The organism is Streptomyces sp. NPDC101132 (assembly GCF_044759225.1).
Taxonomy (GTDB): domain Bacteria; phylum Actinomycetota; class Actinomycetes; order Streptomycetales; family Streptomycetaceae; genus Streptomyces.
The window spans coordinates 167,324-221,462 of sequence record NZ_JBIVYX010000005.1 but is presented as its reverse complement, the minus strand read 5'-3'; the positions used below and the strand labels follow the sequence as shown (position 1 = coordinate 221,462).

50 protein-coding genes and 1 pseudogene (1 of these 51 only partly in view) are annotated in these 54,139 nt (G+C 72.5%); 33 read left to right on the top strand and 18 right to left on the bottom strand.

Going from position 1 to position 54,139, the window contains the following annotated elements; genetic code table 11:
- Positions 1-175: 175 nt before the first annotated feature.
- Complete coding sequence (locus tag ACIQUR_RS13890; RefSeq protein ID WP_403663280.1) at positions 176-1,762, bottom strand: helix-turn-helix domain-containing protein; 1,587 nt, start codon at positions 1,760-1,762, stop codon at positions 176-178.
- Positions 1,763-1,878: 116 nt separating this feature from the next.
- Here ACIQUR_RS13890 and ACIQUR_RS13885 point away from each other — a divergent pair, with 116 nt between their 5' ends.
- Positions 1,879-3,528: a DUF6350 family protein gene (locus ACIQUR_RS13885; RefSeq protein WP_403663277.1), complete on the top strand. Its 1,650-nt coding sequence runs from the start codon at positions 1,879-1,881 to the stop codon at positions 3,526-3,528.
- Between the two features lie 63 nt (positions 3,529-3,591).
- On the opposite strand, the gene ACIQUR_RS13880 is transcribed toward ACIQUR_RS13885, so the two are convergent.
- A complete protein-coding gene (locus ACIQUR_RS13880; RefSeq protein WP_403663274.1) occupies positions 3,592-4,161 on the bottom strand; it encodes a hypothetical protein in 570 nt (189 codons plus the stop codon).
- A 205-nt stretch (positions 4,162-4,366) separates the two neighbouring features.
- Between ACIQUR_RS13880 and purN the strand changes: the two genes are divergently transcribed.
- Positions 4,367-4,981: a phosphoribosylglycinamide formyltransferase gene (purN, locus tag ACIQUR_RS13875; RefSeq protein WP_403663271.1), complete on the top strand. Its 615-nt coding sequence runs from the start codon at positions 4,367-4,369 to the stop codon at positions 4,979-4,981.
- Positions 4,978-6,546: a bifunctional phosphoribosylaminoimidazolecarboxamide formyltransferase/IMP cyclohydrolase gene (gene purH, locus ACIQUR_RS13870; RefSeq protein ID WP_403663268.1), complete on the top strand. Its 1,569-nt coding sequence runs from the start codon at positions 4,978-4,980 to the stop codon at positions 6,544-6,546. Before purN ends, purH begins: the two co-directional genes overlap by 4 nt.
- 63 nt (positions 6,547-6,609) lie before the next feature.
- On the opposite strand, the gene ACIQUR_RS13865 is transcribed toward purH, so the two are convergent.
- On the bottom strand, positions 6,610-7,356 hold the full coding sequence (locus ACIQUR_RS13865) for an RDD family protein (RefSeq protein ID WP_403663265.1): 747 nt from the start codon (positions 7,354-7,356) through the stop codon (positions 6,610-6,612).
- 247 nt (positions 7,357-7,603) lie between these two features.
- Between ACIQUR_RS13865 and ACIQUR_RS13860 the strand changes: the two genes are divergently transcribed.
- The 6 genes from ACIQUR_RS13860 (at position 7,604) to ACIQUR_RS13835 (ending at position 13,727) form a co-directional block, all read left to right on the top strand.
- Positions 7,604-8,512, top strand: a complete 909-nt coding sequence (locus ACIQUR_RS13860) for a bifunctional methylenetetrahydrofolate dehydrogenase/methenyltetrahydrofolate cyclohydrolase (protein ID WP_399946268.1) — start codon at positions 7,604-7,606, stop codon at positions 8,510-8,512.
- Positions 8,502-8,930 carry a DUF3017 domain-containing protein gene (locus ACIQUR_RS13855; RefSeq protein ID WP_403663262.1) on the top strand — a complete coding sequence of 143 codons (429 nt, stop codon included), beginning with the start codon at positions 8,502-8,504 and terminating at the stop codon, positions 8,928-8,930. The genes ACIQUR_RS13860 and ACIQUR_RS13855 overlap by 11 nt, the downstream gene beginning before the upstream one ends.
- Before the next feature lie 206 nt (positions 8,931-9,136).
- Complete coding sequence (locus ACIQUR_RS13850; RefSeq protein WP_403663259.1) at positions 9,137-10,126, top strand: malate dehydrogenase; 990 nt, start codon at positions 9,137-9,139, stop codon at positions 10,124-10,126.
- A gap of 123 nt (positions 10,127-10,249) precedes the next feature.
- Positions 10,250-12,034, top strand: a complete 1,785-nt coding sequence (locus tag ACIQUR_RS13845; RefSeq protein ID WP_403663256.1) for a hypothetical protein — start codon at positions 10,250-10,252, stop codon at positions 12,032-12,034.
- Complete coding sequence (locus ACIQUR_RS13840) at positions 12,021-12,437, top strand: hypothetical protein (RefSeq protein ID WP_403663253.1); 417 nt, start codon at positions 12,021-12,023, stop codon at positions 12,435-12,437. The genes ACIQUR_RS13845 and ACIQUR_RS13840 overlap by 14 nt, the downstream gene beginning before the upstream one ends.
- Before the next feature lie 450 nt (positions 12,438-12,887).
- Positions 12,888-13,727 (top strand): serine/arginine repetitive matrix protein 2, encoded by an 840-nt coding sequence (locus ACIQUR_RS13835; RefSeq protein WP_403663250.1) that lies wholly within the window; start codon positions 12,888-12,890, stop codon positions 13,725-13,727.
- A gap of 317 nt (positions 13,728-14,044) precedes the next feature.
- Here the strand turns inward: ACIQUR_RS13835 and ACIQUR_RS13830 are convergent, their stop codons facing one another.
- Positions 14,045-14,875, bottom strand: a complete 831-nt coding sequence (locus ACIQUR_RS13830; RefSeq protein ID WP_403663247.1) for a DMT family transporter — start codon at positions 14,873-14,875, stop codon at positions 14,045-14,047.
- Positions 14,876-14,983: 108 nt separating this feature from the next.
- Between ACIQUR_RS13830 and ACIQUR_RS13825 the strand changes: the two genes are divergently transcribed.
- Both ACIQUR_RS13825 and ACIQUR_RS13820 read left to right on the top strand, forming a co-directional pair.
- On the top strand, positions 14,984-15,292 hold the full coding sequence (locus ACIQUR_RS13825; RefSeq protein ID WP_403663244.1) for a hypothetical protein: 309 nt from the start codon (positions 14,984-14,986) through the stop codon (positions 15,290-15,292).
- A gap of 8 nt (positions 15,293-15,300) precedes the next feature.
- Entirely contained in the window at positions 15,301-16,485 is a 1,185-nt protein-coding gene (locus tag ACIQUR_RS13820; RefSeq protein WP_403663241.1) for a glutathionylspermidine synthase family protein, read from the top strand.
- Positions 16,486-16,663: 178 nt separating this feature from the next.
- Here the strand turns inward: ACIQUR_RS13820 and rocD are convergent, their stop codons facing one another.
- Entirely contained in the window at positions 16,664-17,866 is a 1,203-nt protein-coding gene (gene rocD / locus ACIQUR_RS13815) for an ornithine--oxo-acid transaminase (protein ID WP_403663238.1), read from the bottom strand.
- Between the two features lie 236 nt (positions 17,867-18,102).
- Between rocD and glyA the strand changes: the two genes are divergently transcribed.
- The 4 genes from glyA (at position 18,103) to ACIQUR_RS13795 (ending at position 22,623) form a co-directional block, all read left to right on the top strand.
- Positions 18,103-19,365, top strand: a complete 1,263-nt coding sequence (glyA, locus tag ACIQUR_RS13810; RefSeq protein ID WP_403663235.1) for a serine hydroxymethyltransferase — start codon at positions 18,103-18,105, stop codon at positions 19,363-19,365.
- 309 nt (positions 19,366-19,674) lie between these two features.
- Complete coding sequence (gene trpS / locus ACIQUR_RS13805) at positions 19,675-20,688, top strand: tryptophan--tRNA ligase (protein WP_403663232.1); 1,014 nt, start codon at positions 19,675-19,677, stop codon at positions 20,686-20,688.
- Positions 20,689-20,824: 136 nt separating this feature from the next.
- Complete coding sequence (locus tag ACIQUR_RS13800) at positions 20,825-21,406, top strand: 2'-5' RNA ligase family protein (protein WP_403663229.1); 582 nt, start codon at positions 20,825-20,827, stop codon at positions 21,404-21,406.
- A 185-nt stretch (positions 21,407-21,591) separates the two neighbouring features.
- Positions 21,592-22,623 carry a YhjD/YihY/BrkB family envelope integrity protein gene (locus ACIQUR_RS13795; protein WP_403663226.1) on the top strand — a complete coding sequence of 344 codons (1,032 nt, stop codon included), beginning with the start codon at positions 21,592-21,594 and terminating at the stop codon, positions 22,621-22,623.
- Here the strand turns inward: ACIQUR_RS13795 and ACIQUR_RS13790 are convergent.
- On the bottom strand, positions 22,574-23,800 hold the full coding sequence (locus ACIQUR_RS13790; RefSeq protein WP_403663223.1) for a D-alanyl-D-alanine carboxypeptidase family protein: 1,227 nt from the start codon (positions 23,798-23,800) through the stop codon (positions 22,574-22,576). The genes ACIQUR_RS13795 and ACIQUR_RS13790 overlap by 50 nt on opposite strands.
- A gap of 121 nt (positions 23,801-23,921) precedes the next feature.
- On the opposite strand from ACIQUR_RS13790, the gene ACIQUR_RS13785 reads away from it, so the two are divergent.
- The 3 genes from ACIQUR_RS13785 (at position 23,922) to ACIQUR_RS13775 (ending at position 27,124) form a co-directional block, all read left to right on the top strand.
- Complete coding sequence (locus ACIQUR_RS13785; RefSeq protein ID WP_403663220.1) at positions 23,922-24,167, top strand: SCO4848 family membrane protein; 246 nt, start codon at positions 23,922-23,924, stop codon at positions 24,165-24,167.
- Complete coding sequence (locus tag ACIQUR_RS13780; RefSeq protein ID WP_403663217.1) at positions 24,164-25,444, top strand: metallophosphoesterase; 1,281 nt, start codon at positions 24,164-24,166, stop codon at positions 25,442-25,444. Before ACIQUR_RS13785 ends, ACIQUR_RS13780 begins: the two co-directional genes overlap by 4 nt.
- A gap of 126 nt (positions 25,445-25,570) precedes the next feature.
- A complete protein-coding gene (locus tag ACIQUR_RS13775; protein ID WP_403663214.1) occupies positions 25,571-27,124 on the top strand; it encodes an ABC transporter substrate-binding protein in 1,554 nt (517 codons plus the stop codon).
- 7 nt (positions 27,125-27,131) lie between these two features.
- Here the strand turns inward: ACIQUR_RS13775 and ACIQUR_RS13770 are convergent, their stop codons facing one another.
- The 3 genes from ACIQUR_RS13770 to ACIQUR_RS13760 are packed head-to-tail and all read right to left on the bottom strand — an operon-like array spanning position 27,132 to position 28,663.
- Positions 27,132-27,845 carry a TetR family transcriptional regulator gene (locus ACIQUR_RS13770; RefSeq protein WP_399946316.1) on the bottom strand — a complete coding sequence of 238 codons (714 nt, stop codon included), beginning with the start codon at positions 27,843-27,845 and terminating at the stop codon, positions 27,132-27,134.
- 11 nt (positions 27,846-27,856) lie between these two features.
- Positions 27,857-28,240: a thiol-disulfide oxidoreductase DCC family protein gene (locus ACIQUR_RS13765; RefSeq protein WP_403663211.1), complete on the bottom strand. Its 384-nt coding sequence runs from the start codon at positions 28,238-28,240 to the stop codon at positions 27,857-27,859.
- Between the two features lie 18 nt (positions 28,241-28,258).
- Complete coding sequence (locus ACIQUR_RS13760) at positions 28,259-28,663, bottom strand: hypothetical protein (RefSeq protein WP_403663208.1); 405 nt, start codon at positions 28,661-28,663, stop codon at positions 28,259-28,261.
- Between the two features lie 198 nt (positions 28,664-28,861).
- On the opposite strand from ACIQUR_RS13760, the gene ACIQUR_RS13755 reads away from it, so the two are divergent.
- A complete protein-coding gene (locus tag ACIQUR_RS13755; RefSeq protein WP_403663205.1) occupies positions 28,862-29,434 on the top strand; it encodes a hypothetical protein in 573 nt (190 codons plus the stop codon).
- Positions 29,435-29,707: 273 nt separating this feature from the next.
- Here ACIQUR_RS13755 and ACIQUR_RS13750 read toward each other — a convergent pair whose 3' ends face one another.
- From ACIQUR_RS13750 to ACIQUR_RS13730, 5 genes are all read right to left on the bottom strand, one after another.
- On the bottom strand, positions 29,708-30,466 hold the full coding sequence (locus ACIQUR_RS13750; protein WP_399946329.1) for a succinate dehydrogenase iron-sulfur subunit: 759 nt from the start codon (positions 30,464-30,466) through the stop codon (positions 29,708-29,710).
- Positions 30,466-32,220: a succinate dehydrogenase flavoprotein subunit gene (gene sdhA / locus ACIQUR_RS13745; RefSeq protein ID WP_399946331.1), complete on the bottom strand. Its 1,755-nt coding sequence runs from the start codon at positions 32,218-32,220 to the stop codon at positions 30,466-30,468. Before sdhA ends, ACIQUR_RS13750 begins: the two co-directional genes overlap by 1 nt.
- Before the next feature lie 26 nt (positions 32,221-32,246).
- A complete protein-coding gene (locus ACIQUR_RS13740; RefSeq protein WP_403663201.1) occupies positions 32,247-32,726 on the bottom strand; it encodes a succinate dehydrogenase hydrophobic membrane anchor subunit in 480 nt (159 codons plus the stop codon).
- Positions 32,727-32,731: 5 nt separating this feature from the next.
- Positions 32,732-33,112: a succinate dehydrogenase, cytochrome b556 subunit gene (sdhC, locus tag ACIQUR_RS13735; RefSeq protein ID WP_226737533.1), complete on the bottom strand. Its 381-nt coding sequence runs from the start codon at positions 33,110-33,112 to the stop codon at positions 32,732-32,734.
- A gap of 234 nt (positions 33,113-33,346) precedes the next feature.
- Entirely contained in the window at positions 33,347-33,889 is a 543-nt protein-coding gene (locus ACIQUR_RS13730) for a 2-oxo-4-hydroxy-4-carboxy-5-ureidoimidazoline decarboxylase (protein ID WP_403663921.1), read from the bottom strand.
- A 420-nt stretch (positions 33,890-34,309) separates the two neighbouring features.
- On the opposite strand from ACIQUR_RS13730, the gene ACIQUR_RS13725 reads away from it, so the two are divergent.
- On the top strand, positions 34,310-34,975 hold the full coding sequence (locus tag ACIQUR_RS13725) for an RNA polymerase sigma factor (RefSeq protein ID WP_403663198.1): 666 nt from the start codon (positions 34,310-34,312) through the stop codon (positions 34,973-34,975).
- A complete protein-coding gene (locus ACIQUR_RS13720; RefSeq protein WP_403663195.1) occupies positions 34,975-36,081 on the top strand; it encodes a hypothetical protein in 1,107 nt (368 codons plus the stop codon). The genes ACIQUR_RS13725 and ACIQUR_RS13720 overlap by 1 nt, the downstream gene beginning before the upstream one ends.
- Positions 36,082-36,250: 169 nt before the next feature.
- Here ACIQUR_RS13720 and ACIQUR_RS13715 read toward each other — a convergent pair whose 3' ends face one another.
- On the bottom strand, positions 36,251-37,096 hold the full coding sequence (locus ACIQUR_RS13715) for a peptidoglycan-binding protein (protein WP_403663192.1): 846 nt from the start codon (positions 37,094-37,096) through the stop codon (positions 36,251-36,253).
- 148 nt (positions 37,097-37,244) lie between these two features.
- Here ACIQUR_RS13715 and ACIQUR_RS13710 point away from each other — a divergent pair, with 148 nt between their 5' ends.
- The 3 genes from ACIQUR_RS13710 to ACIQUR_RS13700 all read left to right on the top strand — a co-directional run bounded on the left by ACIQUR_RS13710 (position 37,245) and on the right by ACIQUR_RS13700 (position 40,297).
- Positions 37,245-38,825 carry a methylmalonyl-CoA mutase gene (locus ACIQUR_RS13710; RefSeq protein ID WP_403663189.1) on the top strand — a complete coding sequence of 527 codons (1,581 nt, stop codon included), beginning with the start codon at positions 37,245-37,247 and terminating at the stop codon, positions 38,823-38,825.
- A gap of 120 nt (positions 38,826-38,945) precedes the next feature.
- Positions 38,946-39,593, top strand: a complete 648-nt coding sequence (gene leuE / locus ACIQUR_RS13705) for a leucine efflux protein LeuE (protein WP_403663186.1) — start codon at positions 38,946-38,948, stop codon at positions 39,591-39,593.
- A gap of 86 nt (positions 39,594-39,679) precedes the next feature.
- On the top strand, positions 39,680-40,297 hold the full coding sequence (locus ACIQUR_RS13700; protein ID WP_403663183.1) for a Uma2 family endonuclease: 618 nt from the start codon (positions 39,680-39,682) through the stop codon (positions 40,295-40,297).
- Here the strand turns inward: ACIQUR_RS13700 and ACIQUR_RS13695 are convergent.
- The 3 genes from ACIQUR_RS13695 to ACIQUR_RS13685 are packed head-to-tail and all read right to left on the bottom strand — an operon-like array spanning position 40,294 to position 43,741.
- Positions 40,294-41,412 (bottom strand): acyltransferase family protein, encoded by a 1,119-nt coding sequence (locus ACIQUR_RS13695; RefSeq protein ID WP_403663180.1) that lies wholly within the window; start codon positions 41,410-41,412, stop codon positions 40,294-40,296. The genes ACIQUR_RS13700 and ACIQUR_RS13695 overlap by 4 nt on opposite strands.
- The gene (locus ACIQUR_RS13690) at positions 41,409-42,767 is read right to left on the bottom strand and encodes a polysialyltransferase family glycosyltransferase (RefSeq protein WP_403663177.1); all 1,359 of its coding nucleotides are present in this window, start codon (positions 42,765-42,767) and stop codon (positions 41,409-41,411) included. Before ACIQUR_RS13690 ends, ACIQUR_RS13695 begins: the two co-directional genes overlap by 4 nt.
- A complete protein-coding gene (locus ACIQUR_RS13685) occupies positions 42,767-43,741 on the bottom strand; it encodes a glycosyltransferase family 2 protein (protein WP_403663174.1) in 975 nt (324 codons plus the stop codon). The genes ACIQUR_RS13690 and ACIQUR_RS13685 overlap by 1 nt, the downstream gene beginning before the upstream one ends.
- A gap of 197 nt (positions 43,742-43,938) precedes the next feature.
- Between ACIQUR_RS13685 and ACIQUR_RS13680 the strand changes: the two genes are divergently transcribed.
- The 9 genes and pseudogenes from ACIQUR_RS13680 to ACIQUR_RS13640 all read left to right on the top strand — a co-directional run.
- Entirely contained in the window at positions 43,939-45,276 is a 1,338-nt protein-coding gene (locus tag ACIQUR_RS13680; protein ID WP_403663171.1) for a DUF6716 putative glycosyltransferase, read from the top strand.
- A pseudogene (locus ACIQUR_RS13675) lies at positions 45,273-46,010 on the top strand (cytidylyltransferase domain-containing protein); the annotation flags it as partial. The gene ACIQUR_RS13680 and the pseudogene ACIQUR_RS13675, both read left to right, overlap by 4 nt.
- 121 nt (positions 46,011-46,131) lie before the next feature.
- The gene (locus ACIQUR_RS13670) at positions 46,132-47,052 is read left to right on the top strand and encodes an N-acetylneuraminate synthase family protein (protein ID WP_403663168.1); all 921 of its coding nucleotides are present in this window, start codon (positions 46,132-46,134) and stop codon (positions 47,050-47,052) included.
- Between the two features lie 44 nt (positions 47,053-47,096).
- Positions 47,097-48,230: a hypothetical protein gene (locus ACIQUR_RS13665; RefSeq protein WP_403663165.1), complete on the top strand. Its 1,134-nt coding sequence runs from the start codon at positions 47,097-47,099 to the stop codon at positions 48,228-48,230.
- 158 nt (positions 48,231-48,388) lie between these two features.
- On the top strand, positions 48,389-49,633 hold the full coding sequence (locus ACIQUR_RS13660) for an amidohydrolase (RefSeq protein WP_403663918.1): 1,245 nt from the start codon (positions 48,389-48,391) through the stop codon (positions 49,631-49,633).
- Positions 49,634-49,850: 217 nt separating this feature from the next.
- Positions 49,851-50,909: a BMP family protein gene (locus ACIQUR_RS13655; protein ID WP_403663162.1), complete on the top strand. Its 1,059-nt coding sequence runs from the start codon at positions 49,851-49,853 to the stop codon at positions 50,907-50,909.
- Between the two features lie 207 nt (positions 50,910-51,116).
- Complete coding sequence (locus tag ACIQUR_RS13650) at positions 51,117-52,736, top strand: ABC transporter ATP-binding protein (RefSeq protein ID WP_403663915.1); 1,620 nt, start codon at positions 51,117-51,119, stop codon at positions 52,734-52,736.
- Positions 52,733-53,848 carry an ABC transporter permease gene (locus ACIQUR_RS13645; protein ID WP_399946363.1) on the top strand — a complete coding sequence of 372 codons (1,116 nt, stop codon included), beginning with the start codon at positions 52,733-52,735 and terminating at the stop codon, positions 53,846-53,848. The genes ACIQUR_RS13650 and ACIQUR_RS13645 overlap by 4 nt, the downstream gene beginning before the upstream one ends.
- Positions 53,845-54,139: the 5' end (the start) of an ABC transporter permease gene (locus ACIQUR_RS13640; RefSeq protein ID WP_403663159.1), read on the top strand. 971 nt of this gene lie beyond the right edge of the window; the window shows 295 of its 1,266 coding nt (coding positions 1-295); it begins with the start codon at positions 53,845-53,847; its stop codon lies beyond the right edge, outside the window. The genes ACIQUR_RS13645 and ACIQUR_RS13640 overlap by 4 nt, the downstream gene beginning before the upstream one ends.

Below are 54,139 nucleotides of genomic sequence, written 5' to 3'. Positions count from 1 at the left end.
CGGGGTTGGGGGGGGGCTAGTCCCGCGGGTGGGCTTTCGGGGCGGGGGGCCCGGTTTTTTTGCCCCCCCCCCCCCGCGGCCGCCGCCCCCCGGCCGGCCCCCCCCCCCCCCCCGGGGGGGGGGGGCGCCCCGCGGCCGCTTTCCGTAGCGGGACGTGACGGGCAGGTGGCCGGGGTCAGGCGCTGCTCGGGACCAGGCGCTCCGGGCCCGGGGCGGGTTCCGAGCGCAGCTTCTCGCGCAGTTCCACGTCCTGTTCGGTGAGCTGCTGGGGACCGCTGTGCGGGGGGACGCCGGAGACGGCCGTTCCGGGCGCCTCCTTGGGTACGTACTCCCTCGGCGCGGTGGCGGTGGTGTACGCGGTGGCCGCCGCGATCACCGCCGTCAGCCCGATCGCGGCGCGGGTCCACCGCCGGCTGCGGTGCTCGCCCGCCGCCCGGACCACCGCCGCCGGCCGTGGCTCCAGCCGTACGGACGGCACGACGGAACCCAGCCTGTGGTGCAGGGCCCCCGGTGCGGACAGCTCCGGCAGCCGCTCGGTGAGCCGGGCGTGCGCGTTGAGCAGCCGCTGCCCCGTGGCCGGCGTGCTGGCCTCGGTCTCCGCCGCCGTCTCGGGCAGGTCCAGGCCCACGCCGTCGTACAGCAGCACGGTCCTGCGGTGTACGGGGGGCAGTTCGAGCATCGCGTCCATCAGCGCCCGGTCCGCGGGGGAGGCCGGGGGCTGGTCGGGGTGCTTGTGGGCACGCCGGAACCGGTGCCAGGGGGAGAGCGCGTACTCGTACGCCACCGCACGCACCCAGCCGACCGGGTCCGGGTCGGTGGCGACCTCGGGCCAGCGCCCCCAGGCCTGCTGGAAGGCCCGTTCGACCGCCTCCTGGGCCAGTGCGCGGCGGCCGGTGAGCAGGTAGGCCTGCCGGGTGAGGGCGCCGGAGCAGTAGGCGTACAGGGCGTCGAAGGTCTGTTCCGGGGTCAGGGCGGTTGGGGGCGTGGGCGGTTCGGGGGCGGGGGACGGTTCGGTGACGGAAGGCGTGTCGGTGGGGGGCGCCTGCTGCTCCTCGGCGGCCTCCGGTGCGGCCGGCGAGGGGGCTGCCGGGGAGCTGGAGGACGGGGAGGGGGCGGGCGCGGCCGACGGGGCCTCCGGTGCCGTCTGCCGGGACGTTTCTGCGGGGGATGGCGGCGACGTGCCGACCGAGGCCCGTTCGCGGGCCGCCGCGAAGGCCGCCGCCAACTGGTCCCTGCGGAGCGGGGTGTGGCGGGCCATCAGGGTGGGCGGCTTCGCGGCGCGCTTGGCGGCCGGCTTGGGACGGGTGCTGGGGGAGGCCGGCTTGGCGGGCGGCAGCGGCCTGCCGCGCCCGGTGGGGGGACCGGACATCGGGGATTCGGGGTGGTGGGCCGGCTCCGGGTGATGGATCGGTGCGGGGTGATGGGCGGGTTCGGGGCGGGTGGGTTCCGCGTGCCCGGACTCGGGGTGCGCTGGTTCGGGATGATGCGCTGGTTCGGGGTGCGCTGATTCCGGGTGCGTTGCTTCGGGGTGCTCTGGTTCTTCCGCGGGCGAGCCCAGCCGGGCCAGCAGTTTCGCGTACGCCTCGCGCTTGCGGCCGCGGGGCTCGGTGCGGCCCGTCTCCCACGAGCGGACCGTCGTCGGGGTCACGCCCAGCGCCGCCGCGAGCTCCTCCGGGGTGAGGTCCCCGGACTCGCGCAGCCGCCGCCGCTCCTTGGGGGAGGGCAGGGACAGGTCGGAGGCGGTGTCGACGCTTTGTGTCATGCCGGACTCCCCGTAACGCTCCCTTGGCCGAAAAAGTACATAACCGTATATTGCGAGACACTACGATCATTCGCCTGTTACGCGGCCTCAGCGCGTGTCGTTGGGACCATGTCCGCGTGACCCACGTGTCGTCGTCCGGCCGTCGCCGCCGCTCCCCGGCGGCCGCCGCCTGCGTACTGGGCGGCGTACTCGCCGCCGGGCTGGGCCTGGGTGCCCTGGCCGTCCTCGTCATGGTGCTGTGGATCAGCTCGCCCTACCCCGACAGCGGACCCGGCGCCGCGCTGCACGTGGCAGCGGGGGTGTGGCTGCTGGCCCACGGCACCGAGCTGATCAGGTACGACACCCTGTCCGGGGTGCCGGCCCCGGTCGGGCTCACCCCGTTGCTGCTGGTCGCGCTGCCCGTGTGGCTGGTGCGGCGTGCGGTGCGGATCGCTCTCTACGAGGACGACGGCGAGGGTGAGGGCGAGCTGGGGGAGGGCGAGCAGCGGGAGGCCGGGGCCGGGGCCGGGGCCGATGGGGCGGGGGCCGGCCCCGGCGCGGGTGCGGGTGCCGGTGCGCGAGCTGAGCGGTTGTCCGGTGGGGCCGTCTTTTCGGCGGTGGTGTGCGGGTACCTGCTCGTCGCCGCGGCGGCCACGGTGTACGCCGCGGGCGGCCCGATGCCGGCGGACCCGCTGAGTGCGGCCTGGCACGTGCCGCTGGTGGTGGTGTGCGCCGCCGCCGCCGGGGTGTGGAGCTCACGCGGGCGTCCGTACGGGCCGCCGCCGGGCTGGCTGCCGAGGGGCGTGCGCCGCCATCTGATGCGCCCCGGTTTCGAGACCGCGCTGCGTTCGGGCGCCGCTGCGACCCTCGTGCTGGCCGGGGGCGGCGCCCTGCTGGTCGGTGCCTCGCTGGTGTGGCACGCGGGTGACGCGCAGCGGTCGTTCCTGGAACTGACCGGCGTCTGGTCGGGCCGCTTCGCGGTGCTGCTGCTGGCCCTCGCGCTGATTCCGAACGCCGCCGTCTGGGGGGCCGCGTACGGGCTCGGGCCCGGATTCGCGCTCGGGGCCACCGCGACCGCGACGCCCCTGGCCTTCGCGGGCGCGCCCGCGCTGCCCGGCTTCCCGCTGCTTTCCGCGCTGCCGCCGGCCGGTGCCGGGTCCCCGGCCACCTGGGCGGCGCTCGGGGTGCCGGTGGTCGCGGGGGTGGTACTGGGGTGGTTCGTGGGGCGCGACGCGGACGAGGACACCTGGGGGGAGACCGCCCTGACCGCCCTCTACGGGGCGCTGGTGTGCGGCGGTGCGCTGGCGGCGCTGGCCGCGGCGGCCGCGGGCCCGCTGGGTTCCGGGCGGCTGGCGGCCTTCGGGCCGGTGTGGTGGGCCGTCGGTGCTGCCGCCGCGGGCTGGACCGCGGTGCTCGGCGTACCCGTGGCGCTGGGGGTACGGGCCTGGCGGCTGCTCCCGGCCGAGCTGGTGGGCGGGGAGGACGAGGACGGGGAGGGCGGCACCTGGGACGCGGGCACCTGGCACGACAGCGGGGTGCGGGAGGTGCGCTGGGAGGCCCTGCGGAGGTCGGCGGGGGATCTGATTCCGGAGATCGAGGGTGAGGGCGCGGTCCGGGTCGGGGGTGGGGCCGGGGTGGAGGCCTCTGCTCTGGAAGAGGCCCTGGAGGAGGTACGGGCCCGTGTGCTCCCGCCACTGACGCCGGTCGGCCTCACCGGTACCCGGATCGTCCCGCGCGTACAGCGGGTGCCGGAGGCCGAGGGGCCGCTGCCCGGCGACGCGCCGTAGCCGCGGCCGGCCCGGCGCGTCCCGGAGGTGAAGACCTCGGCGGACGAGTGGGGCCGGCGGGCGCTACTTCTTGACGCCGATGAGGTCGCGGAGGGGGTCCGGGAGGAGGTCGTTGCACTTCAGTTCCGCGGACTTGGTGAGGGCGTCGTCCCGGCAGACGTAGAAGTCCTTGTAGACCAGCTGCATCGCGTACGTGCCCGCCGTGAGGAGGAGGGCCAGGACCGCCGTCAGGAGGCCGCTGACCGCTGCCGTCGTCTGGGGGCGGATCGGGCCCTCGGCGGCCGGCGTGCCGGGGGACGGCTTGGCGCGGAGCGAGCTGATGCCCCAGTACAGGGCGAGCGAGCCCAGCAGGAGGCCCATCGCCGGGATGCCGAAGAGGGTGAAGAAGAAGGCCCACATGCCCGACAGGAGTGCGTAGCGGGCGCGGCGCTGGACCGGGTCCGTCGGGTCCCAGCGGCCGCGCTGCTGGTCGGGGTCGTTGCCGGGACCCTCGGGGCCACCGCCCTTGCCGGGGTCCGTCACGCGCCGCGGCTCCCACGGCTGGTCGGGACGTCCCTCCGGCGGCGCCGCGAAGGGGTTGTCTTCGCCCTGCGGCGCGGGCGGCTGGGCGGGGGACTGGCGTGGGTCCGGCATCGGGTGAGTTTCTTCCCCTGGGCGACTGGTCGGGTGAGCGCTGTACGCCAGACGCTACCGCCCGGCCATCCCCCCGTCCCTCGGGGGCCGTCCGGTGTGCCGGTATCGTTGCAGGCGGTCGGTCGCTTCGTATGGTTCCCCGTAAAACGGGGTCTTACGTTTTTGTACGACCACACAAGACGCACCCCGTGAGAAAGGGCCTGTCATGGCCTCCTCCCGCCTGGTCGTGCTGGTCTCCGGCTCCGGCACCAACCTCCAGGCCCTGCTCGACGCCATCGCCGCCGACCCCGAGGGATACGGCGCCGAGATCGTGGCCGTCGGGGCCGACCGTCCCGGTATCGCCGGTCTGGAGCGTGCGGAGCGCGCAGGGATCCCCACCTTCGTGTGCCAGGTCAAGGACTACGCGAGCCGCGGGGAATGGGACGCGGCGCTGGCCGCGGCCACCGCCGCGTACGAGCCGGACCTGGTGGTGTCCGCCGGGTTCATGAAGATCGTGGGGAAGGAGTTCCTCGCGTCGTTCGGCGGGCGGTTCGTCAACACGCACCCCGCCCTGCTGCCGTCCTTCCCCGGCGCGCACGGCGTGCGGGACGCGCTGGCCTACGGGGCCAGGGTCACCGGCTGCACCGTCCACTTCGTGGACGACGGCGTGGACACCGGTCCGATCATCGCCCAGGGTGTGGTCGAGATCCGGGACGGGGACGACGAAGCCGCTCTCCATGAGCGCATCAAGGAAGTCGAGCGCAAGCTGCTCGTCGATGTCGTGGGGCGTCTGGCCCGCAACGGCTACCGCATCGAGGGACGAAAGGTAACGATCCAGTGACCGCCGAAGGTACGAACAAGCGGCCCATCCGACGCGCGCTCGTCAGCGTCTACGACAAGACCGGGCTGGAAGAGCTGGCCCGCGGGCTGCACGAGGCGGGCGTCACGCTGGTGTCGACCGGTTCGACGGCGTCGAAGATCGCCGCCGCCGGTGTGCCCGTCACCAAGGTCGAGGAGCTGACCGGCTTCCCGGAGTGCCTGGACGGCCGGGTCAAGACCCTGCACCCGCGCGTGCACGCCGGCATCCTGGCCGACCTGCGGCTGGAGAGCCACCGCGAGCAGCTCGGCGAGCTGGGCGTGGAGCCGTTCGACCTGGTGGTCGTCAACCTGTACCCGTTCCGCGAGACCGTGGCCTCGGGCGCGACCCCCGACGAGTGCGTCGAGCAGATCGACATCGGCGGTCCCTCGATGGTGCGCGCCGCGGCCAAGAACCACCCGTCGGTGGCCGTGGTGGTCAGCCCCGAGCGGTACGGCGACGTGCTGGAGGCCGTGCGGGGCGGCGGCTTCGAGCTGGGCGCGCGCAAGCGGCTGGCGGCCGAGGCCTTCCAGCACACCGCCGCGTACGACGTGGCCGTGGCCTCGTGGTTCACGAACGCGTACGCCCCCGAAGAGGGCGCCGTGCTGCCGGAGTTCCTGGCCGGCGCGTGGGAGCGCAAGGCGTCGCTGCGCTACGGCGAGAACCCGCACCAGGGTGCCGCGCTGTACACCGACGGGCAGCCGGGCGGGCTCGCCAACGCCGAGCAGCTGCACGGCAAGGAGATGTCCTTCAACAACTACGTGGACACCGAGGCCGCCCGCCGGGCCGCCTACGACCACGACGGGCCGTGCGTCGCGATCATCAAGCACGCCAACCCGTGCGGCATCGCGGTCGGCGCGGACGTCGCCGAGGCGCACCGCAAGGCGCACGCGTGCGACCCGCTGTCCGCGTTCGGCGGCGTGATCGCCGTGAACCGTCCGGTGACGGTGGAGCTGGCCGAGCAGGTCGCCGAGATCTTCACCGAGGTCATCGCGGCCCCGGCGTACGAGGACGGCGCGCTGGAGGTCCTGGCGAAGAAGAAGAACATCCGCGTGCTGAAGGTCGACGGCGACGGCCGCCCGGCGGGCGACCTGCGTCCGGTCTCCGGCGGTGTGCTGCTCCAGCAGGCCGACGTCTTCCAGGCCGAGGGCGACGACCCGGCGAACTGGACCCTGGCGACCGGCGAGGCGCTCTCCGAGGCCGAGCTCGCCGAGCTGGCCTTCGCCTGGAAGGCCTGCCGCGCGGTGAAGTCGAACGCGATCCTGCTGGCCAAGGACGGCGCCTCGGTCGGCGTCGGCATGGGCCAGGTCAACCGCGTGGACTCCGCGAAGCTCGCGGTCGAGCGGGCGGGCGAGGAGCGCGCGCGGGGCTCGTACGCCGCCTCCGACGCGTTCTTCCCGTTCCCGGACGGCCTGGAGATCCTCACCGAGGCCGGCGTGAAGGCCGTGGTCCAGCCGGGCGGTTCGGTCCGTGACGAGCAGGTCGTCGAGGCCGCGAAGAAGGCCGGGGTGACCATGTACTTCACCGGCACCCGTCACTTCTTCCACTGACGGACCCGGAAAACGGCGAAGGCCGCGCCCCGCACTGCGGGACGCGGCCTTCGCCGTACTGCGTTACTTCTTGACGACGAGGGTGCCCGCGGCGCGGTCGTGCCAGCCCTGGAGCTTGCCCGAGTTGTCGAAGAAGGGGGAGAGGTAGACCAGGATCTGGCCGATGCCGCAGAGGAAGGCGCCGACCATCGGGATGATCCAGCGGATGAAGCCGCCGCCGATGCCGGGAACCTGGCCCGTGTTCTCCTTGACGACCTTCAGGCCCAGGGCCATCTTGCCGACGGTCGCGCCGACGAACGCGATCATCAGCCACTCGTAGAGGAGGGTGGCGAGGCTGAGGATGAGCAGACCGCCGAAGAAGGCCGCGAAGATGCCGCCCGCGGCCTCGCCGGCCTGGGTCGCGGCCTCGTTGACGCAGGTCTGGTAGGACGGGGAGAGCGGGTCGATGCCCGAGCAGTCCTTGATGTCGTTGGCCGCGCTGAAGGCGCCCGCGAACACCACGGAGCTCAGGATGAAGTACAGGACACCGATGATCGCGCCGTCGATCAGACGGGCACCGAAGCGGCGGCCCATGGTCGCCACCTGGACGGTGCCCAGGCCCGCGACGTTGATGTAGCCGTTGTTGGCCTGGAGGGTGCCGGGGGCCTGCGGAGGCACGGCGCCGTAGGCGGGCTGGCCCTGCTGCGGGTAGCCGTAGCCACCCTGCGGCGGGACACCCTGGGGGGCCTGCTGCGGGTAGCCGTAGCCGGGCTGGCCCTGGGGCTGCTGGGGCTGCTGCCCGTACGGGTTGTTCGGGTCGCCGAAGCTCATCTTGCGAGTTCCTCCGTTGGGAAGTGCGGGGACGCAAGGCCGCGCGAGGAGGAAATAACGATCTGAGCGGTCGGCCCCCCCGGCACTGCCCGCGGCACTACTATCCGGCCATCGTGGTCGGAGCGGCTCGCTCTTGTCCAGTCGGTTGCAGCTCCCGTTGTGCAAGTGCAACCTCCCTTCACACCGCCCCCATCCCGTGTGCGGGCGGAAGTGGAACCGGGGCGGGTCCATCCGGGAGGATGGAGTCATGACTGCCCAGATTCTCGATGGCAAGGCCACCGCAGCCGCTGTCAAGTCCGAACTGACCGCCCGCGTAGCGGCTCTCAAGGCCGGCGGAATCACCCCCGGCCTGGGAACGCTGCTGGTCGGCGACGACCCGGGCAGCCGCTGGTACGTCAACGGAAAGCACCGGGACTGCGCCGAGGTCGGCATCGCGTCGATCCAGCGCGAACTGCCCGACACCGCCACGCAGGAGGACATCGAAGCGGTCGTACGTGAACTCAACGCGAACCCCGAGTGCACGGGCTACATCGTCCAACTCCCGCTCCCCAAGGGCATCGACACCAACCGCGTCCTGGAGCTGATGGACCCCGCCAAGGACGCCGACGGGCTCCACCCGACCAACCTCGGCCGCCTGGTCCTCAACGAGCCGGGTCCGCTGCCCTGCACCCCCTACGGCATCGTGCACCTGCTCCGCCACCACGGCGTCGAGCTGAACGGCGCGCACGTCGCGGTCGTCGGCCGCGGCGTCACGGTCGGCCGCTCCATCGGCCTGCTGCTCACCCGCAAGTCCGAGAACGCCACCGTGACCCTGTGCCACACCGGTACGCGCGACCTGTCCGCGCAGCTGCGCCAGGCCGACGTCATCGTGGCCGCGGCCGGGGTCCCGCACCTGGTCAAGCCGGAGGACGTCAAGCCGGGTGCGGCGGTGCTGGACGTCGGCGTCAGCCGCGACGAGAACGGCAAGATCGTCGGCGACGTCCACCCGGGCGTCGCGGAGGTGGCCGGCTGGCTCTCCCCGAACCCGGGCGGCGTCGGCCCCATGACCCGGGCCCAGCTGCTGGTCAACGTGGTCGAGGCGGCCGAGCGGTCGGCGCGCGACGACGAGGCGGAGGCGGCCGAACAGGCGGAGCGGGACGAGCACCGTGCTGGCTGAGCGCAAGGACCCGGGGGAGCAGCAGGGGCAGCAGGCCTCCCGCCGCTTCCCCCAGGTCACGCGCGACACCGCCCGGCCCGAGGGCGGTGGCCGCGCCGCGCCCGGCGACGCCCCCGCCCCGGCACGGCAGTGGCCGATGCTCAGCGTGCTCGGGGCCACCGCGGTCGGGCTGCTGCTCACCGCCCTGGACCAGTTCCGGGCGGGCTGCCTGATCATCGGCGTGGCGCTCATCGCGGCCGCGGTGCTGCGGCGGGTGCTGCCCTCGGTGGGCATGCTGGCCGTCCGCTCCCGGTTCACCGACATGGTGACGTACGGGGTGCTCGGCACGGCGATCGTGCTGCTCGCGCTCGTCGTGGAACCGGAACCGCTGCTGGAGGTGCCGTTCCTGGAGGACGCCGTCCGGTTCACGGTGCGTTGATCTTCTGATCGACGGCGGAACGTACGCCATTCCTTCGAACCCCCGACTCGTGTGCGACGGACCACACGGGGTCGGGGGTTGGACGTGTCCCGGGTCGGATAGCCTGACCCGCGGATGTCTCTTCACGTCAAGATTCACAGGGAAGCGGCGTCCTCCAGCACATGGGGCCAGGAGGCTCCACCGCCAGCTGTCTAACGGAGAAGGCCATGACCCGCACTCCCGTGAATGTCACCGTCACCGGCGCCGCCGGCCAGATCGGCTACGCGCTGCTCTTCCGCATCGCCTCCGGTCACCTGCTCGGCGCGGACGTGCCGGTCAACCTGCGCCTCCTGGAGATCCCGCAGGGCCTGAAGGCCGCCGAGGGCACCGCCATGGAGCTCGACGACTGCGCCTTCCCGCTGCTGCGCGGCATCGAGATCACCGACGACGCCAACAAGGCGTTCGACGGTGCCAACGTCGCCCTCCTGGTCGGCGCCCGCCCGCGTACGGCCGGCATGGAGCGCGGTGACCTGCTCTCCGCCAACGGCGGCATCTTCAAGCCGCAGGGCAAGGCCATCAACGACCACGCCGCGGACGACATCAAGGTCCTGGTCGTCGGCAACCCGGCCAACACCAACGCCCTGATCGCCCAGGCCGCCGCGCCGGACGTCCCGCGCGAGCGCTTCACCGCGATGACCCGCCTGGACCACAACCGCGCGATCTCGCAGCTGGCCGCCAAGACCGGTGCCGCCGTCTCCGACATCAAGCGCCTGACCATCTGGGGCAACCACTCGGCCACCCAGTACCCGGACATCTTCCACGCGGAGATCGCCGGCAAGAACGCCGCCGAGGTCGTCAACGACGAGCAGTGGCTGGCCGACACCTTCATCCCGACCGTCGCCAAGCGCGGCGCGGCCATCATCGAGGCCCGTGGCGCCTCCTCGGCCGCCTCTGCCGCCAACGCCGCGATCGACCACATCCACACCTGGGTCAACGGCACCGCCGAGGGCGACTGGACCTCCATGGGCATCCCGTCGGACGGCTCCTACGGCGTCCCGGAGGGCCTGATCTCCTCCTTCCCCGTCGTCTGCAAGGACGGCACGTACGAGATCGTCCAGGGCCTGGACATCAACGAGTTCTCCCGCACCCGCATCGACGCCTCGGTGCAGGAGCTCTCCGAGGAGCGCGACGCGGTCCGCGAGCTCGGCCTGCTCTGACCCGGCCCCCGGCGCGCTGACGCGCCGTGAACCGGAACCACCGAACGCCCCGGCAAACCCTGCCGGGGCGTTTGGCGCGTTTGACGCTGTCACCGCCCGGAGGGCCGGTCCTAGGGTGCGCGGATGACCCAGTCGGCCCACTTACCGCCCCAGTCGCCCCGCCCGCCGGACCCGCTGCTGCTCGGCAAACCACCGGTCGCCCCCGCCGCCAGCGAGGCCGGCCGCCTCATGTGCGCGGGCGTCTACCTCGACCCCGCCTTCCGGGACCAGGTCATCGACGAGCTGTACGTCCACGAGGAGCGCCTGGTCGCGCCGAGCCACGGCTTCGACGCGGCCCGGGTCCTCGCCCACGCCCTGCGCGCCAGACGGACCGAACTGTGGTACGCCGCCGGGGTCGTCGCGGTCTGGCTGCTGGCCTGGAAGCTCACCGGCGGACTGTTCCTCGCGTACTTCCTGCTGCCCTGCCTGCTGCTGGCCCTGGCCGCGCTGATCAGCCGCGACAGGAAGAACCCGCCGCTGCGTCTCGTCGGCGGGCTGGTGCGCTGGTACGCGCGGCTGCTGATGGCCCTCGCCTTCTTCGGCCTGGGCGTCAACCTGTACGCCGGCACGCACTACGAGCGGTACGACAACGCGCTCGTCGCGTTCGTCTTCGAGAACGGCCGCATGGTCGACCTGGAGCAGCTCGTGCTCCCGGACGACTGGCAGTACTGGTACACCGACTACGAGGGCGGCTTCCTGGAGAACGCGTGGGGCGTCGTGCTGTTCTTCCTGCTGCTGGCCGTGCTCGCGGGGCTCCAGCGCGGCCGGTTCTCCCGGATGATGGCCGGTGAGCTGTCCCCGCGGCGCTACCCCGACGTCCGCTCCGACCCGGCCGACCACGCGGTCGGCGTACGCTTCCGCCGCATCCAGCGGCAGATCCGCGCGGAGCAGCACTCGCCCCTGATCATGTACGACACGGCGGCGCCCTTCCGCGGCGCCGGCTGGCCCTGGGACGTCTGGCACCTCTCCGTCGAACTCAGGCCGCGCACCGACTTCGGCACCCGCAAACCGGAGCAGCTCGACAACGAGCAGCTGCTGGGCCGGATCGTGAAGCAGGTGGAGGCGCTGCGGGTGCCGTCGCCGCGCCGGGACCCGGCGATCGCCGCGGCCGTGCTCGACCGGCTGCGGGAACTGGTGGTCGACGAGTGCGTGTTCCTGCCGGCCGCCGGACTCCCCACGCGCGGGTCCGCGCCGACCCGGCAGGGCGACTTCGAGCTGCACCGGGCGGGGGCGGTCGAGGAGGGCGGCGAGAAGCGGCGCCACTTCCTGCGCATCCGGGTGGGCGGCTGGGACGAGGACGTGGTCGTCACCGTGTACGTACGGGTGCACACCCAGGGCGGCATGCTGATGCTGGAGTTCGCCCCGCACGTGCTGCCGCCGGTGCGCGAGGCCTTCCAGAAGGCCGACGACATCGCGCAGCGCCACCGGAACAACAACCGCTTCGGGAAGCTGGTCTGGGCGCTCGCCCACGCCCCGCGCTCGCTGACCGCGGCCCTCGCCACGCTGGGCCGCGGGGTGGTGAGCCTGTGGCGGGTGCTGACCGCCGGGCACGGCGGGGCGCGCCCGGCGGGGCCCGAGCGGGCCGTGCGGGAACTGGCCACCGACTTCAGGCTGTCGCTGTTCCAGAAGATGGACCACGACCGGTACCGCAAGACCATCCAGGACCGGGTGACGGAGGGGGTGAAACTGGCGCTGTACGAAGCGGGTTGGCAGACGGGCGAGTTCGAGCAGAAGATCGTCAACCTGAGCGCGGGCGCGACGTACGTCGACTCGGTCAGCCACAGCGCGGTCAACTTCGGGGAGAAGGGCACCGCGAGCAACACCAACACCGCGAGCGGAGCCAAGGGGGCCAAGGGTGGCGGCAGGTAACGGGACGCACGGGGCGGAGCACGGGGCCGAGCACGGGGCCGAGCCCGCGGGCCCGGTCCGGATCGGCCGGATCGAGGGCAGCGCGGTCAACTTCGGCGCGGGCGGTACGGCGAACAACACCAACGTCTTCCACGGCGCCCCGCGCGACGCGGCCCAGGAGGAGCTGCTGCGGGCGGTCCGGGAGCTGCGGGCCGACCTGGCGCGGGTGCGGCGCAGCGAGCACACGGAGGTGCTGGAGGCCGAACTGGTCGGTGCGGAGGACGAGTACGAGGCCTCCGGCGAGGTCACGCGGGGCCGGCTGACCCGGCTGCGCGACGCGCTCGCCGACTCCGGACCGGTCCTGGAGCTGCTGGCCTCCGGCGGCGCGCTGGCCGCGGCCGTCGCGCAGCTGCTGGGGGGCTGAGCCGTGCCGGAGAGCGGTCCCCGCTGGAACCCCCGGACGCAGCGCTGGGAGTTCGGCCCGCCGGAGGAGCCGGCCGGCCCGGCGGAGCACAAGCCGAACCACCCACCTGCCGCCCCCACACCACCACCCCCGGCCGAGGGCCCGGCCCCGGGCCAGGGCACGGTCCCGGACGAAGGCCCGACCCCGGGCCAGGGCGCGCCCCAGGCCGATGGCTCGGCCCCGGGCGATGGCTCGGCCCCGGCCGAGGGCTCGGCCCCACGTGGGTCGTCGGGCGGCGCCGGTCAGGTTCCTGCCCCGGCCCCGACCTCGGGTCAGGCGCCGGGGGCCTGGGCTGGTGTCGGACCGGCGGCGGGCGCCGGGCACGGTGTCGGGCAGGCCGCGGGTGGCGGGTTCGGGGCGGTCGTCGCGGGTGGGCCCGCGTACGATCCGCTCGGCGGGGCCGCCGCGTCGGTGGCCGACGCCGAGACCCAGGCGGCCGGGGCGTGGCCCGGTACGCCCGGTGGCCACCCCGGCGCCCTTCCCGCGCTGCCGCCGCACCCGCCCGTACCGCCCCAGTACGGGCCCACCGGCGGGCCCTTCGTCCCTTCTCCGCCGCCGCCTCCGCCGCCGCCCCGGCCCGCCGGCCAGGGCTGGCTGACCCCGCTGACCGCCGCCGTCGCGGTGGCGGCCCTCGCGGCCGGTGCCGCGGCCGTGTGGTTCGTACAGCGCGGCGACGAGACGCCCGCCCCGCGCCCCAGCCCGGTCCTCTCCTCCGCACCGGTCAGCCCGACCGGCGACGCGGGGGAGGCCTCGCCGACGCCCTCCGACCAGCCGTCGGACCAGGCTTCGCCCTCGCCCTCTCCCTCGTCCTCGCCCTCCGCCCCCGCGGGCTACCGCCTGGTGGACGACCCGGCGGGCTTCCGCATCACCGTCCCCGAGGGCTGGCAGCGGGAGGAGCTGAAGACCGGGGTGTTCTACCGGTCGGCCGACCGGACCTCCCTCGTGCAGGTGTTCCGCGTGAACGAGCCCGGTATGACCCCGCTCGAAGCGGTCCGGGGCGCGTCCGAACAGCTCTCCGCCAACCCGGGGTTCACGCAGATCGAGATCGGCGACCGCGGTGACGGCTCGGCCGAGCTGGTGTACGAGTACGACAGCGCGGAGACCGGCAGCCGCCGACGCGGCGTCGAACGGGTGCTGACCACCCCGGACGGGCGGATGTACGCCGTCCTGGTCGCCGCCCCCGCGAGCGGGTGGCCGGTGCACCGGGAGATCCAGGCGGCCGCCCTGAAGGACTTCGCCCCGACCCCCTGACAACCGGCCCGAGTGCGGAGTGAGGGGGTGCGGGCACCGCCCCGCCCCCACGCCGGCCGACCGGGCGGCCGACACGACGCGTACGAAGCGACCGGCGGGGGCCGCCACGCGGTGCGGGGCCACCCGGCACCGGGCGCAGGTGCTGCGGCACGGCCGGCCGGCACCCGCACCGTCGGCCGGGCACCCCCCCACGAAGTGCACGAGCCGGCCGGTGGGGCGCCCGGTACCGGGACCCGGTGGCCCGGCCTCAGGCGGTGGGCCTCACGGCGCCGCCCCCGCCACGGCCGCGGCGCCGCCGTACGGCAGCCCGGGCCACTTCACCCCGCCCCCGCCGGCTCCGGTTCCGGGGGTTCGCCGAAGCGGGTGAGGGCCAGGGCGCCCGCCACGGCCACCGCGAAGCCCAGGACGGCCAGCCAGGCCAGGCCCTCCCGCGGCTCGTCGCCGAGGCAGACCACGCCCACCACCGACGGCCCGATCGTCTCGCCCAGCACCAGCCCGGCCGTGGCGGTGGTGACCGAACCGCGCTGGAGGGCCGAGGTCAGCAGCAGGAAGCCCGCCGCCCCGCCCAGCAGCAGCGCGTACAGGGCGGGGCTGGTGAGCGCCGACCACCCGTCGACCAGCCGCACCGCGACCTCGACCACCCCGAAGCCGGTGCCCGAGGCCAGGCCCAGGACGAGCGCCCGCGGCCGGTCCGGCAGGCGCCCGGCCGCCGCGCCCAGCACCAGTACCGCCACCGCCGCGGCCAGCAGGGCCCATTCCAGGGCGGGGGTGCCGGGCCGGTCGCCCTCCGGCCCCGAGGACATGCCCAGCATCGACAGCCCGGCGCACACCATCGCGACGGCCGCCCACTCGGTCCGCGTCAGCCGCGTGTGCATCAGCCGGGCCGCCACCACCGCCGTGACGGCCAGGCTGGAGGCGAGGGCCGCGCCCACCGCGTAGATGGGGATGGACCGCAGGGCGATGATCTGGAGCACGAAGCCGAGCCCGTCCAGGCCCAGACCGGCGAGATACCGCCACTGCCGCAGCACGCGCAGCATCAGCGCCGGATCCACTCCCGAGCCAGTTCCCGGCCCGGTGGCACGGGCCGCGACGGCCTGGAGGACCGAGGCCGTGCCGAAGCAGACCGCCGAACCGAGGGCGCAAAGCATCCCAATGAGCACAAAGAGACCTTAGTGCAGCGCCTGCGCACCGGCCGGATTCCATCGCCCCCCGGACGGTTCTACCCTGTGGGCGAGACACCCCAGGGGGAGGACAGGATGGACAGCAAGAACAGCCGGCGGATGCGCTCCGGCGCCGTCGTGCTCGGCGGCATGGGCCTGCTCGCGGCGACTCTGGTCGCCTGCGGCTCGGACGCGGACCCGGACCGCCGCTGCGCCGACCGGAAGACGCTCAAGGTGCTGCCCGGCAAGCAGTGCAAGAAGGGCGGCAGCGGCTCGTACTACTACGGCGGCAGCACCAAGGACGGCAAGCTGAGCGGCGGCAGCTTCGACAAGTCCGCGGTCTCCCGCGGCGGCATCGGCAAGTCCGGCGGCGGCTCGGGCAAGTCCGGCTCCAGCGGGGGCTGAACCGTACCGTGGAGCGCCATCGCATCACCCCGCGTCCCGACTGGCAGCGGATCGTGGAGGAGCAGGGCCTGATCTACCCGCTCACCCGCCAGCCCGACGGCTCGCTCACGCCCTACTGGGACGAGAGCGCGTACTACTCCTTCACCCTCCCCGAGGTCGAGGCCCTGGAGGAGACCGTCGAGGAGCTGCACGCCATGTGCCTGAGGGCGGCGGAGCACATCGTCGAGCAGGATCGTTTCGCTGACCTGGGGATCACCGATCCCCGGCTGCGGGACCTGATCGCGGAGTCGTGGCGGCGGCGCGCCGAACTCCCGTCGCTGTACGGGCGGTTCGACCTGCGGTACGACGGCACCGGCCCGGCCAGGATGCTGGAGTACAACGCCGACACCCCGACCTCGCTGGTGGAGGCGGCGAGCCCCCAGTGGTTCTGGATGGAGGACCGCTTCCCGGGCGCCGACCAGTGGAACTCGCTGCACGAGCGGCTGGTCGACGCCTGGCGCCGGCAGGCCGAGCTGCTCCCGCCCGGGCCGGTGCACTTCGCGCACTCCGAGACCGACGAGCTCGGCGAGGACCTGATGACGGTCGCGTACCTGCGCGAGACCGCCGAGCAGGCCGGGCTGGTCACGAAGGCCCTCTCGGTGGAGCGGATCGGCTGGGACCGGCTCAGCGGCCGGTTCGTGGACGAGCAGCTGGCGTTCATCCGCAGCTGCTTCAAGCTCTACCCCTGGGAGTGGCTGGCCACCGACGCCTTCGGCCCGCAGGTGCTGGACACCCTGGACAACGGCGGCGGCTCGGGCACCACCTGCTGGATCGAGCCGGCCTGGAAGATGCTGTTGTCCAACAAGGCGCTGCTGGCGGTGCTCTGGGAGCTGTTCCCCGGCCACCCGAACCTGCTGCCGGCCTACCTCGACGGCCCGCGCGAGCTGGCGTCGACGACCGGGTACGTGTCCAAGCCGCTGCTGGGCCGGGAGGGCGCCGGGGTCTCCGTGCACGAGCCGGGCGCCGAGCCGGTCGTACGCGAGGACGAGCCCTGCGTCTACCAGGAGCTGGCGGCGCTGCCCGACTTCGACGGCAACCGCACCGTGCTGGGCGCGTGGGTGGTCGAGGACGAGGCGGCGGGGCTGGGCATCCGGGAGTCCGCGGGGCTGGTCACGGACGAGTACGCCCGCTTCCTGCCCCACGTCATCCGCTGACCCGGCGCGCGGCCGGGCCGGCCGGCACCGGGCCCGCCGGCACCGGGCCCGCCGGCACCGGGCCCGCCGGCACCGGGCCCGCCGGCACCGGGCCCGCCGGCACCGGGCCCGGACCGCGTACGGCTCGGGCCCGGGCCGCGCGCGGTACGGCTCGGGCCCGGACCGCGCGCCGTACGGCTCAGGCCAGGACCGCCCGCAGCTGGTCCAGGCCCCAGTCCAGGTCCTCCTTGGCGATCACCAGCGGCGGGGCGATCCGGATCGTCGACCCGTGCGTGTCCTTGACCAGGACGCCCCGTTCCATCAGCCGCTCGGAGACCTCGCGCCCGGTGCCGTGCCCGGGGGCGATGTCCACGCCCGCCCACAGGCCCCGGCCGCGCACCGCGGTCACCGCGCCGCCGCCCACCAGCAGGTTCAGCTCGCGGTGCAGGTGGTCCCCCAGCTCCGCGGCCCGCTGCTGGTACTCGCCCGAGCGCAGCATCGCGATGACCTCCAGCCCCACGGCGCAGGCCAGCGGGTTGCCGCCGAAGGTCGAGCCGTGCTCACCGGGCCGGAAGACCCCCAGCACGTCCCGGTCGGCGACCACCGCGGAGACCGGTACGACGCCCCCGCCGAGTGCCTTGCCCAGGACGTAGACGTCCGGCACCACGTCCTCGTGCTCGCAGGCGAAGGTCTTCCCGGTACGGCCCAGGCCGGACTGGATCTCGTCCGCCATGAACAGCACGTTCTTCCGCCGCGTCAGTTCCCGCACCCCGGCCAGGTATCCGGGCGGCGGCACCAGGACGCCGGCCTCGCCCTGGATCGGTTCGAGCAGCACGGCCACCGTGTGCGCGGTGACGGCCGCGTCGAGCGCGGTCAGGTCGCCGTACGGGACGATCTCGAAGCCGGGGGTGTAGGGGCCGTAGTGGTCGCGGGCCTCGTGGTCGGTGGAGAACGACACGATGGTCGTGGTCCGGCCGTGGAAGTTGTTCGCCGCCACCACGATCTTGGCGTGGCCGTCCGGGACGCCCTTGACCTCGTAGCCCCACTTGCGGGCGGTCTTGACCGCCGTCTCGACCGCCTCGGCCCCCGTGTTCATCGGCAGGACCATCTCCTTGCCGCACAGCGCGGCGAGTTCGGTACAGAACTCGGCGAAGCGGTCGTGGTGGAACGCGCGCGAGGTGAGCGTCACCCGCTCCAGCTGGGCTCTGGCCGCGTCGAGCAGACGGCGGTTGCCGTGCCCGAAGTTGAGCGCGGAGTAGCCCGCGAGCATGTCGAGGAACCGGCGCCCCTCGACGTCCGTCATCCACGCGCCCTCGGCCGAGGCGACGACGACGGGCAGCGGGTGGTAGTTGTGCGCGCTGTGCGCCTCGGCGGAGCGGATGGCGTCTGCTGTAGTCGACACGGGGTCTCCGTTCGTCCTGCTGCGGGTGAGGGGGGTGGGCCTCCTTTCTTATCGTCGCTCGGATGCTGGACGAAGAAACCTTGGAGCGCGTCGTGCCCGCTAGGCTGTGCGCACGCGCGGCGACTGGCGTACGGAGAAGGAACTCCGGGGGAGCCGTGCGCGTACGACCGCACCAGCGGGCCGCTCGCCTGGGCCGCCGCGGGGACGAACCGCCATCGACCCCACGGAGGAGCGCCATGAGCACGCGCCACCCCGCACTCGCCGCCACCGACCCCGCCCTGGCCGCCCTGGTCGGCGCCGAGGAGCGGCTGCAGGCCGAGACCCTGCGCCTGATCCCCAGCGAGAACTACGTGTCCGCCGCCGTGCTGGAGGCCTCCGGCACGGTCCTGCAGAACAAGTACAGCGAGGGCTACCCGGGCCGCCGCTACTACGAGGGCCAGCAGAACATCGACCAGGTCGAGTCCCTGGCCATCGAGCGGGCCAAGGCCGTCTTCGGCGTGGACCACGCCAACGTCCAGCCGTACTCCGGCTCGCCCGCGAACCTCGCCGTCTACCTCGCCTTCGCGCAGCCCGGCGACACCGTCATGGGCATGGCGCTGCCGATGGGCGGCCACCTGACGCACGGCTGGGGCGTCTCGGCCACCGGCTCATGGTTCCGGGGCGTGCAGTACGGCGTGCGCGCCGACACCGGTCTGATCGACTTCGACCAGGTCCGGGAGATCGCGCTCAAGGAGCGGCCGAAGGTGATCTTCTGTGGCGGCACCGCGCTGCCCCGCACGATCGACTTCGCCGCGTTCGCGGAGATCGCGAAGGAGGCGGGCTCGGTGCTGGTCGCCGACGTCGCGCACATCGCGGGCCTGATCGCCGGTGGCGCGCACCCCTCGCCCGTACCGCACGTGGACGTCGTGTCCACGACCACCCACAAGACGCTGCGCGGCCCGCGCGGCGCCATGCTGATGTGCCGCGAGGAGCACGCGAAGGCGATCGACAAGGCCGTCTTCCCGGGCCTCCAGGGCGGCCCGCACAACCAGACCACCGCGGGCATCGCGGTCGCGCTCCACGAGGCGTCGCAGCCCGCCTTCCGGGAGTACGCGGCCCAGGTCGTCGCCAACGCCAAGGCGCTGGCCGCGGGGCTGCTGGAGCGGGGCTTCGACCTGGTCTCCGGCGGTACGGACAACCACCTGATCCTGATGGACCTGACGCCGAAGGCCGTGCCGGGCAAGGTGGCGGCGAAGGCGCTGGACCGGGCGGGGATCGTGGTCAACTACAACACGGTGCCGTACGACCCGCGGAAGCCGTTCGACCCGTCCGGGGTGCGGATCGGTACGCCCTCGCTGACCTCCCGGGGCCTGACCCCGGACCACATGCCGCTGGTGGCTGAGTGGATCGACCGGGGCGTCGCGGCGGCCGCGAAGTCCGACGAGGAGGCCCTGGCCGCGGTCCGCGCCGAGGTGGCGGACCTCATGTCGGCCTTCCCGGCCCCGGGCCTCCCCGCCTGACCCCGGGACCCCCCCGCCGGCACCCCCGCACCGCGGGCAGTCCAGCCCCTCCGGCGTTTGAGGAGCGGGGGCCGGGGCGGAGCCCCGGGAAACGGAGAAAGGGCGGGGCGGGGAGCACCTACCGCCTGGAGCACCCCCAGCGGCAGCCGGGCAGGCAACGGTGGGCACCCGGCACGGGACCGGCACCGGCACCGGCACCGTCCACCGTCCGGACCCCCGGTGTGATCCCCGCCTCACGCCACCGCCGGGCCGGCGGGGATCAGGCCACGGACGGCCGAGGACCCGCCCCGCACCTGAGAGAATGGCTCCATGCCCTTCGACCGTCCTCGCGCGCTCTCCGGTATCCAGCCCACCTCCGGTTCGTTCCACCTCGGGAACTACCTCGGTGCCATCCGCCAGTACGTCGCCCTGCAGGAGTCGCACGACGCCTTCTACATGGTCGTCGACCTGCACGCGATCACCGTCCCGCAGGATCCCGCGGCCCTGCGCGAGAACACCCGGCTCTCCGTCGCGCAGCTGCTCGCGGCCGGCCTCGACCCGGACCGGTGCACCCTGTTCGTGCAGAGCCACGTCCCCGAGCACGCGCAGCTCGGCTGGGTGATGAACTGCCTGACCGGCTTCGGCGAGGCCAGCCGGATGACCCAGTTCAAGGACAAGTCGGCGAAGCAGGGCGCGGGCAACGCCACCGTCGGCCTCTTCACGTACCCGATCCTCCAGGTCGCGGACATCCTGCTCTACCAGGCGAACGCCGTCCCGGTCGGCGAGGACCAGCGCCAGCACATCGAGCTGACCCGCGACCTCGCGGAGCGGTTCAACCAGCGCTTCGGCCAGACCTTCACCATCCCGGCCGCGCACATCGTCAAGGAGGTCGCGAAGATCTACGACCTCCAGGACCCGACGGCGAAGATGAGCAAGTCCACCGCCAACCCCAAGGGCCTGATCAACCTCCTCGACGAGCCCAAGGCCACCGCGAAGAAGATCAAGAGCGCGGTCACCGACACCGACACGGTGATCCGGTTCGACGCGGAGCAGAAGCCCGGCATCAGCAACCTGCTGACCATCTACTCCACGCTCACGGACACCCCCGTGGCCGAGCTTGAACAGAAGTACGAGGGCAAGGGCTACGGCGCGCTGAAGACGGAGCTGGCCGAGGTCGTGGTCGACTTCGTCACACCCTTCAAGCAGCGCACGCAGGAATACCTGGACGACCCGGAGACGCTGGACTCGATCCTGGCCAAGGGCGCCGAGAAGGCCCGCGCGGTCGCCGCGGAGACGCTCGCGCAGGCCTACGACCGGCTCGGGTTCCTCCCGGCGAAGCACTGATACAGCCCTGGTACGCCGGCGGGACAGCACTGGCGACCAAGGCCCCTGGCCGGATCGGGGGTGCTGGCCCCACACTGGGGTCGGCACACCCCGCGGCCCACAGGCCGCACACAGCAGACGATCACGAGGAGACCACGTGGGGACCGTAACGCTCGGCGTTTCGATCGCGGTCCCGGAGCCGTACGGCAGCCTGCTCCAGGAGCGGCGCGCCGGCTTCGGGGACGCCGCCGCGCACGGCATCCCCACGCACATCACCCTCGTGCCGCCCACCGAGGTCGAGGCGGACCGGCTGGCGGAGATCCGGGCGCACCTGTCCGAGGTGGCCGCCGCGGGCCGTCCCTTCGTGGTGCGGCTGGCCGGCACCGGCACCTTCCGCCCGCTGTCGCCGGTGGTCTTCGTCAAGGTCGCCGAGGGCGGCGAGGCCTGCGCCCGGATCCAGGGCGAGGTCCGGGACCCGGACGGCCCCCTCCGGAGGGACCTGCAGTTCCCGTACCACCCGCACGTGACCGTGGCCCACGGGATCGCCGAGGAGGCGATGGACCGGGCCTACGCGGAGCTCGCGGACTTCGAGGCCGAGTGGGTCTCCACCGGTTTCGCGCTGTACGAGCAGGGCTCGGACGGCGTCTGGCGCAAGCTGCGGGAGTACCCCTTCGGCAGCGGCGCGGCCGGCGTGCCCGCGCAGTGCGCCCACCGGGACGAACCGACGCTCCAGGCGTAGCCGGAGAACCTGCGGGCGCGGAACTTCAGGCTCCGCAGCACCAGGGAACGGAACGGGCGCGTGCGGCCGGTGGTGGTCATGGCACCGAACGTATCCACCCAAAGTGACGATTCGGGTGATTTCACACGACGGGCCGGTGATCACCCTTCGTTCTTTTTCCGTGCCCCCGCCCCTACGGTGAGCGCATGGACTGGCTGAGGAACCTTCCCGTCGTCGGGCCGGCGGCCGGCCGCCTGATGCGGACGCACGCGTGGCGCTCGTACGAGCGGCTCGACCGGGTCCACTGGACCCGCCTCGCCGCGGCGATCACCTTCATCAGCTTCCTCGCGCTCTTCCCGCTGATCACCGTCGCGGCCGCGGTCGGCGCGGCCCTGCTCAGCGACGACCAGCTGGACGAGCTGGAGAAGAGCCTCTCCGAGCAGGTGCCCGGCATCTCCGAGCAGCTCAACATCGGGGGACTGGTCGACAACGCCGGCACGGTCGGCCTCGTCGCCGGCGCGCTGCTGCTCTTCACCGGCATCGGCTGGGTGGGCTCGATGCGGGACTGCCTGCGTGCCGTCTGGGAGCAGGACGACGAGGACGAGGGCAACCCGTTCGTCCGCAAGGGCAAGGACGGGCTGGTGCTGCTCGGGCTGGGCGCCGCGGGCCTCGTCTCGGCCGCCGCGTCGGTCTTCGGGTCCAGCGCCGTGGGCAGGACCGCCGAGTGGCTGGGCGTGCCCCAGGGCGGTGTGGGCGGGGTGGTGCTGCGGGCCGCCGCCTTCCTGGTGGGCGTGCTGGCGGCCTTCCTGCTGCTGCTCTACGTGCTGACGCTGCTGCCCGGCGTGCAGCCGCCGCGCCGCCGCCTGATCGTGGCCGCGCTGATCTTCGCGGTCGGCTTCGAGCTCCTGAAGCTGCTGCTGAGCGGCTACTTCCAGGGGGTCGCGACCAAGAGCATGTACGGGGCCTTCGGCGTGCCCGTCGCCCTGCTGCTGTGGATCAACTTCACCGCGAAGCTGCTCCTGTACTGCTCGGCCTGGACGGCCACGGGGCCGGAAGGGCCGGCGGAGGCTCCTGAGCCCTCTGAGGCCCCGGGGGAGCCGGAGGCGCCCGCGGCCCCGGCGGACGGCGCGGAGCCGCCCGGCGGGCCCGCGGGGGCCCGTACCGAGCCGGACCCGGGCGGCCCGACGGTCAGGCGTCGGGGCGCGGGTCCCGACGGCGGCGCGGCCAGCGGCGGTTGACGAGGAAGGCGCCGCCCGCCAGCACGGCCAGCGCGCCGCCGGTCACCGCCGCCGCCGTGCCCATGCCGCCGGGGGTGTCCGCCCCGACGGCCGCCGGCTTGGACTCGTGGCTCTGCGCGGGGGCGCCGAGGTTGGTGGTGTCGGCGCTCTTCGGCGGGACCAGCTCGCCGACCGGGGTGACCTTCCCGGCGGCCGCGAAGCCCCAGTCCAGCAGGGCGGCGGTCTCCTCGTAGACGGCGTTGCCGCCGCCCTCGCTCGGGTTCATCACCGTGACCAGCAGCTTCTTGTCGCCGCGCTGCGCGACGCCGGTGAAGGTGGAGCCGGCCATGGTGGTGTTGCCGTTCTTCACGCCCGCGATGCCCTGGTACGGGGTCATGCCGAGCGCACCGGTCATCAGCCGGTTGGTGTTCTGGATCTCGAAGGTCTCGCGGGGCTTGCCCGGCTTCTGGTCGCCGGGGAACTTGGCGGTCGCCGTCGCGCAGTACTCGCGGAAGTCCTTCTTCTGCATCCCGGAGCGGGCGAACAGCGTGAGGTCGTACGCGCTGGAGACCTGGCCGGGGGCGTCGTACCCGTCCGGCGAGACCACCTGGGTGTCCAGGGCCTGGAGCTCCTCGGCGTGGGCCTGCATGTCGTCGACGGTCTTGGGGATCCCGCCGTTCATCGCGGACAGGACGTGCACCGCGTCGTTCCCGGACCGCAGGAACACCCCGAGCCACAGGTCGTGGACCGAGTACTCCAGGTCCTCCTTGAGCCCGACCGTGCTGCTGCCCGGGCCCACCCCCGCCAGCTCCTGCTCGGTGACCTTGTGGACCTGCTCCTTGGGCAGGGTGGGCAGCACGGTGTCCGCGAAGAGCATCTTCAGCGTGGAGGCCGGGGGCAGCCGCCAGTGCGCGTTGTGCGCGGCGAGCACCTCGCCCGACTCGGCGTCCGCCACGATCCAGGACCGGCCCGACAGCTGCTTGGGCAGCGCGGGCGCGCCCGGCCCGAGCTGCACCTGGGTGCCCGGCTTGCCCAGCAGGGTCCCGCCCACCGTGGACATCGAGGCGGGGGGAGCGGGCTGCAGCTTCCCCTGGCCCTTGCTGCCGGGCTTGTCGTCGGCGAGGGCGGGACCCGCGGTGAGGGCGGGGAGCAGCAGCGCGGCGGAAAGGACCGTCAGCGCGGTCTTCTTGGCAGACACGCAGGTGAAAGTACATGCAGTCCGCGTGCTTGCCGACCCGCTCGGTCCAAACCGCCGGAACTGCCGCCGGGACAGCCCACCCCGACGCCGCCGTCCTGGGGACGGAGCCGATACTGGGCCCATGAGACTGAGCCGAGCCGCCTCCTGGTTCCTGCTCGCCTTCGGGGCGTGGAGCTGGGTCATCTGGATCACCTTCGTCAAGAACCTGTGGAAGGACGGCAGTGGCCTCGCCTTCGACGACGCGGGTGACCCGACCGGCTACTTCTGGGTGCACCTGGCGCTGGCCATCACGTCGTTTCTCCTGGGGACGGGCGTCGGTCTGATCGGGTTGCGCGGGGTCCGCGCTCTGCGGCGTGAATCACGATGACGGTCGTCGTGGTCGTCCTCGTCGTGCTGGCCGTCCTGGCGCTCCTGGCGCTGGTGCACCGCTGGCTGTGGATCCGCCTGGTCCGTGACACGGGCCTGACGGGATGGGCGCGCCGCTCGGGCACGACCGCCCTGATCGCGCTGCCGCTGCTCTCGCTGGCCGCGCTGACCGCGGGCCGCGCCGGCGCGCCCTTCCTGCTCCAGCAGGTCGTCTCCTGGCCCGGCTACCTCTGGCTGGCGGTCCTGCTGTACCTGACGCTGGCCATGCTGGCGCTGGAACCGGTACGGGCCGTCTGGCTCCGCCGGTCGCGGGCGGCGGCCCCCGCGCCCGTACCCGCCCCCGCCCCCGAGCCGGTCCGGGTGCCGGAGGCGGCACCGGAGCCCGGCCGCCCCGGAGCGGACGCCACCCCCGCCCCGCCGGCGCCCGAGGAGACCCCGGCCGGCGCGACCGGCACCACCCGCCGGGTGTTCGTGGCCCGGACGCTGGGCGGCGTGGCCGCGGCGGCGGCCCTCGCGACGGTCGGCCAGGGAACGTACGGCGTGCTGCGCGGCCCCCGCGTCAAGCGGGTCACCGTCCCGCTGGCCCGGCTGCCCCGCGCCCAGCACGGCTTCCGCATCGCCGTCGTCAGTGACGTCCACCTCGGGCCGGTGCTCGGCCGGGCCCACACCCAGCGCATCGTCGACACCATCAACTCCACCCAGCCCGACCTCGTCGCCGTCGTCGGCGACCTGGTGGACGGCGACGTCGCGGACCTCGGCCCGGCGGCCGAGCCCCTGGCCCGGATCCGCTCCCGGCACGGCAGCTTCTTCGTCACCGGCAACCACGAGTACTTCTCCGGCGCCCAGCAGTGGGTCGACCACGTCCGCGAACTCGGCCTGCACCCCCTGGAGAACGCCCGCACCGAGATGCCCGGCTTCGACCTCGCCGGGGTCAACGACGTGGCCGGCGAGCGCGAGGGCCACGGCCCCGACTTCGCCAGGGCCCTCGGCGACCGGGACCGCGCCCGCGCCTCGGTGCTGCTGGCCCACCAGCCGGTCGTCATCCACGACGCCGTGCGGTACGGCGTGGACCTGCAGCTGTCCGGGCACACCCACGGCGGCCAGATGTGGCCGGGGGAGTACCTCGCGGATCTCGCCAACCCGACGGTGGCCGGTCTGGAGCGGTACGGCGACACACAGTTGTACGTGTCGCGCGGTGCCGGCGCCTGGGGGCCGCCGGTTCGTGTCGGTGCGCCCTCGGACATCACCGTCGTAGAGCTTGCGTCTTATCAGACGTAATCTGCCGGAACCTGTGCCGACACGCCCTTCCACTTGTGAAATTTCCGTGATTGAGTGAGCGGCGTTTGCAGGAGCCGACGGCAATAGGGGGCCGCCGGCTCGGTGGGGCATGGAGGATTTCGCGTCATGCGACGTGTGGCTATAGGGGCCCTCGCGGCCGGATCTGTTGTGTTGGTCGCGGGCGTGGGGGCTTGGCAACTCCTGCCCTCAGACGGGAACAAGAAGGACGCGATCGTGGTCGGCACGACCGACGTCGTGTCCAATCTCGACCCCGCCGGCGCGTACGACGCCGGTTCGTGGGCGCTGTACAGCAACGTGTACCAGTCGCTGCTGACCATCAAGGGCGGCGCGGACCAGCCCGTCCCGGACGCGGCCAGCTCGTGCAAGTTCATCGGCACGAAGCTCACCACCTACCAGTGCGAGCTCCGCCCCGGCCTCACCTTCTCCAACGGGCGCGAGGTGACGGCGGAGGACGTGAAGTTCTCCTTCGACCGCATCAAGGCGATCGCCTCGGACCAGGGTCCGCTGCCGCTGCTCAACACGCTGAAGTCGGTCACGGCGCAGGACCGTACGGTCACCTTCAACCTCAGCGCGCGGGACGCCACCTTCCCGTTCAAGATCGCGACCGGTGCCGGTTCGATCGTGGACAAGGAGAAGTACCCGGCGAAGTCGCTGCGCACCGGCGGCGCCCTGGACGGCTCGGGTCCGTACGTGCTCAAGGCCTCCACGAAGGGCCAGATCGAGCTGACGCCGAACGAGTCCTACAAGGGTGACGCCAAGCAGCCGCCGGTCCCGGTCACCATCAAGTACTACGAGGACTCCGACGAGCTCAACAGCGCCTGGGAGGAGCGGGAGGTCGACGTGGCCCACCGCGAGCTGCCGCCCAAGGTGCTGGCCGGTCTCAACCCGGGCATGAAGGACACGCGTTACCACGAGTCCGGTGGTTCCGAGATCCGCTCGATGGTGTTCAACGTCCGCAAGAAGTCCGCGTTCGCGGACCGCGAGGTGCGGCAGGCCGTCGCGGCCGTCATCGACCGCAACAAGCTGGCCGGCCTGACCTTCGAGGGCACGGTCCAGCCGCTGTACTCGCTGATCCCGAAGGGCATCGGCGGCCACACCACGCCGTTCTACGACACCTACCCGCAGCCCAGCACGGCCACCGCCAAGGCCCTGCTGAAGGAAGCGGGCGTGGAGACGCCGGTCTCGTTCACCCTCGGGATCAACAAGCGCGGCGCCAACGTGGCCGAGGCCGAGGAGATCAAGCAGCAGCTTGAGGAGACCGGGCTGTTCAAGGTCACCATCGACGTGCAGCCCGACTGGACGGCCTTCCAGAAGAAGTACGCGGCCGGCGGCTTCGACGCGTACACGATCGGCTGGATCGCCGACTTCCCGGACCCGGACAACTTCACCGCCCCGCTCGTCGGCGCCGACTCCAGCATGAACAACGGCTTCTCGGACCCCGCCGTCCAGCAGCTGATCACGCGCACCCAGTCCTACAGCGACCGCGGCATGGCCGCGAACGACTTCCGCGAGCTGCAGCGGCTGATCGCGCAGAAGGTCCCCATGATGCCGATCTGGCAGAAGAAGGACTACGTGATCAGCCGCGACGCGGTGACCGGCGCCCAGAACCTCTCCGACGGCACCGGCGTGTGGCGCCTGTGGGACCTGAACTGGCTCTGACCGGCCCTCAGTCCTTCGCGGACCCCTTCCGGGCGGTGGCGGCCTGCGCCATCCCCGGGAGGAAGTCCGTGAAGAGTTCGTGCACTTCGCGCACCAGCGGCCGCAGCACCCGGAAGCGGGCCAGCACGATGCCGCGGGTGGTGAGCTGGGCGCCGCGCTGGGCGAGCCGGCGGGTCCGCTCGCTGTTCTCGGACCGGTCGAAGACCCAGTAGAGGACCAGGCCCATCTGCGAGAGCCACATCAGCTCGGGCAGTACGTCGGCGAGCTCCTCGGGCACCTTGGTCTTCGCGCCCGCCAGCACCTCCCGGTGCATGTCGATCGCCTGCTTGCGGGCGGGCTCCGACTCCGGGGAGAAGGGGCTGAGCGGGCTCTCCGGGTCCGCGGCGTTCTTGAAGAACTGCGCCGCGAACTCGTGGTACGGCGCCGCGATGTCGAGCCAGGACGTCAGTACCCCGGTGAGCCGGGTCTGCAGGTCCGTCTCCTGCTCCAGGATCGGCCGGACCGCCGCCTGGTGCTCGGCGCCGATCCGGTCGTAGAACCCCTGGACCAGGTGCTCCTTGGACTCGAAGTAGTAGTACGCGTTGCCGACGGAGACCCCGGCCTCCTTGGCGATGGCCCGCATCGTCGTCTTGTCGTAACCGCGCTCCTGGAAGAGCCGGAGCGCGGTCTCCAGGATGAGCGTGCGGGTCTGCTCGCTCTTGGCGGGCTTTGCTTCAGTCACGGTGTCCGAGCCTATCCGGGTACCGCGCACCGATCATCACAGCGCGTCGTGCTTTCCCGCACCTTGGCCGCGGCGAGCATCGTCGCGCGGGCGAAGGGCATGCCGGCCGGGGTGGCCAGCCAGCGGGCCCGGGGCCGGTGTTCGGCCAGGGCCCACAGGCACATGATGAAGGCGTGGGTGCCGGTGTAGACGGCTCCCTGGTCGCTGACCACCGTGATCTCGCGGAGCGTCGCCTCGTGGTCGAGCCGCGGGAAGCGGCGCCTGGCCTCGAAGGAGGCGGCCGGCACCAGGGCCAGCGGGACCAGGCGGCGCTGCGCGAGCAGCCAGTTGCGCAGGTGCACGCAGAGCGGGCACTGGGCGTCGTAGAGGACCGTCAGGCTCCGTACGGGCCTCACCCGGGCCGTGGTCACGGCTCAGGCCCCGGCCGGAGCGGTCCAGCCCTGGGGCTGCACCGGCGGGGTGTTGTCCCGCTCCATGATCCCGCGGCGGCGCATCCTGTTGAGCACCCAGACGTTGCCGAGGTGCATCACGCCGAGGACGAGCAGGACGACGCCGAGCTTGGCCGAGAGCGCCTCGAAGAGGCTCGCGGCGTCGGGGATGTCCTCCGCGGCCTTCAGGTAGAGGCTGACGAAGCCGAGGTTGACCAGGTAGAAGCCGACCACCAGCAGGTGGTTCACGGCGTCCGCGAGCTTCTCGTTGCCGTGCAGCACGTCGGCGATGAAGATCCGCCCGTTGCGGCTGAGCGTGCGTGCCACCCAGACGGTGAGGCCGACGCTGATGAGCAGGTAGGCGATGTAGGCGACCACAGTGAGGTCCATGACCCCACCCCCCTCTTGAACGTGTTCAAAGTGCTTGCAGGAAGGACTCTAGCCCCGTCTTTGAACACGTTCAAGCCTGGAGTTGAGCATGTTCAGGGGAGGGGGTCGCAGAAGGGGCGGAACCGGGATGCATATGATCAACCCGCCTCGCGCGCCGACCACGCGCGGGCCGACCGATCCACACCCCTGGGGGGAACCATGAACCTTCGCCGTGCCCTCGCGGCCCTCGCCGCGCCCGCCCTGCTCCTGGGAGCGCCCGGCGCGGCCGGCGCCGCCGGCGCACCCGAGCCGCCCGTCGATCCCTTCGCTGCCTGCACCGCGCACGACGCCTACCCGAAGACCCGGATGACCACCGAGCTGGTGGGCCTGCCGGAGGTGGTGCCCGCCGGCACCTGGACCCCGTTCACCTTCCGGGTGAAGAACACCTCCGCCGGCAGGCTGAAGGCGGTGGGCGTACAGGTGGACGCCGGCGCCACGCAGTACAGCCCGGTCCGCGAGCAGCGGAAGACCGCCGTGCAGTGGTGGGACGGGACGGCCCGCCGCTGGCAGCCGCTGACCATCAGCCACCTGGCCTTCCAGGCGGTGCCGGTTTCCGTGAAGGCGGGCGCCGTCAAGGACGTCAAGATGCGCATCAAGGTCGCCGGCGGGGCCGGAGAGGGCCTCGGCGAGGCCATCGAGGCGGGCCGCTACATCACCTCGGGCAACACCTGCGGGTACGCCAACACCATGCACCTCTACACCTTCACGGTCCCGCCGAAGCCGGCGGCCTGACGGTCAGTCGGAAGGCCCCGCCCCGGTGCACACCGGGGGCGGGGCCTTCGCGTTGCGTCAGGGGCCGCTACGTGGCGCGCGGGGTCGCGGCCTGCAGGATCTCCGCGACGTCGAGGGTGACCTCGGCGCCGATCGACTCCGGCAGGGTGACCATCATCGTAGGGCGGTGAGGGGCTCAGAGGCCGGATCTCGCCCGTTCGCCCGAACGGGCGAGGGCCCCGCGCCCGGTCTGAAGCCGGGTGCGGGGCCCTCGTACGAGCGGGACCGGGAAGGTCAGAAGCGGCGCGTGATCAGCGCGCGCTTGACTTCCTGGATCGCCTTGGTGATCTCGATGCCGCGCGGGCAGGCGTCGGTGCAGTTGAAGGTCGTGCGGCAGCGCCACACGCCGTCCTTGTCGTTCAGGATCTCCAGGCGCTGCTCACCCGCCTCGTCACGCGAGTCGAAGATGAAGCGGTGCGCGTTGACGATCGCCGCCGGGCCGAAGTACTGGCCGTCGTTCCAGAACACCGGGCACGAGGACGTGCACGCGGCGCACAGGATGCACTTGGTGGTGTCGTCGAAGCGCTCGCGGTCCTCGGCGGACTGCAGGCGCTCGCGCGTCGGCTCGTTGCCCTTGGTGACCAGGAACGGCATGACGTCGCGGTAGGCCTGGAAGAAGGGCTCCATGTCGACCACGAGGTCCTTCATCACCGTCAGGCCCTTGATGGCCTCGACCGTGATCGGCTTCTCCGGGTTGATGTCCTTGATCAGCGTCTTGCAGGCGAGCCTGTTCTTGCCGTTGATCCGCATCGCGTCGGAGCCGCAGATGCCGTGCGCGCACGAGCGGCGGAAGGTCAGCGTGCCGTCGAGCTCCCACTTGATCTTGTGGAGGCCGTCGAGCACCCGCTCCTTCGGGTCGATCTCGATCTGGAAGTCCTGCCACTCCGCCTCGGCCGAGACCTCGGGGTTGTAGCGGCGGATCCGGAAGGTGACCGTGATGTACGGGGAGGCGGCGGACTCCGCCTCAACCTTGTCCAGGGTCGGGGTAGCCATCAGTACTTACGCTCCATCGGCTGGTAGCGGGTGGTGACGACCGGCTTGTAGTCGAGGCGGACCGAGTCCGTGCCGTCGTCGCCGACCTCGCGGTACGCCATGGTGTGGCGCATGAAGTTGACGTCGTCGCGGTTCGGGTAGTCCTCGCGGTAGTGACCACCGCGGGACTCCTTGCGGGCCAGGGCGGACACGGCCATGACCTCGGCCAGGTCGAGCAGGTTGCCCAGCTCGATGGCCTCCAGCAGGTCCGTGTTGAACCGCTTGCCCTTGTCCTGGATCGAGACGTTCTTGTACCGCTCGCGCAGCTCGGCGACCTTCTCGACCGCGGTCTTGATGGTCTGCTCGGTGCGGAACACGGACACGTTCGCGTCCATCGTCTCCTGGAGCTCGTTGCGCAGGTCGGCGACCCGCTCGTGGCCCGTGGAGGAGCGCAGCCGCTCGACGAGGTCGACCACGAGCTGGGCCGGGTTCTCCGGCAGCTCCACGTAGTCGTTCTCGGCGGCGTACTTCGCGGCGGCGATGCCGGAGCGCTTGCCGAAGACGTTGATGTCCAGCAGCGAGTTGGTGCCCAGGCGGTTGGCGCCGTGCACCGACACGCAGGCCACCTCGCCGGCGGCGTACAGGCCCGGGACGACCGTGGTGTTGTCCGAGAGGACCTCACCCTGGACGTTGGTCGGGAGGCCGCCCATGGCGTAGTGCGCGGTGGGCTGGATCGGGATCGGGTCCGTGTACGGCTCGATGCCGAGGTACGTACGCGCGAACTCGGTGATGTCCGGGAGCTTGGCGTCCAGCTGCTCCGGCGGGAGGTGCGTCAGGTCCAGGTAGACGTGGTCGCCCTCGGGACCGCAGCCGCGGCCCTCGCGGATCTCCGTGTAGATGGAGCGCGAGACGACGTCACGGGACGCGAGGTCCTTCATGACCGGCGCGTACTTCTCCATGAAGCGCTCGCCGTCCTTGTTGCGGAGGATGCCGCCCTCACCACGGGCGCCCTCCGTCAGCAGGATGCCCATGCGCCAGATGCCCGTCGGGTGGAACTGGAAGAACTCCATGTCCTCCAGCGGCAGGCCGCGCCGGTAGCAGGCCGCCTGGCCGTCACCGGTGAGGGTGTGCGCGTTGGAGGTCACCTTGAAGAACTTGCCGTTGCCGCCGGAGGCGTAGATGACGGCCTTCGCCTGGAAGACGTGGATCTCGCCGGTGGCCAGCTCGTACGCGACCACACCGGCCGAGTGCTTGACGCCGTCGACCTCGGTGATCAGCTGGTCCAGGACGTAGAACTCGTTGAAGAACTCCACGCCCTCCTTGACGCAGTTCTGGTACAGCGTCTGGAGGATCATGTGGCCGGTGCGGTCCGCGGCGTAGCAGGACCGGCGGACCGGCGCCTCGCCGTGGGCGCGGGAGTGACCGCCGAAGCGGCGCTGGTCGATCATGCCGTCCGGCGTGCGGTTGAACGGCAGGCCCATCTTCTCCAGGTCGAGGACGGCGTCGATGGCCTCCTTCGCCAGGATCTCGGCGGCGTCCTGGTCGACCAGGTAGTCACCGCCCTTGACGGTGTCGAAGGTGTGCCACTCCCAGTTGTCCTCCTCCACGTTCGCCAGCGCGGCGGCCATGCCGCCCTGCGCGGCGCCCGTGTGGGAGCGGGTGGGGTAGAGCTTCGTCAGCACGGCGGTGCGGCTGCGCTTGGTGGCCTCGATGGCGGCGCGCATGCCGGCGCCGCCGGCGCCGACGATGACGGTGTCGTACTTGTGGATCTTCATGAGATTTTTCGCCTCAGCCCCGTTGCCTAGCGGATGTTCGGGTCGAAGGTGAAGATCACCAGCGTGCCCAGAAGGATGGTGAACACCGTGGCGGTGTAGAGCAGGCCCTTCAGCCACAGCCGCGTGTTGGCGCGCTCCGCGTAGTCGTTGATGACGGTACGCAGGCCGTTCGCGCCGTGCAGCATCGCCAGCCACAGCATCAGCAGGTCCCAGACCTGCCAGAAGGGCGAGGCCCAGCGGCCCGCGACGAACGCGAAGCCGATCTTCGAGACGCCGCCGTCGAGCACCAGCTGGATCAGCAGGTGGCCGATGACCAGGACGACCAGGACGATGCCCGAGAGGCGCATGAAGAGCCAGGCGGCCATCTCGAAGTTGCCGCGCGTGGCGCGGGGCGTCTTGGAGGTGCGCTTGCGCGGGGCCTCGATGTACGGGGCCGGGTTCTCGGCGTCGTACAGGCTCACGGCCTCGACGTCACCGAGCGCGGAAGAAGAGGTGTCAGCAGACATCAGTGTCACTTCCCGAACAGTTCGGCAGCTGCGTGACCAAGCACGGGGTACAGAGCCCCGGCCATCAGCACGACCCAGACGCCCACGACGGTCCAGAGCATCTGCTTCTGGTAGCGGGGGCCCTTGGACCAGAAGTCCACGGCGATGACACGGAGTCCGTTGAGCGCGTGGAAGAGGATGGCGGCGACGAGGCCGTACTCCAGCAGCGCGACAATCGGGGTCTTGTAGGTAGCCACGACATCGTCGTACGCCTCGGGGGAGACGCGGACGAGAGCGGTGTCGAGGACGTGTACGAACAGGAAGAAGAAGATGAGGACGCCGGTGACTCGGTGAGCCACCCACGACCACATGCCTTCCCGGCCGCGGTACAACGTTCCAGCCGGCACGGAAAACCCTCCGGAAGCGAGGCGAGGGCCGCCGGCTTCGTTGTCGGTCGGGCCCGGCCGGGTACGGTCCACCGGCCCCCGACATCGTAGCGACGAGTTGTCGGTTCCCTCGCCCGGGGTCCGACGGTGTGATCAAACCGGCAGCCAAAGCGCCCCGGACGGACCATCCGACCGGTGCATAACGGTCACTTCCGGGGCAAGGTGCCCGGGAATCCGCCACGCGAGTCCGTCAGGTCAGCGTGCCGGTGTGTCAGGTCCGCAGAAGGTCAGGTCAGCGCCGAGCATCGCCCGCAGCCGGCCCCGCGCCAGCCGCCGCAGTTCGTCCGCCGCGACCGACCGCTCCTCGTCCTTCTCGTGGCCGAGCCGCCCCCTGATCCCGGCCAGCACCTGGGCCGGGTGCTCGGCCGCGGGGATGCCGTCCAGGCAGATGACGAAGGCGTACCCGAAGGTCGCCTCGTACGCCGCGTGGGCCGCCCGCAGCGCCAGGTGGGCCGCGGGCGGGGCGCCGTGGTGCAGGTCGGCCGAGGCCTCGTCGGCCAGCGCCTCGGCGAGATCGGCCTGCGAGAGGTCGTACCCGGCCTCGTCGGAGGCGGCCAGCAGCGCCTCCAGGTCCGGGTAGGGGCGGTGCGCCGCCACCCGGTGCGCCCAGCGGCGGCTGCCGCAGCACTCCAGCAGCGCGGCCTCGGCGGCCGCGGCGGGGGCGGTGTTGAACCAGGCGAGCCCCGGGGCGCCGCGGACCTGTGCCGGAATCGGACTGGACAGCGGGGGGCTCCTCAGGGCGAGACGGGGGTGTGCCGCAACGCTATCGAGGGCCCGAGGAGGTCATGCGCCCGATCCGGGGATTTCACTCGGAAGAGTCCGGAGGTCCGCTGGAGCGGGGGAACCTGCCCGGGTGGCCGCGATCATGGCCGGGTCCGTACGGTGGTCCCCGCGGGACGTGAGAGGGTCCGGCGGGACGTGAGAGGGTCCGGAAGGCGACCGAGGCCGCCACCCCCCACAGGAGAGGCCCCGGCCGCCGTCCGTTACGGGCTCGTGCGACAAGCCCGTATACCTGTCAGCGTCCGGACTGCGTTTTGTGTCACACCTCGCTTCGCGCACAGATGGTTGCTGGTTGTACAAGTCGTGGACGAGAGGTACTTGAAAGCCGTAACGTGCTGATTTGCGCAGGACGTACAGGACAGTGAACGGGTTGGGGACTTGCTGGGGGACGACGCGGAGCTGACCGCCGCGGTGCTCGCGGCACAGGACGGCGACGAGAGCGCGTTCCGGACTGTGTACCGCACGGTGCACCCGCGCCTGCTCGGGTACGTACGCACACTCGTCGGGGACGCGGAGGCCGAGGACGTCACGTCGGAGGCGTGGCTCCAGATCGCCCGCGACCTCGCCACGTTCAGCGGCGACGCCGACCGCTTCCGGGGCTGGGCCGCGCGCATCGCGCGCAACCGGGCCCTCGACCACATACGCATGCGGGGCAGACGCCCCGCGGTGGGCGGCGACGAGACCGAGCTGACCGGCCGGGCCGCCGACTGCGACACCGCCGGCGAGGCCATGGAGGCGCTCGCCACCGGCAACACCATGGCCCTGATCGCCCGGCTGCCCCAGGACCAGGCCGAGGCCGTCGTCCTGCGCGTGGTGGTCGGACTGGACGCCAAGAGCGCCGCCGAGACCCTCGGGAAGCGCCCCGGAGCCGTGCGCACCGCCGCACACCGCGGGCTGAAGAAGCTCGCCGAACTGATGGGCACCGAGTTCGGCGATAATGCCGGGGACCTGGACGCCGTACCGGCGCAGCGCGGCCCCGGCCGCGGCGACGGGGAGCGGACCGGTGTGACGCATTCCCGTTGGCGGACGCAGAAGGACATGTGATGGCCGACGATCGCTACGACTGGCTCGACGGGCCCGCGGCGGAACAACTGCTGCGCGGCGAACCCGTCCTGCCCGGGGGCGACGCGCGCGGCCGCGCCGAAGCCGCCCGTCTGGCCGACGCCCTCGCCTCGCTCGTACCGCCCGCCCGCCCCGGCACCGAACTGCCCGGCGAGGCCGCCGCCGTGGCCGCCTTCCTGGCCGCGCGCGCCCAGGACACGCCCGGCCACCAGGCCGTACGCCCGGTCGCGAGCCCCGTGGAGACGGCCGAGCTGACCCCGCTGACCGGCCGCCCCGCGGGCGACCGGCGCCCCCGGTCCCGCTCCGCGCGCCGCTCCCTGCGCTTCGGCCTCGCCGCCGCCGTCGCCGGACTGACGATCGGCGGCGTCGCCGCGGCCGCGACCACCGGTCTGCTGCCCGACATGCCCGTGATCGCCGGCCCCGCGCCCTCGGTCTCCGTCTCCCTGGAGCCCTCGCCGGAGCTGACCGGACCCACCGCGGACACCATCGGCGGCACGGGCGAGCCGCTCACCCCGCGCCTGCTCCCCGACACCCCCGGCGCGGACCCCACCGCCACTCCGTCCGCCGGCGGCGCCACCACGGGACCCGGCGCGACGGCCGGCACCCCGAGCACCGAGGACCCCCAGAAGAAGGACGGCGGCGAGGGCGGGGACACCACCGGGCAGTCCACCACCAGGCTCCGCGCCAGCTGCAAGGACCTGCAGGCCGGGCGCCTCGACCGCGCCAACCGGCTCGACCTGGAGAAGGCCGCCCGCGGCACCCGGCTGGAGAACTACTGCGCCAAGCTGCTCGGCACCGGCGGCACGGGCGACCGTGACGGCGAGGACGACCGCGGCCGCCCCGGCGGCGGCACCGGCGAGACCGGCGGCGGCTCCGGCGGCACCGGCGGCACGGGCGACACCGGCGGTACGGGCGACACCGGCGGCGGCAAGGGCGGCTCCACCACCCTCGGCTTCTCCACGAAGCTCACGAAGTCCACGGTGCGCGAAGGCACCGGGGCCGCGGGCGCCACGGCGGACAACACCGCCCGCCCGGCCCCGGAACCGAGCGCCCGCACGTCCTCCGCGCCGGCTTTCGCGAGCCGGTGACGAGGGGCTGTAACACTTTTCGAGCCCCCGGCGCAGTACATAACGAGCCGACTGGTCATCGGCGGCGCGTGAGCCGGGGTTCCCCCCGTACCCCTGGGCTCCGCGCACCCGGCGCGGGCGGGGCACGTTCCCCCGGCCCCGTCCGCGCCACCCCTTCAGACCGTCTCCGTCACCAGTAGACGACGACCTTGTCGCCGACCTTCACCTGGTCGAACAGCGACGACAGCTTCGCCTTGTCCCGCACGTTCACACAGCCGTGCGAGGCGCCCGCGTAACCGCGGGCCGCGAAGTCGGCCGAGTAGTGCACCGCCTGGCCCCGGCTGAAGAACATCGCGTACGGCATCGGCGTGTGGTACAGCGTCGACGTCCACTCCCGCGCCTTCCACTCCACGTTGAACTGGCCCTCGCGGGTGGGCGTGTTCTCGGAGCCGAAGCGCACGTCGAAGGCCATCTGGACCTTGCCGTCGATCATCCAGGCGAGGGTCCGGCTCTCCTTGCTGATGCACATGACGCGGCCCGTCATGCAGCGCGGGTCCGGCGTGTCCAGCTCGTTGGTGGTCGGCGGGCGCAGCTCGTTCGCGGTGGGCTTGCGCGTCATCGCGACCAGCTTGTCCCAGGTGGCCTGGTCGACGCTGCCGGTGGCCGGGAGCGAGCGCTTCTCCTGGAAGCCGCGCACCGCGGTGCTGGTGATGGAGCCGTAGAAGCCGGTGGGGGAGCGCTTGAAGTAGTCCAGCTGCTTCAGCCGCGCCTGGAGCTCGCGGACCTGCTCGTTCTCCGTGCCCTCGGCCATCAGGGCCTTGGGCGCCGGGGACGTGGAGGCGGAGGGGGACGCCGACTCGGAGGGGTCGGCGGACGCGGAGGGCCCCGGCTTGTCGTCCTGGGAGGCGCTCGCGCTCGGGGCCGCCGTCCCGCTGCGGCCGGCGCTCGGCGTCGCCGTGCCCGCGCCCTCCGCCTTCTGCGGTCCGCATCCGGCCGCGACCGCGACGGCGACCGCCGCGACGAGCGCTCTTCCCATGACTCTCTGGCGGTGCATGTGTTGCCCCCCGATTTCTGCGTGTTTGTACGTAGGGATGCTTCCCGGGCGCGCGTGGTTGCGAACGGCGCCGTAGCGGGACAGGTTGTACCAGTACGCGGCTCATGAGCTCTACGGAGGAGCGATAACAATGGCGCGGCAGTCGGAGTCGGGCATCCCCATCGAGCCGGTGTACGGGCCGGAGGCGCTGCGGGACTGGGACCCGGCGGAACGCCTCGGCGAGCCGGGCGCCTACCCGTTCACCCGCGGGGTCTACCCGACGATGTACACCGGACGGCCCTGGACCATGCGCCAGTACGCGGGGTTCGGCACCGCCGCCGAGTCCAACGCCCGGTACCGCCGGCTGATCGAGGCCGGCACGCACGGGCTGTCCGTCGCCTTCGACCTGCCCACCCAGATGGGCCACGACTCCGACGCGCCGATCGCGCACGGCGAGGTCGGCAAGGTGGGCGTGGCCGTCGACTCCGTCGAGGACATGGCCGTGCTCTTCGACGGCATCCCGCTCGACCGGGTCTCCACCTCGATGACCATCAACGCGCCCGCCGCCGTGCTCCTGCTGCTCTACCAGCTGGTGGCGGAGGAGCAGGGCGTGCCCGCCGACCGGCTGACCGGCACCGTACAGAACGACGTGCTCAAGGAGTACATCGCGCGGGGGACGTACATCTTCCCGCCCAAGCCGTCCCTGCGGCTGACCGCGGACGTCTTCCGGTACTGCCGGGCCGAGATGCCGAAGTGGAACACCATCTCCATCTCGGGCTACCACATGGCGGAGGCCGGGGCCACGCCCGCGCAGGAGATCGCCTTCACGCTGGCCGACGGGGTGGAGTACGTGCGCACCGCCCTCGCCGCCGGCATGGACGTCGACGACTTCGCCCCGCGCCTGTCCTTCTTCTTCGTGGCCAGGACCACCCTCCTGGAGGAGGTGGCCAAATTCCGGGCGGCCCGGCGGATCTGGGCCCGGCTGATGCGCGAGGAGTTCGGGGCGCGCGACCCCAAGTCGCAGATGCTGCGCTTCCACACCCAGACGGCCGGGGTCCAGCTGACGGCCCAGCAGCCGGAGGTGAACCTGGTCAGGGTGGCGGTCCAGGGGCTCGCGGCGGTGCTCGGCGGCACCCAGTCCCTGCACACGAACTCCTTCGACGAGGCCATCGCCCTGCCGACGGACAAGGCGGCGCGGCTGGCGCTGCGCACCCAGCAGGTGCTGGCGTACGAGACGGACGTGACCGCCACCGTCGACCCCTTCGCCGGGTCCTACGTGGTCGAGCGGATGACGGACGACGTGGAGGCGGCGGCCCTCGCGCTGATGGAGCGGGTCGAGGAGATGGGCGGGGCGGTCGCCGCCATCGAGCGCGGCTTCCAGAAGGGCGAGATCGAGCGCAGCGCGTACCGGATCGCCCAGGAGACCGACCGCGCCGAGCGGGTGGTGGTCGGGGTGAACCGCTTCACGCTGGACGAGGAGGAGCCGTACGAGCCGCTGCGCGTCGACCCGGCCATCGAGGCCCGGCAGGCCGAGCGGCTGGCCCGGCTGCGCGCCGGGCGGGACGGGGGTGCGGTCGCGGCGGCGCTGGCGGATCTGCGGCGCACGGCGGCCGGCACGGACAACGTGCTCTACCCGATGCGGGAGGCGCTGCGGGCCCGGGCCACGGTCGGGGAGGTGTGCGGGGCGCTGCGGGAGGTGTGGGGCACGTACGTCCCGGCGGACGCGTTCTGAGGCGGCGGCACGGGGCGGCGCCGGCGCTCCGACGCACGGCCGGGCCCGCGGCTGTACAGGTGCGTCTCACGTTATGGAAATGTCTCCGGAGGTGTCGTACCCGCGTGCGACACTCGCGGAATGCTGGGTGTGACCGATCTTCCGACCTATCTCGCCGGCCTGGTGCTGATCATTCTGCTGCCGGGGCCCAACTCGCTGTACGTGCTGTCCGTGGCCGCCCGCCGCGGCGTGCGGACGGGCTTCAAGGCGGCCGCCGGCGTGTGGACCGGCGACACCGTGCTGATGGTGCTGGCCGCGGCCGGCGCGGCCTCGCTGCTCCAGGCCAACCCGGTGCTGTTCGGCATCGTGAAGTACCTCGGCGCGGGCTACCTCGCGTGGCTGGCCGTGGGCATGATGCGCGGGGCGTGGGCGATGTGGCGGGAGCGGAGGGCCCGGCAGGAGGAGATCATGACCGGCGAGCCGCCGGCCGACTCCGAGCGCCCGTACCGGCGCGCGCTGCTGATCAGCCTGCTCAACCCCAAGGCCATCCTGTTCCTGCTGTCCTTCTTCGTGCAGTTCGTGGACCCGGACTACGCCTACCCCGCGCTGTCCTTCCTGCTGCTCGGCGTGCTGACGCAGGCGGCCAGCGTGCTCTACCTCTCGGTGCTGATATTCGGCGGCACCCGGCTGGCCGCCGCCTTCCGCCGCCGCAAGCGCCTGTCCGCCGGCGCCACCTCCGCCGTGGGCGTCCTGTTCCTGGGCTTCGCGGCCAAGCTGGCCACGGGCTGACGCCCCTGCGGGGCATGCGCCAACGGCATATCCCGTACGGGTGAACAGGGGCGGAACCCCGACGGGCGCGGATACGCTCGTGAAGGATGAGCCCCCAGAAGGAGGACGCCATGGCCGTGATCCAGCACGAGATGACGATCGGCGAGGCCGCCGATCAGCTCTCCAGCGCGCTGCCGGGGCACCGAGTGGAGATCCTCCAAGGGAGGCTCACTGCGACACCGCCGGCTGACGGAGAGCACGCGCTCTCTCTGACCTGGGTGATGAGGAAGTTCTTCGCCGCGGGTGACGAGGACGCCGGGCTCCGCTCCGTCCAGGGCGTCGGCCTCTGGCTTCCCACCGGACCGGAGGACTACGCCGTCCCGGACTTCGCTCTGGTGGAGGAAGACTTCCTGGACGCGAAGGTGCAGAAGAACTGTTATGCGCCCCACGTCTTCCGCCTCGTCATCGAGATCACCTCGTCGAACTGGGCAGACGATCTCGGGACCAAGGTCGACACCTATGCCCAAGCGGGTGTTCCCGTGTACCTGGTCGCCGACCGTCGGCACCAGGAGGTCCTGCTGTACACGCAGCCGCGCGGCAAGGCGTACAAGTCCAGGGAGGTCTTCAAGCGGGGGATGGCCGTCCTCCTGCCCGAATCGCTGGGGGTGAGCGTCGAGTTGTCGGTGGACCGGCTGCTCGACGGCGAGGGTCCGGACGCCCCCTAACCCAGCGCCTTGCGCAGGCGGGGGGTCAGCGGGCGTTCCACCCAGCGGTGGAGGAGCCAGGCCAGGGCCAGCATGCCGGTGACGGTGGTCCAGAAGACCAGGGCCGGCGGGAGGTCCAGGTGGCGGCGCAGGACCCGGATCGCCACCCAGCCCAGGTGCTCGTGGACCAGGTAGAAGGGGTACGTCAGCGCTCCCGCCACCGTCAGCCACCGCCAGTCCGCCCAGCGGAGGGCGCCCAGCGCGATCAGGGCCACCGCCACGAAGCCGGCCGTCACCACCGCGACGATCACCGCGGCGCTGCGGTACGAGAAGAACCGCGGGTCCGGCGCGTGCCACAGGCCCGCCACCGCGTAGTGCTGGCCGATCAGCCAGCCGCTCGCCGCCACGCCCCAGGCCAGGACGTCCCGGCGGTCGCGGTGCACCAGGTACAGCCCGATGCCGCCGACGAAGAACGGCGCGTACTCCGGCATCAGCGCCTGCGTCAGGAACGGCTGGCCGGACGCGTCCGCCAGGGCCGCGGCCGACGTCCACACCCCGCAGAACAGCAGCGTCCGCCGGCGTCCACCGCCCGGCAGCACCACACAGAGCGCGAAGAGGACGTAGAAGCGCAGCTCCGCCCAGAGCGTCCAGCACACCCCCAGCACGCGCTCCGCGCCCACCGGCTGCTGGAGCATCGTCAGGTTCACCAGCACGTCGCTGAGCCCCAGCCGCTCGTACGGCAGCCAGGGCAGCGCGAAGACGGCCGTCACCAGCACGACCGCAGCCCAGTACGCGGGGTAGAGCCGCGCCACCCGGGAGGCCAGGAACGACCGCAGCGGGCGCTCCCAGGCACTCATGCAGATCACGAAGCCGCTGATCACGAAGAAGATCTGGACGCCGAGGCAGCCGTACGCCAGCCAGGGCGACGCCGTCGGGAACAGCTCCCGCGGCGAGGCGCCCCAGGACCCGGCGACCTCCCCGCCCCGGCCGGCGTAGTGGTACCCGGCCACCATCAGGGCGGCCAGCAGCCGCAGCCCGTCCAGGGCCCGCAGCCGGCCGCCCCGCCCGGGTACGGGCCGCCGCTCCGGTATCGGCGCGGGTGCGGTGGCAGCCGCCGCCGGAGCCGGGGCCGTCACCCCAGCGCCGCCCGTCGCAGGTGCCGCACCCGGCGCACCACGCGCCGCACGGCCGGGCTGCGCGGGATGAAGGCCAGCTGCGCGGGCACCGCGCCCGGCAGCCCCAGCGCGGTCAGCCGCCGGCGCTTGAAGTACCGCCAGGTCCGCTCGTCCAGCCGCGTCGCGAGGTACCGCTCCGCGTCGGCCCGCCGGCCGGTCAGGAGCTGCGCCTGCATGGCGTACCCGACGGCCGTCACCAGCGAGGACAGCTCGGCCACCGCGGCCGGCCCCGGCGGGGTCCAGCCGCGCACGGCGGCCGGCTCGGCCAGCTCCGGCAGCAGCGCGTCCACGATGGTCAGCGGCACCCGGTTGCTGTTCTGGTACGGGGTGACCCGGTCCAGCAGCGGCCCCGTCCCGGTCCTGGCGACCGGGATCCCGTACAGGGTGGAGGCGGTCAGCAGCCCGGTCGAGAAGCAGCCGGCCACCAGCGCCGGGCGCAGCCGCTGGTACAGCACCTCGGCCAGCACCGGGGTGTCGACCACCGTCAGCCGGGCGCCAAGGCGCTCCGCCTCCTCCTCGACCCGGCGCGACCAGCGGGCCGGGGCACTGGGGTGGGGCTTGAAGACCAGCTCGCCGTGGCCGAGCGCATGGGCGCCGCGGACCAGCCCCACGTGCAGTTCCTCCTCTTCCTCCGCAGTGAGCAGCCCGAGCGCGGACAGGTACTGCCCGAGCAGCACGGCCGGGGCCCGGCCGATCCCGAAGCCGTCGGTGTCCGCGGCGTCCTCGGCGAGTTCGGCCAGGACCTTCAGGAAGGACTCCGCCGGCACCAGCTCCGCGGGCACGCCGAACTCGGTGAGCAGCAGCGGTTCGAGTCCGGGCACCAGGTCGAGGTGGAGCAGCCGGCGCACCCGGCCGCCGATCTGGGGGTCCAGCTTGTTGCGGGTCGGCCCGTAGCTCATCAGCCCGTCGGCGTAGACCTCGACGGGCGCGCCGGGGAAGAGCTGGACCACCGCCTGGGCCGGGGCGACCTGGATGGACTCGACGACCAGCTCGACCCGGTCCTCGCCCAGGTCCCAGAGCCGGCGCAGCTGCCGCTCCCACAGCGGGGCGTCCTCGGGGCGGGGCAGCCAGCCGGACGGGTGGAAGGGCTCGATCGTCGCGTTCCAGTCCCGTACGTCGTCGAAGCGCGTCCGCAGCCGCTCGAAGCCCGGCATCGCCGCCGGCCCCGGCGTGGTCTCGGGCACGGCCGCGTTGTTGCTGACCAGCAGCACCCGGCGGTCGGCGGCCCCGAAACGGCCGGCGTCCAGGGCCGCGGCGAGCGTGGCGACCCCGTACAGGGTCGAGGCGAGGAAGACCTGGGTGGTGCGCGCGGCCATCAGGCGGCCACCCCCGCCAGGGGACGGCGGCGCAGCCGGCGCAGCAGCACGGCGCGGGGCACGTCCATCGAATCGAGGGCCTCGTCGAGAACGTCCTGCGGCATTCGTTTCAGGGCGGCCGCGCTCATGGTGCGGAGTTTCTTGGCCACGGCCGGTTCGAACCTTTCGATGGAACCCACGTGGTGGGAAATGATGGCGCAATACGTTCGAACTGCCTTCGGCAGCAGAAGGGCCGCATCGCGGTCCTTCGCGGTTTCCGTGAGCACCTGGTCGAATGCCCGGATGAAATCGAGCTGGCGTACGTCGCCGATCTGCGTCAGCGAGGTCGCGACCCCCCGCCGGTAGAAGATCCCCGGCAGGCCGACCGCCGCGAAGGACTCCGCCTCCCGGTGCAGCCGCCAGATCCACGGCCGGTCCTCCGCGGTGCGCAGCCCGTCCGTGAAGTGCAGCAGCCCCCGGTCCACCAGCCGCCGGTGGTACATCCCGGCCCAGGCGTACGGGTAGTCCACCGAGGTCGACCGGTCGGCGGGCAGGATCGCCGCCCGCGGGGAGGACACCTCGCCCTGCGGCCCGTGCGGGATGCGCTGCACCAGCCGCGCCGTACCCGTGCACTGCACATGGTCGATGCGGACGAAATCGCAGCTCAGCGCCTCGATCGCGGCCAGTACGCGGGCCAGGTGGCCCGGCGCCAGCCAGTCGTCGCCGTCCATGAAGGTGAGGTACTCGCCGCGGGCGGCGTCGATGCCGGTGTTCCGGGCCGTCGCCAGGCCCCCGTTCACCTCGTGTCTGACGTACACCGCGCCGGGCAGCTCGCGCGCCGCCCGTTCCAGCAGCTCGGGCGTCCCGTCCGTGGAGCGGTCGTCGACGAGGACGAACTCGAAGTCCTCCCGCGCGTTCGCGCGCAGGCTTCTGATGGCGTCTGGTGCGTATGTCTGCACGTTGTAGAACGGCACGACGACGGAGAGCTTGACCACCCGCGTGACACTAGGACTTGGCGCGGCATTCACCATGGACCGTGCGCGGACGGCGCGTGAACGAAGAATGGCAGGACGGTTAACCTGCCCGCCCGGCCGGTATTTCCCGGCCCCATTCGCATCTCGTCGACGGGCTGTTAACCCGCTGTTGAGCGCTCGTTGGGCCGATCACCGGAATTCCCGCATAGCTTCGCAGCGTGCCAGAAAGTACCAGCGGCGTAACTGCCGGCGGGAAGACGCGGGTTGCCGTACTCGCCGATTCCGACACGCGATGGAAATGGGGCGCACTCACCGCGCAACGCCTCGCTCCCGACCTCCACCTCACCGGATTCCTGCTGCGCGGCCGGGCCACCCCCACCGCGCGCCAGCTCGGCGAAGTGGGCGTCCGGGCCGACCGGCTGGCCGAGGTGACCTGCGCCGAGTTCCTCGCGGAGATCGAGGAGGGCGGCTACGACGTCGTGGTCCTCGCCCTCGTCGGCGGCGCGGTCCAGGCGGTGCTGCACGGCGCCCGCGCCCTCTGGCCCACCCCCGCGAAGCGCCCCGTACTCGTCACCGGCTACGTGGGCGTCGTGTACGAGAAGCTCGCCGACGGCCTCCTGCTGCGCCACGGCGCCGACCTCGTCCTCGCCAACTCCCGCCACGACGCCGGCCGTTTCCGGGCCGTGTACGAGGGGGCCGGCGCCGACGCCTCGGCCGTCACGGAGACCGCGCTGCCCTTCCTCGGCGGCGGCCCGTACGAGCAGCGCACCAGCCGCGCCCACACCGTGGTCTTCGCCGCGCAGCCCTCCGTGCCGGAGAGCCGCGCCGACCGCACGTACTTGCTGCGCCGCGCCGCCCAGCACGCCCGCCGCCACCCGGACCGCGAGGTGCTGGTCAAGCTGCGGAGCAAGCCCGGCGAGCACACCACGCACCTCGAAGAGCTGCCCTACCAGCGCCTCGTCGAGAGGCTGCCCGGCGGCCTGCCCGCCAACTGCCGCCTGGTCTACGGGAACATGGGCGAGGTCCTGGACCGCACCGACCTGCTGGTCACCGTCAGCTCGACGGCCGCGCTCGAAGCCCTGCACCGGGGTGTCCCCACCGCCGTCCTCACCGACCTCGGCATCCGCGAGGCCCTCGGCAACCACCACTTCCTCGGCTCCGGCTGCCTCGCCTCCTGGGACCAGCTCGACGCGGGCCTGCGCCCGGTGGCCGACCCCGCGTGGCTGGCCGGCCAGGGCGTCATCGCCCAGGGCCCGTACGAGCGCGCCTTCGACACCGCGCGCGAGCGGCTCGCCGAGCTCGTCGCGCGGCCCGCCCTGCCCGCGCCCGCCCCGTACTACACCCTCGCCACCGCACCCGGGTACCTGCCCGGCATCCTCGCCCGCCACCACCTCGGCACCGACGGCCGCCCGCTCCCCGGCACCGCCCGGCCCGCCGCCGCGGACTCCCGCGTACGCCGCGCCGTGCGCGCCTGGCTGCGCGACGCGGCCCGCGGCGCGTACCGGCACGGCGTGCAGCGCGTGGCCCCCGTCATCCGCCGGATGGGAGAACTGTGAGCCCCGCCGATCCCGCACCCCGCCCGCACGTCCTGGCCGTGATCCCCGCCCGGGGCGGCTCCAAGGGCGTGCCGGGCAAGAACCTGGCCCCCGTGGGCGGCCTGCCCCTGGTCTCCCGCGCGGTGCTGGCCTGCCGGTCGGCCGGGCACGTCGACGCCGTCGTGGTCTCCACCGACGACCCGGCCATCGCGGCCGCCGCCCGGGAGGCCGGGGCCGAGGCCGTACCGCGCCCGGCGGACATCGCCGGCGACACCGCGAGCAGCGAGTCCGCCGTCCTGCACGCCCTCGACGTGTACGAGGCGCAGCACGGCCGGAGCGTGGACGTGGTCCTGCTCGTCCAGGCGACCAGCCCCTTCCTGACCGCAGCCGACGTCGACGCGGTGGCCGCCGCGGTGGCCGTCCGGGGAGCCGACAGCGCGCTGGCCGTGGCCCCCTTCCACGGCTTCCTCTGGCGCGAGTCCGCCGTGCCGGCCGGCCGCGCCGGCTACGGCGTGAACCACGACGAGTCCCACCGGCCCCGCCGCCAGGACCGTCCCGAGGACCTGCTGGAGACCGGCGCCGCGTACGCGATGTCCGTACCCGGCTTCCGGGCCTCCGGGCACCGGTTCTTCGGCCACATCGTGCCCGTGCGCACCGACCCGGCCCGGGTCCTGGAGATCGACGACCCGCACGACCTGGCCCGGGCCCGCGCCCTGGCCCCCCTCCTCGACCCGGCCGCGCCGCCCGCCTCGCCGGTCGCGCACCCCGAGCCCGCACACCCCGAGCCCGCACACCCCTGACCCGCCCGAGCCCACCCCCTCCCCACCCCACCCCGCCCCAGCACCCCACGCACCGAAACGAAGGACGTCACCTGCCATGACCGCCTCCTCCGCCTCCCCGCGCCTGCGCACCCTCGGCTCCCGCACCGCCGGCCCGGGGCAGCCCGTCTACGTCGTCGGCGAGATCGGCATCAACCACAACGGCGACCTCGGCAACGCCTTCGCCCTGATCGACGCCGCGGCCGAGGCCGGCTGCGACGCCGTGAAGTTCCAGAAGCGCACCCCCGAGATCTGCACCCCGCGCGACCAGTGGGACATCGAGCGCGACACCCCCTGGGGCCGCATGACCTACATCGACTACCGCCACCGGGTCGAGTTCGGCGAGGACGAGTACCGCGCCATCGACGAGCACTGCGCGAAGCGCGGCATCGACTGGTTCGCCTCCCCGTGGGACACCGAGGCCGTCGCCTTCCTGGAGAAGTTCGACCTCCCCGCCCACAAGGTGGCCTCCGCCTCCCTCACCGACGACGAACTGCTGCGCGCCCTGCGCGCCACCGGCCGCACGGTGATCCTCTCCACCGGCATGTCCACCCCCCGGCAGATCCGCCACGCGGTGGAGGTGCTCGGCAGCGACAACATCCTGCTCTGCCACGCCACTTCCACGTACCCGGCCAAGGCCGAGGAGCTCAACCTGCGCGTGATCAACACGCTCATGGAGGAGTACCCGAACGTCCCGATCGGCTACAGCGGCCACGAGACCGGCCTGCAGACCACCCTCGCGGCCGTCGCCCTGGGTGCCGCCTTCGTCGAGCGCCACATCACCCTCGACCGCGCGATGTGGGGCTCCGACCAGGCCGCCTCCGTCGAGCCCGGCGGCCTCGCCCGCCTGGTCCGCGACATCCGCACCATCGAGACCGCCCTCGGCGACGGCGTCAAGCGCGTGTACGAGTCCGAGCTCGGCCCGATGAGGAAGCTCCGCCGGGTCCAGGGCGAGGTCCCCGAGCTCGCGGGCGTCTGAGCCGCCCCGCCCCGCCCCCACGACCAGCAGACGAGGAGAACGTGGTGAGTGAGAGCAGCGCGTCCACCCTGGCCCTCGTGGAGAGCCCGGTACAGCTCCTGAACGTCCTGGAGTGGGCCCACGCGGAGGCGGCGGCGCAGGCGGAGTGGCCGCTCCTCGGCGCCGTGCCCGCCCAGCCCACCCGCGGCGGGCGCCGCGTCCCGCCGCTCCAGGGGCTGCGGATCGTGGTCCTGCCGCCGGTGGACCCCATGTCGCGCGGCCAGCTGCGGCGGATGGCCGCGCTGGCCCGCGACGAGGGGCACCAGGTGCGCTGGCAGGAGGCGCGCGGCGGCCGGCTCGCGCCCTTCCGGGCCGTCGGGGCCATGGCCCGGCAGATGCGCCGGGCCGACCGGATCGTGGTCGGCGACCCCTTCTCGCGCTTCGTCCAGCTGCTGCTGACGCTGGTGCGGGCGCCCGAGCTGGTGGTGGTGGACGACGGCACGGCCACCATGGAGTTCGCCGGCCAGATCGCCCGGGGCGAGCGGCTGGTGCGCTGGCACCGGGTCGGCGCCCAGGGGCTGCCGGGGAAGGTCAAGGAGCTCGCGTACGCGCCGGTCTCCTCGACCGCCCGGCGCCGCTTCACCCCCGCCCGCACCGGCCGGCGCGTCGAGGTCTTCAGCTCGATGCCGGTCACCGTGCCCGAGGGCGTGGAGCTGCGGGTGAACGAGTTCGCCTGGACCCGGTCCGCCTTCGGGCCGCCCCGGCTCACCCAGGGCACCGACCTGGTCGGTACCTCCCTGGTGGAGACCGGGGTCGTGGAGCCCGAGCGGTACCTGGCGGCCGTACGCTCCCTCGCCGCGGCCTACGGGGCGACCCGGTACTTCGCGCACCGCCGCGAGAGCCCCGAGAAGCTGCGCACCCTGAGCGAGGCGACCGGCCTGGAGATCGTCCGCCCCGACCTGCCGCTCGAACTCATCGCACGGCGTGGACCCATCGGACGTACGATCGTCAGCTTTCCGTCCACGGTCGTCCACACGCTGCCCTACGCACTCCGCGGCACCGGCGTGACCGTCGCGGTCTGCGACGTCGACCCCGCCTGGCTCACCGGAGGGGCCTCGCCGAGGGCCCGCAGTTTCCTCGCCGGGGTCACCGACACCGCCCGTGACGTGCGACGGCTCGCCGCGAGCGCGGCCTCGTGAACGGCCGCGTCGGCCGAGTGAGCGGCGGAGTTTACCCCCCCGACACAAAGGTCATGCACCCAGCAGCCGGTTTTTCTTCCCCTAACGGGCTGAACTTTTCCTGATCTCCAGCCAGTTGGGTGCTGGGTGCGCCTACCCTTCAACGGGTGAACCAGTTGATGTCCCGCGAGTCCCAGACCGTCCTTTCCGGCAAGCCCGTCGAACCCGCGCTGCCCGGCAAGCTCCCGGAGAACCTGCGAGCCGAACTGATCGCGTTCCGCCGGGACTTGCACATGCACCCGGAGCTGGGCCACCAGGAGTTCCGGACCACCGCAGCGATCAAGGCCAGACTGGAGAAAGCCGGCCTGCGGCCCCGGGTACTGGAGACCGGGACCGGTCTGATCTGCGACATCGGGAGCTGGGACGGGCAGCGGCCGATGCTGGGGTTCCGTGCGGACATCGACGCCCTGCCGATCCCGGACGCCAAGGTCGGCGTCCCGTACCGGTCCACCGTCCCCGACCGGGCCCACGCATGCGGCCACGACGTGCACACCACCGTGGTCCTCGGCACCGGCCTGGTGCTGGCCGCGCTGCACCGCCAGGGGCTGCTGCCCAGGCCCGTGCGGCTGCTGTTCCAGCCCGCGGAGGAGGTGCTGCCCGGCGGCGCCAGCGACGCCATCGAGTCCGGGGTGCTGGACGGCGTCGGCCAGATGATCGCCGTGCACTGCGACCCGCGCGTCGACGCCGGGAGGATCGGCCTGCGGCCCGGGCCGATCACCTCGGCCTGCGACCGCCTGGAGATCACCCTGGAGGGTGCCGGCGGCCACACCGCCCGCCCGCACCTGACCACGGACATGGTCACGGCCGCCGCCCGGGTCGCCGTGGACGTGCCGGCGCTGCTGGCCCGCCGGGTCGACACCCGCGCAGGGCTGGCCGTCACCTGGGGCAAGATCGCCTCCGGCCACGCCTGCAACGTCATCCCGATGACCGCGGAGCTCAGCGGCACCGTGCGCTGCCTGGACCTGAACGCGTGGCACGAGGCGCCGGACCTGATCCACGCCGCCATCGACGAGGTCGCCGGGATGCACCGGGCCAAGACGGAGATCAACTACGTGCGCGGGGTGCCGCCGGTCGTCAACGACCCGGTGGTGACCGAGCTGCTCCGCGACGCCATGGCCGCCCGCTGCGGGGCCCACTCGGTGGAGGACACCGAGCAGAGCCTGGGCGGCGAGGACTTCTCCTGGTACCTGGAGCACGTGCCCGGCGCGATGGCCCGTCTGGGTGTCCGCACTCCGGGGGATCCGGTGAAGCGCGACCTGCACCGCGGCGACTTCGACGTGGACGAGTCCGCCATCACCACCGGTGTCGAACTGTTCACGGCCGCGGCCCTGCTCGACGGCCGCCGCGCCCGGGCCAACGGCTAGATCTCGCACAAGGCCTTTCCCGGCCGTACACGTCCGGGAAAGGCCTTGTGCAACAAGGTTTCGGGCCAGTTGGGTTACCGATCGGTCACTGTCCGGTTCGCGACGATCCGATAACGACTCCTGAAGGGGCCTTTAACTGACATCTACGCGCGTTACGATCGCGGCGAAACCAGCGCCGGTCAGTGGCGCTTCGGTCAGGTTTTGAAGGAGCCTCCCCTTGCGCCGGATCACCAGGATCGCCACCGTGGGCGTCGCGTCCGCGGCCCTCGCGCTCACCGCCACCGCCTGTGGTGGCAAGAAGTCCACGGACGCCGGGTCCTCTGACTCGACGACCGCCGCCGCCACCGCCGCCATCGCCTACGACATCGGCGGCCGCGGTGACCAGTCCTTCAACGACGCCGCGTACGCGGGCGCCGAGAAGGCCCAGGCCGACCTCAAGGTGAAGGTCAAGGAGGCCGAGCCGACCGAGGGTGAGAGCGACGCCGACAAGGTGCAGCGCCTCACCGAGCTGGCCCGCTCCGGCGCCAACCCGGTCATCGGCGTCGGCTTCGCCTACGCCCCGGCCATCAAGAAGGTCGCCCCGAAGTTCCCGAAGACCACCTTCGGCATCATCGACGACACCTCGGTGACCGGCACCAACGTCGCCAACATGGTCTTCAACGAGGAGCAGGGCTCCTACCTCGCGGGCGTGGCCGCCGCCAAGGCGTCCAAGACCGGCAAGGTCGGCTTCATCGGCGGTGTCGAGGTCCCGCTGATCAAGAAGTTCGAGGCCGGCTACGTCCAGGGCGTCAAGGACACCAACCCCAAGGCCGAGGTGCTGACCCAGTACCTGTCGCAGCCGCCGAACTTCGAGGGCTTCGCCAAGCCCGACCTCGGCAAGGCCGCCGCCCAGGGTCAGATCGCCAAGGGCGCGGACGTCGTCTACGCCGCCGCCGGTCTCGCCGGCTCGGGCTCCATCGAGGCCGCGTCCACCGCGGGCAAGTGGGCCATCGGCGTCGACTCGGACCAGTACAACCAGGCCGGTCTGGCGAAGTACAAGGACAAGATCCTGACCTCCGTCACCAAGGACGTCTCGGACGCGGTCTACAACCTGATCAAGTCCGTCAAGGACGGCAAGCCGCAGACCGGTGAGGTCCGCTACGGTCTGGACAAGGACGGCGTCGGCCTGGCCGACTCCAACCCGCAGTACAAGAGCATGACCGAGCTCATCGCCGCCGTCGAGAAGGCCAAGGCCGACATCATCGCCGGCAAGATCAAGGTCAAGACCGCTCCGTAAGGACGCGTTCGGACGGGGCCCGGAGAGGCAGGCGGTGCCGCCTCCCGGGCCCCGGGCCGCGTTTGCGGCTCAATCTTTTCTTTTTCGGCAGCGCTACGCGCGTAGAGGTGTCGTGGACGCGATACCTTCTCTCACCGCCTCCCAGCCCTGCCCCCCGTCACCGCCAGACCCTGCCTTCCCGCTCCTTCGCGCCAAGGAGAGTGCGTCATCAACGCGTCCAGCCCGCCCCCCGCCGTAGAACTGCACGGCATTACCAAGCGCTTCCCCGGCGTCGTCGCCAACAAGGACATCGCGATCACCGTCCGCAAGGGCACCGTGCATGCCCTGATCGGTGAGAACGGCGCCGGCAAGTCGACCCTGATGAAGATCCTCTACGGCATGCAGAAGCCGGACGAGGGCACCATCGCCATCGACGGGGAGCAGGTCTCCTTCAACACGCCCGGCGACGCCATCGCCCGCGGCATCGGCATGGTGCACCAGCACTTCATGCTCGCCGACAACCTCACCGTCCTCGAGAACGTGGTCCTCGGCGGCGAGAAGCTGTACGGCATCGGCGCCAAGGCCCGGAAGAAGATCCAGGAGATCTCCGACGCCTACGGCCTGGGCGTGCGCCCGGACGCCCTGGTCGAGGACCTCGGTGTCGCCGACCGCCAGCGCGTGGAGATCCTCAAGGTCCTCTACCGCGGCGCCCGGATCCTCATCCTCGACGAGCCGACCGCCGTGCTCGTGCCGCAGGAGGTGGACGCGCTCTTCGACAACCTGCGGGAGCTCAAGTCCGAGGGCCTGACGGTCATCTTCATCTCCCACAAGCTGGGCGAGGTGCTGAAGGTCGCCGACGACATCACCGTCATCCGGCGCGGCACCACGGTCGGCACCGCCGACCCCAGGACCGCCACCACCAAGCAGCTCGCCGAGCTGATGGTCGGCAGCGAGCTGCCCTCGCCGGAGACCCGCGAGTCGACGGTCACCACCACCCCGATGCTGACGGTCTCCGACCTGAAGCTGACGGCCACCGACCCCGACGGCGTGGTCCGCGAGGTGCTGGCCGGCATCGACTTCACCATCCACAAGGGTGAGGTGCTCGGCATCGCCGGTGTCGAGGGCAACGGCCAGACGGAGCTCATCGAGGCCCTGATGGGCATGAGCATCCCGGACGGCGGCGTCATCACGCTGGACGGCAAGGACATCTCGACGACGCCCACCCGCAAGCGGCGCGAGGGCGGCATCGGCTACATCCCCGAGGACCGGCACCGGCACGGCCTGCTGCTGGAGTCCCCGCTGTGGGAGAACCGCATCCTGGGCCACGTCACCGAGCGCCCGAACTCCAAGGGCGGCATCCTCGACCCGAAGGCGGCCCGCAAGGACACCGAGCGGATCGTGCGCGAGTACGACGTCCGCACCCCCGGCATCGAGGTCACCGCTGCCTCCCTCTCCGGCGGCAACCAGCAGAAGCTGATCGTCGGCCGCGAGATGAGCCACGACCCGAAGTTCCTCATCGCCGCCCACCCCACCCGCGGTGTGGACGTCGGCGCGCAGGCGCAGATCTGGGACGCGATCCGCGATGCCCGCCGCGAGGGCCTGGCGGTCCTGCTGATCTCGGCCGACCTCGACGAGCTCATCGGCCTGTCGGACACGCTCCGCGTGATCTACCGCGGGCGTCTGGTCGCGGACGCCGACCCCGCGACCATCACCCCGGAGGAGCTGGGCACCGCCATGACCGGCGCGGCCCGGGGCCACCTGGAGGCCGGCGAGAACGGCACCCAGACCGAGACCGAGAACAACGACTCCGCCGCGGGCGCCGATTCGCCGGAGGACGAGGGCCGATGAAGAAGATCGACAAGGACAAGCTGATCCTGGGCGCCGCCGGACCGGTGCTCGCCCTGGCCAGCGCGTTCGTCCTGACCTCGCTGGTGCTGCTGGCGACCGGCGTCAACCCGATCGAGCCGATCCGGCTGATGATCGAGAACGCCGGCTACGAGGACGTCCAGGTCCTGATCCTGAACCAGACCGGCACGTACTACCTGGCAGCCCTGGCCGTCGCCATCGGCTTCCGGATGAACCTCTTCAACATCGGCGTCGACGGCCAGTACCGCCTGGCCGCGATGCTCTCGGCCGTCGTCGGCGCCTCCGTGACGCTGCCCGGCCCGCTGCAGATCCTGCTGATCGTGGTCGTCGCGATGTGCGTCGGCGCCTTCTGGGCCGGCATCGCCGGTGTCCTCAAGGCCAAGCGCGGCGTCAGCGAGGTCGTCTCCACGATCATGCTGAACGCCATCGCGACCAGCCTGATCGCCTGGCTGCTGCTGCCGAAGAACCTCGGCGTGCAGCCGGAGGGCTCGAACGACCTCACCACCGGTGACATCCCCGAGTCCGGCTGGTTCCCGGCCGTCAGCATGGGCGACTCCGGCGAGATCTACGGCTTCACCTTCGTGGCCTTCGCCCTGGGCGTCGTCTACTGGTTCGTCCTCAACCGGACCCGCTTCGGCTTCGACCTGCGCGCCACCGGCGCCAGCGAGTCCGCGGCCCAGGCCTCGGGCGTGGACGCCAAGAAGATGATCCTCACCTCGATGCTGATCTCGGGCGCCGTGGCCGGCCTGGCCGGCATGCCCACCCTGCTGGGCGACACCCACACGTACAGCCTGTCCTTCCCGGTCGGTGTCGGCTTCACCGGCATCACCATCGCGCTGCTGGGCCGCAACAACCCGGTCGGCATCTTCTTCAGCGCCCTGCTGATCGCGTTCCTGGACAAGGCGTCCGCCTCCCTGGACCAGTACGGGTACGCCAAGGAAATCGCCACGATCATGAAGGGCCTGATCGTGATCGCGGTCGTCGTCTCGTACGAACTCGTCCGCCGCTACGGCATCCGCCGCCAGCAGCAGAAGGTCGGCGAGGAGCTGGCCGCCGGTGGCGCCATGAAGACCGATAAGGAGGTCGCGGCGTGAGCACCAGCACCGTCTCCGCGACGAGCGCCGCGCCCAAGAAGAGCGGCGGCCGCAAGAAGCTGACCCTGCCGTGGATCCTGCTGATCATCGCGGGTGGCCTGGGCCTGGTGTCGCTGGTCCGGCTGATCAGCGGCGCCAACGACCTGACCTCCGTCGGCCAGGTGTCCGGCGCGCTCCAGCTCGCCGTCCCGATCGGCCTGGCCGGTCTCGGCGGTCTGTGGGCCGAGCGCGCGGGCGTGGTCAACATCGGCCTCGAAGGCATGATGATCCTCGGCACCTGGTTCGGCGCCT

Bases quoted from the DNA above. Each gene is read 5' to 3' on its own strand.
- ACIQUR_RS13830 (WP_403663247.1), bottom strand. From the start codon at position 14,875: ATGCTTTGCGCCCTCGGTTCGGCGGTCTGCTTCGGCACGGCCTCGGTC.
- ACIQUR_RS13700 (WP_403663183.1), top strand. From the start codon at position 39,680: ATGAGCCCCCAGAAGGAGGACGCCATGGCCGTGATCCAGCACGAGATG.
- ACIQUR_RS13660 (WP_403663918.1), top strand. From the start codon at position 48,389: ATGTCCCGCGAGTCCCAGACCGTCCTTTCCGGCAAGCCCGTCGAACCC.
- ACIQUR_RS13760 (WP_403663208.1), bottom strand. From the start codon at position 28,663: ATGGACCTCACTGTGGTCGCCTACATCGCCTACCTGCTCATCAGCGTC.
- trpS (WP_403663232.1), top strand. From the start codon at position 19,675: ATGCCCTTCGACCGTCCTCGCGCGCTCTCCGGTATCCAGCCCACCTCC.
- ACIQUR_RS13710 (WP_403663189.1), top strand. From the start codon at position 37,245: ATGGCGCGGCAGTCGGAGTCGGGCATCCCCATCGAGCCGGTGTACGGG.
- ACIQUR_RS13845 (WP_403663256.1), top strand. From the start codon at position 10,250: ATGACCCAGTCGGCCCACTTACCGCCCCAGTCGCCCCGCCCGCCGGAC.
- ACIQUR_RS13755 (WP_403663205.1), top strand. From the start codon at position 28,862: ATGAACCTTCGCCGTGCCCTCGCGGCCCTCGCCGCGCCCGCCCTGCTC.
- ACIQUR_RS13785 (WP_403663220.1), top strand. From the start codon at position 23,922: ATGAGACTGAGCCGAGCCGCCTCCTGGTTCCTGCTCGCCTTCGGGGCG.
- ACIQUR_RS13890 (WP_403663280.1), bottom strand. From the start codon at position 1,762: ATGACACAAAGCGTCGACACCGCCTCCGACCTGTCCCTGCCCTCCCCC.
- ACIQUR_RS13780 (WP_403663217.1), top strand. From the start codon at position 24,164: ATGACGGTCGTCGTGGTCGTCCTCGTCGTGCTGGCCGTCCTGGCGCTC.
- ACIQUR_RS13750 (WP_399946329.1), bottom strand. From the start codon at position 30,466: ATGGCTACCCCGACCCTGGACAAGGTTGAGGCGGAGTCCGCCGCCTCC.
- ACIQUR_RS13860 (WP_399946268.1), top strand. From the start codon at position 7,604: ATGACTGCCCAGATTCTCGATGGCAAGGCCACCGCAGCCGCTGTCAAG.
- ACIQUR_RS13720 (WP_403663195.1), top strand. From the start codon at position 34,975: ATGGCCGACGATCGCTACGACTGGCTCGACGGGCCCGCGGCGGAACAA.
- ACIQUR_RS13645 (WP_399946363.1), top strand. From the start codon at position 52,733: ATGAAGAAGATCGACAAGGACAAGCTGATCCTGGGCGCCGCCGGACCG.
- ACIQUR_RS13740 (WP_403663201.1), bottom strand. From the start codon at position 32,726: ATGTCTGCTGACACCTCTTCTTCCGCGCTCGGTGACGTCGAGGCCGTG.
- ACIQUR_RS13690 (WP_403663177.1), bottom strand. From the start codon at position 42,767: ATGGCCGCGCGCACCACCCAGGTCTTCCTCGCCTCGACCCTGTACGGG.
- ACIQUR_RS13850 (WP_403663259.1), top strand. From the start codon at position 9,137: ATGACCCGCACTCCCGTGAATGTCACCGTCACCGGCGCCGCCGGCCAG.
- glyA (WP_403663235.1), top strand. From the start codon at position 18,103: ATGAGCACGCGCCACCCCGCACTCGCCGCCACCGACCCCGCCCTGGCC.
- ACIQUR_RS13715 (WP_403663192.1), bottom strand. From the start codon at position 37,096: ATGGGAAGAGCGCTCGTCGCGGCGGTCGCCGTCGCGGTCGCGGCCGGA.
- ACIQUR_RS13775 (WP_403663214.1), top strand. From the start codon at position 25,571: ATGCGACGTGTGGCTATAGGGGCCCTCGCGGCCGGATCTGTTGTGTTG.
- leuE (WP_403663186.1), top strand. From the start codon at position 38,946: ATGCTGGGTGTGACCGATCTTCCGACCTATCTCGCCGGCCTGGTGCTG.
- ACIQUR_RS13825 (WP_403663244.1), top strand. From the start codon at position 14,984: ATGGACAGCAAGAACAGCCGGCGGATGCGCTCCGGCGCCGTCGTGCTC.
- ACIQUR_RS13880 (WP_403663274.1), bottom strand. From the start codon at position 4,161: ATGCCGGACCCACGCCAGTCCCCCGCCCAGCCGCCCGCGCCGCAGGGC.
- sdhA (WP_399946331.1), bottom strand. From the start codon at position 32,220: ATGAAGATCCACAAGTACGACACCGTCATCGTCGGCGCCGGCGGCGCC.
- ACIQUR_RS13670 (WP_403663168.1), top strand. From the start codon at position 46,132: ATGACCGCCTCCTCCGCCTCCCCGCGCCTGCGCACCCTCGGCTCCCGC.
- ACIQUR_RS13795 (WP_403663226.1), top strand. From the start codon at position 21,592: ATGGACTGGCTGAGGAACCTTCCCGTCGTCGGGCCGGCGGCCGGCCGC.
- ACIQUR_RS13865 (WP_403663265.1), bottom strand. From the start codon at position 7,356: ATGAGCTTCGGCGACCCGAACAACCCGTACGGGCAGCAGCCCCAGCAG.
- purN (WP_403663271.1), top strand. From the start codon at position 4,367: ATGGCCTCCTCCCGCCTGGTCGTGCTGGTCTCCGGCTCCGGCACCAAC.